Source organism: Haloarcula rubripromontorii, assembly GCF_001280425.1.
In the GTDB taxonomy this organism is placed as follows: domain Archaea; phylum Halobacteriota; class Halobacteria; order Halobacteriales; family Haloarculaceae; genus Haloarcula; species Haloarcula rubripromontorii.
Genome location: NZ_LIUF01000007.1, coordinates 1 through 54,544, shown reverse-complemented (window position 1 = coordinate 54,544; position 54,544 = coordinate 1). Strand labels below are relative to the sequence as shown.

General features: G+C 63.1%; 60 protein-coding genes, 3 tRNA genes and 1 pseudogene (1 of these 64 cut by a window edge). 35 read left to right on the top strand and 29 right to left on the bottom strand.

The genetic code is table 11. The features are described 5' to 3' along the window. The 4 genes in view from AMS69_RS17595 to AMS69_RS17580 are tightly spaced (at most 1 nt apart) and all read right to left on the bottom strand, a layout consistent with a single transcriptional unit that may run on beyond the window. Positions 1-1,348, bottom strand: the start of a protein-coding gene (locus tag AMS69_RS17595) for a DNA-directed RNA polymerase subunit A' (RefSeq protein WP_053969353.1). It extends 1,562 nt beyond the left edge of the window; only the first 1,348 of its 2,910 coding nucleotides appear in the window; the start codon lies at positions 1,346-1,348; its stop codon lies beyond the left edge, outside the window. Next, positions 1,345-3,171: a DNA-directed RNA polymerase subunit B gene (gene rpoB, locus AMS69_RS17590; protein ID WP_053969352.1), complete on the bottom strand. Its 1,827-nt coding sequence runs from the start codon at positions 3,169-3,171 to the stop codon at positions 1,345-1,347. The genes AMS69_RS17595 and rpoB overlap by 4 nt, the downstream gene beginning before the upstream one ends. 1 nt (position 3,172) lies before the next feature. Then, on the bottom strand, positions 3,173-4,738 hold the full coding sequence (locus AMS69_RS17585; RefSeq protein ID WP_004959113.1) for a DNA-directed RNA polymerase subunit B'': 1,566 nt from the start codon (positions 4,736-4,738) through the stop codon (positions 3,173-3,175). Then, positions 4,738-4,965, bottom strand: a complete 228-nt coding sequence (locus AMS69_RS17580; RefSeq protein WP_004590674.1) for a DNA-directed RNA polymerase subunit H — start codon at positions 4,963-4,965, stop codon at positions 4,738-4,740. The genes AMS69_RS17585 and AMS69_RS17580 overlap by 1 nt, the downstream gene beginning before the upstream one ends. Before the next feature lie 276 nt (positions 4,966-5,241). Here AMS69_RS17580 and AMS69_RS17575 point away from each other — a divergent pair. The 7 genes from AMS69_RS17575 (at position 5,242) to AMS69_RS17545 (ending at position 9,559) form a co-directional block, all read left to right on the top strand. Beyond that, positions 5,242-5,314: transfer RNA gene (locus AMS69_RS17575), tRNA-Asp, on the top strand. A gap of 50 nt (positions 5,315-5,364) precedes the next feature. Beyond that, positions 5,365-5,437, top strand: a tRNA-Asp gene (locus AMS69_RS17570). A gap of 651 nt (positions 5,438-6,088) precedes the next feature. Beyond that, positions 6,089-6,742, top strand: coding sequence for a hypothetical protein (locus AMS69_RS17565; protein WP_004516061.1), 654 nt, complete (start codon positions 6,089-6,091; stop codon positions 6,740-6,742). Between the two features lie 113 nt (positions 6,743-6,855). Then, complete coding sequence (locus AMS69_RS17560) at positions 6,856-7,152, top strand: winged helix-turn-helix transcriptional regulator (protein WP_195156642.1); 297 nt, start codon at positions 6,856-6,858, stop codon at positions 7,150-7,152. Positions 7,153-7,225: 73 nt separating this feature from the next. After that, positions 7,226-7,714, top strand: a complete 489-nt coding sequence (locus tag AMS69_RS17555; RefSeq protein ID WP_053969350.1) for a metallophosphoesterase family protein — start codon at positions 7,226-7,228, stop codon at positions 7,712-7,714. A 107-nt stretch (positions 7,715-7,821) separates the two neighbouring features. Further along, complete coding sequence (locus AMS69_RS17550; protein ID WP_053969349.1) at positions 7,822-8,595, top strand: coenzyme F420-0:L-glutamate ligase; 774 nt, start codon at positions 7,822-7,824, stop codon at positions 8,593-8,595. Beyond that, positions 8,582-9,559 carry a 5,10-methylenetetrahydromethanopterin reductase gene (locus tag AMS69_RS17545; protein WP_053969348.1) on the top strand — a complete coding sequence of 326 codons (978 nt, stop codon included), beginning with the start codon at positions 8,582-8,584 and terminating at the stop codon, positions 9,557-9,559. Before AMS69_RS17550 ends, AMS69_RS17545 begins: the two co-directional genes overlap by 14 nt. On the opposite strand, the gene AMS69_RS17540 is transcribed toward AMS69_RS17545, so the two are convergent. Together AMS69_RS17540 and AMS69_RS17535 are read right to left on the bottom strand one after the other, a co-directional pair. After that, the gene (locus AMS69_RS17540) at positions 9,516-9,734 is read right to left on the bottom strand and encodes a hypothetical protein (protein ID WP_053969347.1); all 219 of its coding nucleotides are present in this window, start codon (positions 9,732-9,734) and stop codon (positions 9,516-9,518) included. The genes AMS69_RS17545 and AMS69_RS17540 overlap by 44 nt on opposite strands. A gap of 98 nt (positions 9,735-9,832) precedes the next feature. After that, entirely contained in the window at positions 9,833-11,176 is a 1,344-nt protein-coding gene (locus tag AMS69_RS17535) for a tryptophanase (RefSeq protein ID WP_053969372.1), read from the bottom strand. Between the two features lie 162 nt (positions 11,177-11,338). On the opposite strand from AMS69_RS17535, the gene AMS69_RS17530 reads away from it, so the two are divergent. From AMS69_RS17530 to AMS69_RS17495, 8 genes are all read left to right on the top strand, one after another. Next, positions 11,339-12,022, top strand: coding sequence for a class I SAM-dependent methyltransferase (locus tag AMS69_RS17530; protein ID WP_053969346.1), 684 nt, complete (start codon positions 11,339-11,341; stop codon positions 12,020-12,022). An 83-nt stretch (positions 12,023-12,105) separates the two neighbouring features. Then, on the top strand, positions 12,106-12,375 hold the full coding sequence (locus AMS69_RS17525) for a DUF7573 domain-containing protein (protein WP_053969345.1): 270 nt from the start codon (positions 12,106-12,108) through the stop codon (positions 12,373-12,375). A gap of 193 nt (positions 12,376-12,568) precedes the next feature. Beyond that, positions 12,569-13,528, top strand: a complete 960-nt coding sequence (locus tag AMS69_RS17520; RefSeq protein WP_053969344.1) for an AAA family ATPase — start codon at positions 12,569-12,571, stop codon at positions 13,526-13,528. Next, positions 13,525-14,499, top strand: coding sequence for a DUF58 domain-containing protein (locus tag AMS69_RS17515; protein ID WP_053969343.1), 975 nt, complete (start codon positions 13,525-13,527; stop codon positions 14,497-14,499). Before AMS69_RS17520 ends, AMS69_RS17515 begins: the two co-directional genes overlap by 4 nt. Continuing rightward, positions 14,496-16,730 carry a transglutaminase family protein gene (locus AMS69_RS17510; RefSeq protein ID WP_053969342.1) on the top strand — a complete coding sequence of 745 codons (2,235 nt, stop codon included), beginning with the start codon at positions 14,496-14,498 and terminating at the stop codon, positions 16,728-16,730. The genes AMS69_RS17515 and AMS69_RS17510 overlap by 4 nt, the downstream gene beginning before the upstream one ends. 44 nt (positions 16,731-16,774) lie before the next feature. Next, positions 16,775-17,068 (top strand): stress response translation initiation inhibitor YciH, encoded by a 294-nt coding sequence (gene yciH, locus AMS69_RS17505; protein WP_004516073.1) that lies wholly within the window; start codon positions 16,775-16,777, stop codon positions 17,066-17,068. A 226-nt stretch (positions 17,069-17,294) separates the two neighbouring features. Further along, a complete protein-coding gene (locus AMS69_RS17500) occupies positions 17,295-19,601 on the top strand; it encodes a hypothetical protein (RefSeq protein WP_053969341.1) in 2,307 nt (768 codons plus the stop codon). 40 nt (positions 19,602-19,641) lie between these two features. Further along, entirely contained in the window at positions 19,642-20,523 is an 882-nt protein-coding gene (locus AMS69_RS17495; RefSeq protein WP_077067828.1) for an EamA family transporter, read from the top strand. 6 nt (positions 20,524-20,529) lie between these two features. Here AMS69_RS17495 and AMS69_RS20770 read toward each other — a convergent pair whose 3' ends face one another. Continuing rightward, positions 20,530-20,694, bottom strand: a complete 165-nt coding sequence (locus AMS69_RS20770; protein ID WP_170082748.1) for a DUF7331 family protein — start codon at positions 20,692-20,694, stop codon at positions 20,530-20,532. A 121-nt stretch (positions 20,695-20,815) separates the two neighbouring features. On the opposite strand from AMS69_RS20770, the gene thiD reads away from it, so the two are divergent. Beyond that, positions 20,816-22,201, top strand: coding sequence for a bifunctional hydroxymethylpyrimidine kinase/phosphomethylpyrimidine kinase (thiD, locus tag AMS69_RS17490; protein WP_080508860.1), 1,386 nt, complete (start codon positions 20,816-20,818; stop codon positions 22,199-22,201). Between the two features lie 75 nt (positions 22,202-22,276). Beyond that, a complete protein-coding gene (locus AMS69_RS17485) occupies positions 22,277-22,912 on the top strand; it encodes a DsbA family oxidoreductase (protein ID WP_053969338.1) in 636 nt (211 codons plus the stop codon). A 19-nt stretch (positions 22,913-22,931) separates the two neighbouring features. Here AMS69_RS17485 and ddh read toward each other — a convergent pair whose 3' ends face one another. Continuing rightward, positions 22,932-23,855 (bottom strand): D-2-hydroxyacid dehydrogenase, encoded by a 924-nt coding sequence (ddh, locus tag AMS69_RS17480; protein WP_053969337.1) that lies wholly within the window; start codon positions 23,853-23,855, stop codon positions 22,932-22,934. Between the two features lie 54 nt (positions 23,856-23,909). After that, positions 23,910-24,080, bottom strand: a complete 171-nt coding sequence (locus AMS69_RS20340; protein WP_155119990.1) for a hypothetical protein — start codon at positions 24,078-24,080, stop codon at positions 23,910-23,912. A 165-nt stretch (positions 24,081-24,245) separates the two neighbouring features. Between AMS69_RS20340 and AMS69_RS17475 the strand changes: the two genes are divergently transcribed. Both AMS69_RS17475 and AMS69_RS17470 read left to right on the top strand, forming a co-directional pair. Continuing rightward, positions 24,246-25,340 (top strand): sulfite exporter TauE/SafE family protein, encoded by a 1,095-nt coding sequence (locus tag AMS69_RS17475; RefSeq protein WP_053969336.1) that lies wholly within the window; start codon positions 24,246-24,248, stop codon positions 25,338-25,340. Between the two features lie 4 nt (positions 25,341-25,344). Next, positions 25,345-25,782: a universal stress protein gene (locus tag AMS69_RS17470; protein ID WP_053969335.1), complete on the top strand. Its 438-nt coding sequence runs from the start codon at positions 25,345-25,347 to the stop codon at positions 25,780-25,782. Between the two features lie 14 nt (positions 25,783-25,796). Here AMS69_RS17470 and AMS69_RS17465 read toward each other — a convergent pair whose 3' ends face one another. From AMS69_RS17465 to AMS69_RS17450, 4 genes are all read right to left on the bottom strand, one after another. Further along, positions 25,797-26,315, bottom strand: coding sequence for an HPP family protein (locus AMS69_RS17465; protein ID WP_053969334.1), 519 nt, complete (start codon positions 26,313-26,315; stop codon positions 25,797-25,799). Positions 26,316-26,410: 95 nt separating this feature from the next. Beyond that, positions 26,411-27,178, bottom strand: coding sequence for a glycerophosphoryl diester phosphodiesterase membrane domain-containing protein (locus AMS69_RS17460; protein ID WP_053969333.1), 768 nt, complete (start codon positions 27,176-27,178; stop codon positions 26,411-26,413). Positions 27,179-27,240: 62 nt separating this feature from the next. Then, positions 27,241-27,588: a thioredoxin family protein gene (locus tag AMS69_RS17455; protein WP_053969332.1), complete on the bottom strand. Its 348-nt coding sequence runs from the start codon at positions 27,586-27,588 to the stop codon at positions 27,241-27,243. A gap of 75 nt (positions 27,589-27,663) precedes the next feature. Then, the gene (locus AMS69_RS17450) at positions 27,664-28,224 is read right to left on the bottom strand and encodes a sugar O-acetyltransferase (protein WP_053969331.1); all 561 of its coding nucleotides are present in this window, start codon (positions 28,222-28,224) and stop codon (positions 27,664-27,666) included. Positions 28,225-28,413: 189 nt separating this feature from the next. Here AMS69_RS17450 and AMS69_RS17445 point away from each other — a divergent pair, with 189 nt between their 5' ends. Continuing rightward, the gene (locus tag AMS69_RS17445; RefSeq protein ID WP_053969330.1) at positions 28,414-30,390 is read left to right on the top strand and encodes a DUF460 domain-containing protein; all 1,977 of its coding nucleotides are present in this window, start codon (positions 28,414-28,416) and stop codon (positions 30,388-30,390) included. 115 nt (positions 30,391-30,505) lie between these two features. Next, the gene (locus AMS69_RS17440) at positions 30,506-31,552 is read left to right on the top strand and encodes a sensor histidine kinase (RefSeq protein WP_053969329.1); all 1,047 of its coding nucleotides are present in this window, start codon (positions 30,506-30,508) and stop codon (positions 31,550-31,552) included. Positions 31,553-31,563: 11 nt separating this feature from the next. On the opposite strand, the gene AMS69_RS17435 is transcribed toward AMS69_RS17440, so the two are convergent. The 7 genes from AMS69_RS17435 to AMS69_RS17405 all read right to left on the bottom strand — a co-directional run bounded on the left by AMS69_RS17435 (position 31,564) and on the right by AMS69_RS17405 (position 37,255). Next, entirely contained in the window at positions 31,564-31,809 is a 246-nt protein-coding gene (locus AMS69_RS17435) for a DUF7470 family protein (RefSeq protein ID WP_004590621.1), read from the bottom strand. 38 nt (positions 31,810-31,847) lie between these two features. Further along, positions 31,848-32,258 (bottom strand): SCP2 sterol-binding domain-containing protein, encoded by a 411-nt coding sequence (locus tag AMS69_RS17430; RefSeq protein WP_053969328.1) that lies wholly within the window; start codon positions 32,256-32,258, stop codon positions 31,848-31,850. 117 nt (positions 32,259-32,375) lie between these two features. After that, positions 32,376-33,098: an ABC transporter ATP-binding protein gene (locus tag AMS69_RS17425; protein WP_053969327.1), complete on the bottom strand. Its 723-nt coding sequence runs from the start codon at positions 33,096-33,098 to the stop codon at positions 32,376-32,378. Then, the gene (locus AMS69_RS17420) at positions 33,095-33,907 is read right to left on the bottom strand and encodes an ABC transporter ATP-binding protein (protein WP_053969326.1); all 813 of its coding nucleotides are present in this window, start codon (positions 33,905-33,907) and stop codon (positions 33,095-33,097) included. The genes AMS69_RS17425 and AMS69_RS17420 overlap by 4 nt, the downstream gene beginning before the upstream one ends. After that, entirely contained in the window at positions 33,900-35,009 is a 1,110-nt protein-coding gene (locus AMS69_RS17415; RefSeq protein WP_053969325.1) for a branched-chain amino acid ABC transporter permease, read from the bottom strand. Before AMS69_RS17415 ends, AMS69_RS17420 begins: the two co-directional genes overlap by 8 nt. Beyond that, complete coding sequence (locus tag AMS69_RS17410; protein WP_053969324.1) at positions 35,006-35,923, bottom strand: branched-chain amino acid ABC transporter permease; 918 nt, start codon at positions 35,921-35,923, stop codon at positions 35,006-35,008. The genes AMS69_RS17415 and AMS69_RS17410 overlap by 4 nt, the downstream gene beginning before the upstream one ends. Before the next feature lie 30 nt (positions 35,924-35,953). Continuing rightward, the gene (locus tag AMS69_RS17405; protein ID WP_053969323.1) at positions 35,954-37,255 is read right to left on the bottom strand and encodes an ABC transporter substrate-binding protein; all 1,302 of its coding nucleotides are present in this window, start codon (positions 37,253-37,255) and stop codon (positions 35,954-35,956) included. A 140-nt stretch (positions 37,256-37,395) separates the two neighbouring features. Between AMS69_RS17405 and AMS69_RS17400 the strand changes: the two genes are divergently transcribed. Next, positions 37,396-38,361 (top strand): proline racemase family protein, encoded by a 966-nt coding sequence (locus AMS69_RS17400; RefSeq protein WP_053969322.1) that lies wholly within the window; start codon positions 37,396-37,398, stop codon positions 38,359-38,361. A gap of 71 nt (positions 38,362-38,432) precedes the next feature. After that, positions 38,433-39,269 carry a proline dehydrogenase family protein gene (locus AMS69_RS17395; RefSeq protein WP_053969321.1) on the top strand — a complete coding sequence of 279 codons (837 nt, stop codon included), beginning with the start codon at positions 38,433-38,435 and terminating at the stop codon, positions 39,267-39,269. A gap of 32 nt (positions 39,270-39,301) precedes the next feature. On the opposite strand, the gene AMS69_RS17390 is transcribed toward AMS69_RS17395, so the two are convergent. Continuing rightward, positions 39,302-40,018, bottom strand: coding sequence for a helix-turn-helix domain-containing protein (locus AMS69_RS17390; RefSeq protein ID WP_053969320.1), 717 nt, complete (start codon positions 40,016-40,018; stop codon positions 39,302-39,304). A gap of 190 nt (positions 40,019-40,208) precedes the next feature. Here AMS69_RS17390 and AMS69_RS17385 point away from each other — a divergent pair, with 190 nt between their 5' ends. The 6 genes from AMS69_RS17385 to AMS69_RS17365 all read left to right on the top strand — a co-directional run bounded on the left by AMS69_RS17385 (position 40,209) and on the right by AMS69_RS17365 (position 44,442). Further along, complete coding sequence (locus AMS69_RS17385) at positions 40,209-41,732, top strand: aldehyde dehydrogenase family protein (RefSeq protein ID WP_053969319.1); 1,524 nt, start codon at positions 40,209-40,211, stop codon at positions 41,730-41,732. Further along, positions 41,725-41,853 (top strand): hypothetical protein, encoded by a 129-nt coding sequence (locus tag AMS69_RS21150; RefSeq protein ID WP_274378017.1) that lies wholly within the window; start codon positions 41,725-41,727, stop codon positions 41,851-41,853. Before AMS69_RS17385 ends, AMS69_RS21150 begins: the two co-directional genes overlap by 8 nt. Before the next feature lie 137 nt (positions 41,854-41,990). Next, on the top strand, positions 41,991-42,278 hold the full coding sequence (eif1A, locus tag AMS69_RS17380; protein ID WP_004516096.1) for a translation initiation factor eIF-1A: 288 nt from the start codon (positions 41,991-41,993) through the stop codon (positions 42,276-42,278). A 41-nt stretch (positions 42,279-42,319) separates the two neighbouring features. Further along, a complete protein-coding gene (gene rio1, locus AMS69_RS17375; RefSeq protein WP_053969318.1) occupies positions 42,320-43,255 on the top strand; it encodes a serine/threonine-protein kinase Rio1 in 936 nt (311 codons plus the stop codon). A 67-nt stretch (positions 43,256-43,322) separates the two neighbouring features. Further along, on the top strand, positions 43,323-43,871 hold the full coding sequence (locus tag AMS69_RS17370; RefSeq protein WP_053969317.1) for a KH domain-containing protein: 549 nt from the start codon (positions 43,323-43,325) through the stop codon (positions 43,869-43,871). Between the two features lie 127 nt (positions 43,872-43,998). Further along, a complete protein-coding gene (locus AMS69_RS17365) occupies positions 43,999-44,442 on the top strand; it encodes an acyl-CoA thioesterase (protein ID WP_053969316.1) in 444 nt (147 codons plus the stop codon). A gap of 32 nt (positions 44,443-44,474) precedes the next feature. Here the strand turns inward: AMS69_RS17365 and AMS69_RS17360 are convergent, their stop codons facing one another. The 4 genes from AMS69_RS17360 to AMS69_RS17335 form a co-directional block, all read right to left on the bottom strand. After that, positions 44,475-45,482 carry a restriction endonuclease gene (locus tag AMS69_RS17360; RefSeq protein ID WP_053969315.1) on the bottom strand — a complete coding sequence of 336 codons (1,008 nt, stop codon included), beginning with the start codon at positions 45,480-45,482 and terminating at the stop codon, positions 44,475-44,477. Between the two features lie 801 nt (positions 45,483-46,283). After that, positions 46,284-46,568: a type II toxin-antitoxin system RelE family toxin gene (locus tag AMS69_RS17345; RefSeq protein ID WP_053969313.1), complete on the bottom strand. Its 285-nt coding sequence runs from the start codon at positions 46,566-46,568 to the stop codon at positions 46,284-46,286. Next, positions 46,561-46,839, bottom strand: coding sequence for a ribbon-helix-helix domain-containing protein (locus AMS69_RS17340; RefSeq protein ID WP_053969312.1), 279 nt, complete (start codon positions 46,837-46,839; stop codon positions 46,561-46,563). The genes AMS69_RS17345 and AMS69_RS17340 overlap by 8 nt, the downstream gene beginning before the upstream one ends. Positions 46,840-47,195: 356 nt before the next feature. Further along, positions 47,196-47,267, bottom strand: a tRNA-Thr gene (locus AMS69_RS17335). Positions 47,268-47,506: 239 nt separating this feature from the next. Between AMS69_RS17335 and AMS69_RS20335 the strand changes: the two genes are divergently transcribed. The 4 genes from AMS69_RS20335 to AMS69_RS20330 are packed head-to-tail and all read left to right on the top strand — an operon-like array spanning position 47,507 to position 48,497. Then, complete coding sequence (locus AMS69_RS20335) at positions 47,507-47,653, top strand: hypothetical protein (protein ID WP_155119989.1); 147 nt, start codon at positions 47,507-47,509, stop codon at positions 47,651-47,653. Positions 47,654-47,673: 20 nt separating this feature from the next. Then, entirely contained in the window at positions 47,674-47,826 is a 153-nt protein-coding gene (locus tag AMS69_RS20765) for a DUF7837 family putative zinc-binding protein (RefSeq protein WP_202904576.1), read from the top strand. 60 nt (positions 47,827-47,886) lie between these two features. Next, positions 47,887-48,270, top strand: coding sequence for a hypothetical protein (locus AMS69_RS17330; RefSeq protein WP_053969311.1), 384 nt, complete (start codon positions 47,887-47,889; stop codon positions 48,268-48,270). A gap of 56 nt (positions 48,271-48,326) precedes the next feature. Beyond that, complete coding sequence (locus AMS69_RS20330; protein ID WP_155119988.1) at positions 48,327-48,497, top strand: hypothetical protein; 171 nt, start codon at positions 48,327-48,329, stop codon at positions 48,495-48,497. A gap of 222 nt (positions 48,498-48,719) precedes the next feature. Here the strand turns inward: AMS69_RS20330 and AMS69_RS20325 are convergent, their stop codons facing one another. The 3 genes from AMS69_RS20325 to AMS69_RS20760 all read right to left on the bottom strand — a co-directional run bounded on the left by AMS69_RS20325 (position 48,720) and on the right by AMS69_RS20760 (position 51,477). Next, a complete protein-coding gene (locus AMS69_RS20325; protein WP_155119987.1) occupies positions 48,720-48,902 on the bottom strand; it encodes a hypothetical protein in 183 nt (60 codons plus the stop codon). A gap of 665 nt (positions 48,903-49,567) precedes the next feature. After that, the gene (locus tag AMS69_RS17320; protein WP_053969309.1) at positions 49,568-51,247 is read right to left on the bottom strand and encodes a DNA primase family protein; all 1,680 of its coding nucleotides are present in this window, start codon (positions 51,245-51,247) and stop codon (positions 49,568-49,570) included. 86 nt (positions 51,248-51,333) lie between these two features. Further along, complete coding sequence (locus AMS69_RS20760) at positions 51,334-51,477, bottom strand: hypothetical protein (protein ID WP_202904575.1); 144 nt, start codon at positions 51,475-51,477, stop codon at positions 51,334-51,336. 249 nt (positions 51,478-51,726) lie between these two features. On the opposite strand from AMS69_RS20760, the gene AMS69_RS17315 reads away from it, so the two are divergent. Together AMS69_RS17315 and AMS69_RS17310 are read left to right on the top strand one after the other, a co-directional pair. Next, positions 51,727-52,329 carry a hypothetical protein gene (locus AMS69_RS17315; RefSeq protein ID WP_202904574.1) on the top strand — a complete coding sequence of 201 codons (603 nt, stop codon included), beginning with the start codon at positions 51,727-51,729 and terminating at the stop codon, positions 52,327-52,329. Positions 52,330-52,444: 115 nt separating this feature from the next. Then, a complete protein-coding gene (locus tag AMS69_RS17310) occupies positions 52,445-53,899 on the top strand; it encodes a type I restriction-modification system subunit M (protein WP_053969308.1) in 1,455 nt (484 codons plus the stop codon). Here the strand turns inward: AMS69_RS17310 and AMS69_RS17305 are convergent. Then, positions 53,896-54,544: pseudogene (locus tag AMS69_RS17305) on the bottom strand (IS4-like element ISHma1 family transposase); the annotation flags it as partial. The gene AMS69_RS17310 and the pseudogene AMS69_RS17305 overlap by 4 nt on opposite strands.

Here is a 54,544-nt window from a genome sequence, read left to right as displayed (position 1 = left end):
CGGGCCGCTTGACGTAGTTTGCGCCGGGGTGGGCTTCCGGCCCGTTGGAGACGTACCGTCGCGCCTCTTCGAGGTTGCGCTCGGTGACGTTCATCGTCTGGGTCATCTCTTTTGCGACCCGATCCGGTACACCGACCTCGTTCAGCGAGAGCGTCGGGTCCGGCGAGATGACGGTACGAGCCGAGAAGTTCACACGCTTTCCGGACAGTGAGCCACGGAAGCGTCCCTCTTTGCCTTTCAGGCGCTGGGAGAGCGTCTTGAGTGGGCGGCCCGAGCGGTGGCGCGCCGGCGGCGTGCCCGAAATCTCGTTGTCCATGAACGTGGTGACGTGGTACTGCAGCAGTTCCCAGAGGTCCTCGATAATCAGCTGTGGCGCACCCGCCTCGCGGTTCTCCATGAACCGCTGATTGATGCGGATGATGTCCACGAGCTTGTGAGTGAGGTCGTCCTCGGAGCGCTGGCCGTTGTCCAGCGTAATCGAGGGACGGGCGGTGACCGGCGGTACCGGCAGCACCGTCAGAATCATCCACTCTGGTCGGGAGCGGGCCGGCTTCATCCCCAGCACTTCGATGTCCTCGTCCGGGATGTCCTCGAACCAGTCCCGGATGTCGCTGGGCATGAGCTTGTTCATGTCCTCCTCGGTCAGGTCGACCGACAGCGCCTTCTCCAGAGCGCGGCGGTCTTCCTGGCGCGGGCGGAACTCGCCGCTGAGAATCTCCTGAACGCGGCTGCTGTCGATGCCGGTCTCCTCGGACAGCTCGATGGGCGAAATCGGCTCCTCGGCCTCCTCCATCGCGGCTGCGATCCGCTCGGGGTAGTCCGAGGCCAGCACGTCCTGCACCTCGTAGTAAGTGGTCGGCTTCTCGTGTTTGATGTCGTACTGCTTCTCGCCACAGAACGGACAGCGGTCCTTCTTGCGAGCCTGCCGGATGGCGGCCTTGGTCACGTCGTTGAGGTCGCGACCGAGGTCCTGGGTCCGTGTCAGCCGGTCAGCGAACTCGTCGCGCTCGTGCTCGTCGAGACAGAGCCGGGAGCACTCCCGGCAGGTGCCACGCAGGAGCCGGCGGATGAGCTTCGCGAAGCCGACGTGGATAACCGGCGCGGCCAGTTCGATGTGGCCGAAGTGGCCGTTACACGACCCGCTGTGTTTCCCGCAGGTCTTGCACTCCAGTCCGGGGTCGATGACCCCGAGTCGCGGGTCCATCAGCCCCATGTCGATGGGGAAACCGTCGTCGTCGTACGTGTCGGCCGTGATGACCTTCGTGGCCGACATCTCGCGGTACTCCTCGGGGTCCATCAGCCCGAAGCTGAGCTGACCGATTTCCTGTGGTGTCTGTTGTGAACTCATACTGCGTCCTCCAGTTCGATCCGCGGGGCGATTCCGAGCGCCTTCATCTCGTCGAGCAGGAGCTTGAACGCGTAGGACATCTCGACCTCGTGGATGTCGGTCTCCTCCTCGCAGTTCGGACAGTAGATGCGCCGTTGTTCGACGTTCTCGACGGCTGTCATCCCACACTGCCCGCAGACGTTGATCCACTCGCGGTCGGACTCGTCGAGCAGGCGCTCCTTGAGCGCCATCGCCGCGCCGTGCCCGATGAGCACGTCCCGCTCCATCTCACCCACGCGCAGGCCACCCTCGCGGGCGCGCCCCTCGGTGGGCTGGCGGGTCAGCACCTGCACCGGCCCGCGCGAACGGGCGTGCAGTTTGTTCGACACCATGTGGTAGAGCTTCTGGTAGAAAATGTCGCCGACGAAGATTTCGGCGTCGATCTTCTCGCCGGTGACGCCGGAGTACATCGTCTCCTTGCCGCTGGAGTCGAAGCCGTGCTCTTCGAGCGAGCCGCGGAGTTCCTCCTCGTCCTCGCCGGTGAAGGCGGTGCCGTCGACGCGCCGGCCTTCGAGCGCGCCGACCTTGCCGCCGATCATTTCGAGGATGTGGCCGACGGTCATCCGCGACGGCAGCGCGTGCGGGTTGATGATGAGGTCCGGGACGACGCCCTCCTCGGTGAAGGGCATGTCCTCTTGCGGGGCGATGTGGCCGACGACGCCCTTCTGGCCGTGCCGGCTGGCGAACTTGTCCCCGAGTTCGGGGATGCGTTCGTCACGCACCGAGACCTTCGAGAGCTTCGAGCCGTCCTCGCCTTCCATCAGCGTGACCGTGTCCACGACGCCGGATTCGCCCGAGCGCATCGTGACGCTCGTCTCCCGGCGCTTCTGCGGTGAGAGACCGCCCATGTCGTCGGGTTCTTCGAGGAACCGCGGCGGGCTGGTCTTGCCAAGCAGGACGGCGTTCTCGCCGACCTTCGTCTCGGGGTTGACCAGGCCGTCGTCGTCGAGGTGCGTGTACGCTTCCTCGCCGCGAGCGCCGCGGACCTCGTCGTCCGGAATCTCGAAGCGGTCCTCCTGGCCGCCGGGGTAGCGCCGCTCCTCGCCCTCGTAGGTACGGAAGAAGTGCGAACGTGCGAGCGCGCGGTCGACCGACCCCTGGTTCATTACGAGTGCGTCCTCGATGTTGAACCCCTCGTAGCTCATGACGGCGACGACGAAGTTCTGTGCCGCCGGGCGGTCGTCGTAGCCGATCTGTTCGGTTGTCTGTGTCTTGACCATCGACAGCTGCGGGTAGTGCAGCAGGTGCTGGCGCGTGTCCGGGCGGATGCGGTAGTTCGCCGACGGCAGGCCAAGCGACTGCTTGATCATCCCCGATCCCATCGTAATCCGGGGCGAGGCGTTGTGTTCGGGGTAGGGAATCATCCCGGCACCGATACCGAACATCAGCTGCGGGTCGACTTCCAGGTGCGTGTGGTTCTCCGTGAGTTCGTCCTCGTCGACGCCGACGAGGATGTCCTCCTCTTCCTCGGCGTCGATGAACTCGACGAGGCCGCGTTCGACGAGCTCTTCGAACTCCAGCTCACCGTTTTTGACCTGTTCGACTTCCTCGTCGGTCATCAGCGGCTCGCCGTCCTCGACGACGAGCAGCGGGCGTCGGGCACGGCCGGCGTCGGCGTTGATGATGACTTCCCCGGTCCGGTTCTTGACCGAGACGTTGACCATCTGGGAGACATCCCCTCGTCGTCGCGCCTGTCGTACCTGTTCTGCGAGCTGTTCCGGGTCGGGATGTGTCCCAACCAGACTACCGTTTACGTATACCTTGGCTTCGCGTCCCTGACTCATATTAATCGTCCGCGGGCTGCTGTTCGATCGACTCGATACCGGGGATGCCCTGGACCCCCATCTCGGCAAGCTCCTGTTTGAGACCCTGTGGGTCCGATACGTCCTGTGACAGCTCCATCGCCTGGGCGAAGTTCTTCACCAGCCCACAGTTCGGACCCTCCGGCGTTTCGGAGGGACAGATGCGACCCCACTGGGTCGCGTGCAGGTCCCGTGCCTCGAAGTGGGGCTGGGAGCGACTGAGCGGCGAGCGCAGTCGTCGGAGGTGTGACAGCACTCCCATGAAGTCGGTCCGGTCGACCAGCTGGCTCACGCCGGAGCGGCCGCCGACCCAGTTCCCCGTCGCGATCGGGTGTTCGAGCCGCTCGGTCAGCACGTCCGAGCGGACGACCGTCGAGACGGACAGCTGGCGGTTGCGCATGTTGGCCCGTTCCAGCTGGTATTTCACGTCCCGGGCGAGCTTGTTCAGCGCCGTCCGGAACAGGTCGGTCATCAGGTCGCCGCTGACCTTCAGCCGCTTGTTGGCGTAGTGGTCCTTATCGTCGGACTCCCGGCGGCCAAGCGCCAGTTCGAAACACGCCTCGGCCATCCGGCAGAGGTAAAACGCCTTGTTGATACGGACCTCTTCTTCCTCGACGCCTTCCTCGTGTAGATGCGGGAGGAGATAGCGGTCGATGACGTAGTTGGCCCGCTTGAGCTGGTAGTTCTTGCCCTGCCCGGAGGCGACACGCTTGCCCAGCGTCTCGATGGCTTCCTCGGTCGTCTGGACCTCGGCCTCCTCCAGGTTCTCCAGCATGAACTTCACAATCTCCGGGTCCTCGCTGACGCGGTGAACGATTTCCTCGTCCGACTCCAGCCCCAGCGCGCGGACCAGCGTGACGAAGTCGATACTGCCCGAGACGGACGGGAACGAGACTTCCAGCAGCCCGTCCCGCGTCCGTTCACACAGCACCAGCGCGCGGTAGCCACGGCGCTGGGAGAACGTCTTGGCGACCTGCACCTCGTCGCCGTACTTGGTGTCGTACTCGGCCAGAATCTTGTTCGGGGCGAGGTCCTCGCTGGTCATCAGCACCCGCTCGGAGCCGTTGACACAGAAGTAGCCACCGGGGTCTGCGGGGTCCTCGCCAATGTCGATGAGTTCCTCGTCGGTGAAGCCCGCGATGTTGCACTTGTTCGACCCGACCATGATGGGCATCCGCCCGATCTTGGTCTCGGTTCGGTCGACGACTTCCTCCGGTTCCTCCTCGCCACCGCGGACGATGGCCATCTCCATGAACACCGGCGCGGAGTAGGTGATGTTCCGGAGTCGGGCCTCCTGCGGGTACAGCAGTTCCTCGCTGCCGTCGGCCTCGCGGACCCGTGGGGTGACGACGCGGACGTCGCCCAGTTCGACCCACACCGGTTCCTGTCCTTCCTTGTCACCGATGTCGGTCTCGATGGTCTCTTTCTCGTCGACGACCTGCTGCATCCCTCTGTCGAGGAAGGCGTTGAACGAGCGGAAGTGATGTTCGGCGAGCCGTTCCTTGGCGAAATATTCACGCGATATAGCGCGGCGATCTTGTGTGTCCATTATTCTACCACCAGTCGGTAGACAACTGCGGTGTCGGTTGTCCGAGAGTCGCGTTCGATCCGAACCACGTCACCGACTTCGGCGTCATCCGGCAGCGCCTTGTCGGTGCGCTTGATCTTCGGGAGGTCCGTCTTCTTGATTTCATACTCCGTGAGTACTGCTTCGAGGTCGTCCTCGTCGACGACACTGTGGTCTGGGACGAGGTCGTGTTGACTTACATCTACCATGTGTGTGCGTGTGCGTTTGGCCTGCTGCTGGAGAAGGTGGCTGTCACGAGATACTACAGGGCCGTACTGTCGGGGCGCATATAACACTTACCAAGTCGCTCTGCCGTGGCTATCGGACCCGCCCACCCTCACGGACTGCGGGCGTGATTGCTCTTACCAACCACATAACGCAGACCGGACATAGAACTTTGGGTCCCGTCATGTGCATTCATCCCGGGGCGGGTCTCTTTGGAAAGTCTTAATACTGACACCAGGGTACGAAAGAATGCAACGAAGGCCCGGATGGTGTAGTGGCCCATCATACGACCCTGTCACGGTCGTGACGCGGGTTCAAATCCCGCTCCGGGCGTTCTATTGCGACCAAACTGACGAGCACTATGCAGTGCGTGCTCGTAGGCTGCCCGGATGGTGTAGTGGCCCATCATACGACCCTGTCACGGTCGTGACGCGGGTTCAAATCCCGCTCCGGGCGTTTCTCTGAAATTAACTCGACAAGCGACGCGTTTCATCGCGTCGCGATTACTCTATGCAGTGAACGACGGTACGGGATTTGAACCCTGGAAGTCGCAGCGCCGAACAGAGTGAGGCGACCGTCTTCCGTCGGTTCAAATCCCGCTCCGGGCGTACTTTTGCGGCGAATAAACTCGTGAGCCGTAAATCCGTAATGAGCGGATTTGAACCTCAGATCTTGAACCGACGCGTTTCACCGCGTCGCGATTGCTCTATTTCGCTGTGTGACTGCGAGGGATTTGAATCACGCAAACGCGAGCGGCAGCGACGCGTTTGCCCGGGTTGAAATCCCGCTCCGTGCGCTACTTCGCAAATCCTCAAGCGACGCGAGAGACACGTCGCCCCCGTCGTACGGACCGATAGGGCGTATTAGTGGCCGTTAGCAGGCAGTAAACACCGCCGACGTGCCGAGAAAACAGCACATACTGATACCACAAGAGCAGTAGCAGGTGTCCGGGGAAGTTCCCCCGTGGCCTGTCATAGTGTCCGTCCACCGGGGCCGGACGTGCTATCACTTCACGTGGGATGGCATATGTTTTGTGTTGGGTGTAAGGCGTGCCGATTAGCGGCTGCCAGCGACAAACTGTTTACGAGCCCCCGCAAAAGAGAGGCCATGGAGGACGTGGATGGCGAGGAGATGCCCGGCGCAATCGTCGAGGCGTTCCTCGAACGCGAAGAGGGCGTCCGGGCGCTGCTTGAGGAACTGGAGAAGCTCACTATCGAGGGCCGACACGAGGAGGTCCGCGACCGTGTTCGTAATCTGGCCGACAGCGACGAGTCGGTGTTTTACACCGTGGCCTTTAGCCTCACCAACTCGCGGCAGTTCTTCGGCGACGTGGAAGCACAGCTGGACGTGACCGCCGCGGACCGGCTTCGGGACCTCGCCGACACGTTCCCGGCGCTGGCTGAGCCGTTCAACATCGTCCGGACGGAGCGGGCGGACGACCGCCTCAATCCGGTGACAGACACGAGCTACGCGGTGAGCTACCACCGCGGTGTCGAGTCACCGATGGTGACTTACAGCCCGCTATCAGGTGAACAGGAGTTGTACGAATCCCGCGGGACACCAAGTGAAGTGTTGCGGGTCGCGTCTGACCTCACGGGCGCGACGACAGACGCGCTGGACGTGGCGATGGATAACGACTATTCGGTCAACACGGAGGAGTTGAGCGCGCTCATCGACCGCCGCGAGGAACTAGAGACTGAGCTGAGTAAACTCCGGGACCAGCTCGACGAACTTCGGCGCACACCGGTCTCAGACGAATAGGAATCGTGGGGCCCCGAGCGCACAGTTTCAGCCGATAGACCCGAGCCACAGTGCCGCAACTGGGGCGTTTATGTGTCGCGGCCGTAAATGCACAGGTACGACTTGCTATGGGAATGGACCGACTCGAAGATCAGGTCGAGAAGGAGGGGCGGGACCTGTCGATCCTCGAAGCCGTCATCGAGAACGGGCCGATCGGCATCGTTCGGCTCGCCGAGGAGACAGGGGTTCCGAAACACAAAGTGCGCTACTCGCTACGGATGCTGGAAGACGACGAACTCATCGAACCGACGCCGCAGGGAGCGATTCCGGTCGACAACATCGACGAGCGGGTCGCAACGATCAACGACGGCATCGACCGTCTGGTCGAGCAGTTGGACGGACTTCGGGACGTGTTTTCGTCCACAGAGTAGCGTCGCGAGGACGACCAGTCGGCACCGTTTCCGTGGGAGTAACCCTTTTCGAACGCCGATGCGATGGGTCGATATGGATGTCGCTCTCATCAGCGATTCACATATTCCGTCCCGGGAACACGAGATTCCGCCGTCGTTCCGGGAGCGCATCGAAGTCGCCGACCACGTCATCCACGCCGGTGACTTCGACAGCAAAGGAGCGCTCGCTGATATCCGGCATATGGCGGCGGGACTGACTGCCGTCTCGGGCAACATCGATCCGCAGATCGGGTTGCCGGAGCGGGCCACAGTCGAACTCGGTGGCGTCACGTTCGTCGTGACACACGGCACTGGCTCACAGCAAGGCTGGGCAGACCGTGTCGCCGCTGCGGTCCGCGAGGAGGCCGACAGTACCGCTGTCGGCGTCGCCGGCCACACTCATGAACTTGCGGACATCGTCTACGAGGGGGTGCGGCTGCTGAACCCCGGCAGCGTCACGGGCGCCTCACCGGCAGACCGCCCGACGATGTTGACCGCGACAGTCGAGGATGGGACGTTCGACGTGGCCGAACACGAGCTGTAACGCGTAGCGCTGTCGCGGTTCGCTCCCGCGTACCGGCAGCTGTTGCCACTGTTGGCCGGCTTTGCAGCGAACGCGGGTCTTTTTCCCGCAGGGACCGCAGGAACGGTATGGAAGTCTTCGCGGTCGAAGGGCTGCCCGAAGTTCGGCCTGGCGACGACGTAGCCGAGTTGCTCGTCGAGCAGGCCGACCTGCGGGATGACGACGTGGTCTGTGTCGCCAGCACCATCGTTTCCAAAGCCAGCGGACGCGGCCGGTCGCTGTCATCGTACGAGCCGGGCGAACGCGCCGAGCGCATCGCGGCGACCATCGAGGATATCGCCGACGAAGAGAAGGATCCGCGGATGGCACAGGCGATTATAGAGGAGTGTGCGGAAGTGCTGGTCGAAGCCCCGTTCATCCTCGGGGTGACGGAGTTCGGGCACATCACGGTCAACGCGGGCATTGACCGCTCGAACGTGCCCGGATCGGACCTCCTCTTACTTCCCGAAGACCCGACAGCGGAGGCTGAAGCGATCCGCGACGGCATCCGCGAACGGGCGGGCGTCGAACCAAGCGTCATCGTCACCGACACGTCAGGCCGGCCGTTCCGTCTCGGCCAGCGCGGGGTCGCGCTGGGCTGGGCCGGTCTTTCTGCGTCCCGGGACTGGCGTGGCGAACACGACCGCGACGGCCGCGAACTCGAAGCCACCGTCCAAGCCGTCGTCGATGAACTGGCCGCCGCAGCCAACCTCGTTACCGGCGAGGGCGACGGCGGAACACCCGCCGCAGTCGTCCGTGATTTCGACTTCGGCGACCACGCGGGCAGCGAACAACTGTTCCGCGACCCCGAGAAGGACGTAGTCAGACAAGCACTCAGACAGTGGTCACATGTACGCGATTGAACTCACCCCGGAACACCCGGTCGCACAGCTCGCCTCGCTTGCACAACAGGCTGAATCGAACGCGCTCGACGCCGTCTACGTCAGCCACCACTACAACAACCGCGACCAGTTCATGTCGCTGACCGCGATGGCCGAGCGGACCGACGAGGTACTGCTCGGCCCCGGCATCGCGAACCCCTATGAGACGCACCCAGTGACGCTAGCTTCGCGGGTCGCAACGCTGGACGAACTGAGCGACGGGCGGGCCGTCTTCGGTATCGGGCCGGGCGATAAGTCGACGCTCAGCAACCTCGGCTTCGACCACGACGACGCGCTGCGACGCGTGCTTGAGACGTTCACGACTGCCCGAAAGCTCTGGGACGGCGAGCGGGTCACCCACGACGGGACGTTCGAAGCGGTCGACGCCGGGCTGAACTACGAGGTCGATGAGATTCCGGTGTACGTCGGCGCGCAGGGGCCGCACATGACCCGGATGTCGGCGAAACACGCCGACGGCGCGCTGTACAACGGGGCGCATCCAAAAGACCTCGCGTGGGCACGCGAGCAGGTAGAGGATATGGCCGACGAGCGGCCTGAGGAGTACGGCGAGTTCGACCTCGCGGCCTACGCCAGTGTCTCGGTCGCCGAAGACGAGGCCGAAGCGCGGGAGGCCGCCCGGCCGCCGGTCGCGTTCGTCGCTGCGGGGTCGCCGCCGCCGGTGCTCGACCGCCACGGCATCGACCACGAGGCCGCCGAAGATATCGGACAGGCGATTGCCGCCGGCGATTTCACGGCCGCGTTCGACGGCGTTACAGAGGCGATGCTGGACGCGTTCTGTATCGCCGGGACGCCGGAGACGGTGGCCGAGCGCACGGCGGCGTTAGAAGAACACGCGGACAGCGTGGTGTTTGCGTCGCCGCTCGGGCCGGATGTCGAGACGGCTATCGATTTGCTTGGGGCGGTCCTCGACCGCCGGAGCCGCTGAACAGCGAGAGCACGGCCCCCAGCGACAGGTACCCGAAGAAGGCGACCGAGACGGTCGTGATGACGGCACCGACGGCGAGCATAAGTGCCGCCAGCGGGTCGTTCAGTGCCACGTCGATGAACCAGCCGGGCATGTCGATGACGCTCTGGAGCAGTTCCGACAGCAGTCCTTGCATTACCTGAACGTTAGCGTGGCCCTACTTTGCGTTTGCGTTCCCGGCCACCACGTGGGCGCTCGCGAGCCGCTCTCGTCCGGAGTCACAATCGAGTGATCTTACGCGACGGGTTCGAGTTCAGCTGAGAAGTGTCTGAGTTCTTCCATCGGTGGCTCCCAGACGATCTTCAGGCCGGTGTACTCGTCGCGGCGGTCGCGGACGCGCGCAGCGGTCTCGGCGATGTGTTCGAGGTGTTCGCGCCAGTATGTCCGGCGAGGCAGGGCGAGACGGACGAGTTCCGGACGGTCGGTCCCGGGGAAGGCGAACGAGCCGAGTTCGACTGTCCGGACGCCGCCTTCGCGGTAAAGTTCACAGACGAGGCGCTGCCCGGGGAACTGGTCGGCGGGAATGTTCGGGAACAGGGCGGCCGCATCAATGTAGACGGCGTGACCGCCGGTCGGCGTGACAATCGGGATATCGCGCTCACGCAGGAGGTCGCCGAGGGTCGCGACCTGTTCGAGTCGCTCGGCGACGTACGGGGGTTCGACCGCTTCCCGGAGACCGGTGGCCATCGCTTCGAGGTCGCGGCCCGCGAGGCCACCGTAGGTCGGGAACCCTTCATAGAGGATCGCGCGCTGTTTGCACTGTTCGAACAGGGCAGCGTCGCGAACGGCGGTGAACCCGCCGATGTTTGTGAGTGCGTCTTTTTTCCCGCTCATCGTGATTGCGTCCGCGGGACGCAACTGCTCGCGAGCGATCTCACGGAGGGGCGTGTCGGTGTATTCGGGGTCGCGTTGTTTGATGAACTGTGCGTTTTCGGCGAACCGACAGGCGTCGATGACGAACGTCGCGTCGATTTCCGTGGCGAAAGCGGCCGTCTCGCGGATGTTTTCCATCGACACCGGCTGGCCGGCGGCGGAGTTGTTCGTGATCGTCAGGACGACAGCCGAAACAGCGTCTTCCCCGTACTCTTCGACGGCATCCCACCCACGGTCTGTGGAGAAGTTTCCGGCAAACGTCCCGACGCTGTCAGCGGTCAGGTCCGTCTCCGCCGGGCAGTCAACCGCGGTTGCACCCTGATTCGTTACGTGTGCGCGGGTGGTGTCAAAGTGCGTGTTGTTGAGAACGACAGCACCCTCGTCCAGTAGCGCCCCGAACAGGACGTTCTCCGCACCGCGGCCCTGATGTGTTGGGACCACGCGGTCGAATCCCATCACGTCGGCGACCGTCTCACGGAAGCGTTCGAACGAGCGTGAGCCGGCGTAGGCCTCGTCTCCTCGGACTACGTCCGCCCACTGCTCGTCACTCATCGCTCCTGTCCCCGAATCAGTCAACAGGTCGATAAAGACATCATCCGCAGCGAGGTTGAAGACGTTGTGTCCGGCCTCGGTGAGCGCGGTCTCACGTCGCTCACGGGGCGGGAGCTGTATCGAGGTTACCGATTTGGCCTTGTACGAGCGCATGCTGTGTCGCAGTACGCCGACCGACTTATTCACCATCTGATATTCTGTGTACAGCGGTGGGCTGAGATGTCCATCACCAGCCGAGTGCGGCTATCGGTGGACAGGTGTTTCTGGCAGGCCAAAATAGCGGGCATTTTGAGGCCACAACTGCTGGAGGGACGTATGAGCGTTCGCGAGGAATTCGACGCGTGGGCGGCCGAAGGCAAAGACAGAGGCATGGAGGACCGGCACTGGCACACCGCCAAGCACGTCCTCGCCCGGATGCCGGTCGAGCGGGGCGACACGGTCCTCGACCTCGGAACGGGGTCGGGCTATGCGCTCCGTGCGCTCCGCGACACCAACGATGCCGGACCCTGCTATGGTCTCGACGGGTCGCCGGAGATGCTCCGGAACGCCCGCGAGTACACGGACGACGACGGCATCGGGTTCCTGCGCGGGGACTTCGACGCCCTCCCGTTTGCGACTGACAGCATCGACCATGTGTTCTCGATGGAGGCGTTTTACTACGCCAGCGACCCGCCGCACACGCTCGAAGAAATCGCACGAGTGCTGCGACCGGGCGGGACCGCCCACATCGCGGTGAATTACTACGAGGAGAACGTCCACTCCCACGAGTGGCAGGAGTTCATCGATATCGAGATGACCCGCTGGAGCGCCCCGGAGTACCGCGAGGCCTTCCACGAGGCGGGGCTGGCAGTGGCAGCACAGGACACCATCCCCGACCGTGAAGTGGAGATCCCGCCGGCGGATGCGTTCCCCACCGACGAGTTCGAGACCCGTGAGGCGATGGTCGAGCGCTACCGCGAACTGGGGACGTTGCTGACCGTCGGCGTCGCCACGGAATAACGGCCCGGACAGCCGGTCAAAACACGGACTCCGGCCGGAACGACCGACAGGGTATTTTGTGGCCGCAGGCAAAACCAAGGCGTATGGCTGAAGAAACCTCGCTGGAGGACTTTCTCGACGCCGGCGACGAGAGCGAGGACGAGGGAGTGAACGGCGTGTCTGCGGGAGACGAGACGACAGAGACGGAAAGCGAAGTCTCCGACGCCGAAGTCTCGACCGACGGGGTCGAACCTGCCGTGACGACGTACGCGTGGTCGCCCGAGGGAGCGCCCTGTGCCGAGTGTGGCGAGGTCGTCGAGCGGCGGTGGAGACAGGACAGTATCCTCGTCTGTGGGGCGTGTAAGTCCTGGTGAGCGGCGCTACCGGCCGTGAATCGGATGTGTGTCTTTCTCACCCATCCACAGAGTTACATACGCGCACACCATAGACGTGGCTACAACTGAACGGCCCGGAGGATGTGGTACCCACACAAGACACTTACTGGTCGACAGGACAGACTATCCCACCAGTCCCCGTGCCACGGCGTCGTCCCACGAGATCGCGACTATGACAGATACTGACACATCACACAGTCAACAGTCGGACAGTCCCCTCCGCGACGCCACACGCGTCGCCAATCAGGTGATCGAAAACGTCGAGCAGGTCATTGTCGGGCAACACGACGCCATCGAACACATCGTCATCGCGCTGCTCGGCCGCGGCCACGTCCTGCTTGAAGATGTTCCCGGCGTCGGCAAGACGATGCTGGCCCGCTCCGTCGCAGCTTCCTTCGACGGCGAGTTCAAGCGCGTCCAGTTTACGCCGGACCTCCTCCCGACCGACGTGACCGGTGTCAACATCTACAACCAGAAGACACAGGAGTTCGAGTTCCGGCCGGGGCCGATCTTCGCCAACGTCGTCCTCGGCGACGAGATCAACCGCGCGCCGCCGAAAACGCAGTCGGCGCTGCTGGAAGCGATGGAGGAACAGCAGGTCTCAGTCGACGGGACCACACATCCCGTGCCACAGCCGTTCACGGTCATCGCTACGCAGAACACGGTCGAGCAGAACCGGGCTTACGACCTGCCGATGGCCGAACTCGACCGGTTCATGATGAAGCTTCATCTCGGCTATCCGAACGAGGCGGCGGAGACGGAGATGCTGGGTGACGTGGTCGGCCATCATCCCATCGAGGAACTCACGTCGGTGGCTACCCTCGATTCGCTGTCCGCCGCCCGGGAGACAGTAGCCGACGTGACCGTCGAAGAGCCGATTCGGTCGTACGCGACCCGACTCGCGCGGTACACGCGGGAAAACGCGCAACTCGGCGTCAGTCCGCGAGGCAGCATCTCGCTGCTCCGGGCGGCACAGGCCCGCGCCGTACTCGACGGCCGCAGTTACGTCATCCCCGACGACATCCAGACTGAAGCGCCGGTCGTCCTGCCACACCGCATCCGCACCGAGCGCAGCGAGCAGGACGCCCGGGAACTCGTCGCGGAGGCGCTCGATACCGTCTACGTCGAATGAGACCGACACGCCGCGGTTTCGCCGTCCTCGCCGTCGCCGTTGCCGCCCTTGTTGTCAGCGCCAGATTCGGTCAGCCCGGGCTTACTGCCGTTGCCGGCCCGCTGTTGGTGGGTGTGTTCGCTGCTGCCGTGCAGGTTCGCTGGGGCGGCGCGCCGACCGTCGAGCGGGGCCGCCTCCGCCGCGGGTTTCCCGGCGAGACGAAGCCCGTGGAGTTCCGCGTCGACGGCAGCGGAATTGCGACGGTCACCGACCGGCTTTCTGAGGGCCTCTATGGAGAGACGACAGTCAGGAAGTCCCTGCCGGCGACGGTGACCTACCGCGTCACCTACACGGCCCGGGGCGAGCAACAGGCTGGTCCAGTCGACGTGACAGTGACGGACGCGCTTGGACTCGTCAGGGAGAGCTACACTGTCGGAAACAGGACCGACGTGCTCGTGTATCCGCCCGTCTACCGGCTGGGCGGGACGGACGCGTTCGCGCAGACATTCACGCCGGAGAACGAGGACCGCCAGTCGTTCGACCGATTGCGCGAGTACGTCAGCGGCGACTCGCTACGGGACGTACACTGGAAATCCAGCGCCAAGCGCGAGGACCTGTTAGTCAAGGAGTTCACCGACAGCCGAAGCGACCGGACCCTGCTCGTTGCCGCGGAAGCCCAGCAAGGGCACGCCGACGCGATGGCCGCTGCGGCGGCGACCATCGCGATGGCCGCGCTGGAGAGTGGTCTGGCAGTCGAACTCGCCGTTCCGAACGGCGCGGTTGAGCAGGGCTACGGCGACACCCACCGGACACGACTGCTCGAACTGCTGGCCCGGGCCGACGCGGGCCGGACCGACCGCGTGGACGACGCTGACGTGGTCGTCACGGCCAACGGCGACGGCGTCACGGTGTCGGTCGACGGCCGCCGCCAGTCTTTCGCTGACGTGACCGCCAGTCGGGACAACCCCATCGCGGGCGAGGTGAACGGATGAGCGCCGCCGGCACAGAGCAGGTCCGCGACCGGATCCCGTGGAGCGGGTCCCGGATACTGGCGTTGCTTGGGGCGGCGCTGGCCATCGGCGCGCCACTGCGGACGATGTACTACCTCAGCGACGTGGTCGGCGACCCGACCCTGTTTCTGGCGCTTGCCGCGCTCTCGTTCGTGGGTGCTACGCTGCTTGCCCGCGTGCTCAGACCGCCCCTCGCGGTCGGTGTCGGCGCGGTGCTGTTCGCCGGCGGGCTCGTCGCGTACATCCTGAACCTCTCGACGAATCCGGCGGTGACGGAACTACTGGGGGATACCGCCGCCCTGCTGACCGGGCGGTCGCTGCTCCAGATTGCCAAGGTCAGGCTATGGGTGCTGTCGTTTGCGCCGGCACCGGTGTTTCTGACCTGGTACTTCGCGCTGCGGCGCTGGTACGTGACAGCGACGGTGGCGGCCGGCACAGCGCTCGCGTTCTTCGCCCTGACGACCGACGCCGGTGTGGTGACGACCCTGCTGGGCGTCGTCGGCATCGCGGCGACAATCGGCTTCGGGACGCTCGATGCGCTGTCGACGGACGAGCCAGCAGACCTGACGAAGCGACCCGACGCAATGACTGGCAGTGACGCGACGGAGCCCGCGGACGACGACAGCGAGGGTATCGACGCCGGGCGGCGCGCTGTCCTCGAACAACTGGCGGCGATAATCGTCGTCCCGGCGGCGCTGTCACAGGTGCCAATCACCCGCGACAGCTTGCTGTCGTACGACGACGGGTCGGACGGCCAGACCGTCGAGGGGAGCCTCTTCGACGCCGGGGAGTCCCTCTCGGTACAGGGGAGTATCTCGTTGACACCGGAGATACGGTACACGGTCGAAAGCGAAGAACCGCGATACTGGCGGGTCGCCTCCTACGACCGCTACACCGGCAATGGGTGGGTCCGGACTGGAACCCCCCGTCCGTACGGCGACCAGCGCCTCGACAGCCCACCGGGTGAAACTCGGACGCTTCGACAGGAGTTCCGGGCAGAGTCGACCATCGGAACTGTCCCGGCCGCCTGGAAGCCCGTTCGCTACTCGGGGGAGCCGTCGGTCTCGGTCGCCAGTGAAGGCGGATTCCAGCCCGACGGCACGCTGTCGACGGGCGACAGCTATGAGGTCAGGAGCGAACTGCTCGTGGCGACCCCGGACGGGCTGCGTGAGGCCGGGACCGACTACGACGACGCAACCACCGAGCTGTACACCCAGCTCCCCGACAGCACGCCGGATCGGGTTGAGGAGCGGACAGCTATTCTCACCGCGAACGCTGAGAACCCCTACGAGACAGCGCTGGTAATCGAGCGCTGGCTGCAGGACAGCAAGGGCTACTCACTTGACGTCGACCGACCCGGTTTCAACGTCGCCGACGCCTTCCTCTTCGAGATGGATGAGGGGTACTGCGTCTACTTCGCGACGACGATGGTGACGATGCTTCGGACCCAGGGCATCCCGGCGCGCATGACCGTCGGGTACACCTCCGGCCAGCGAATCGACGAGAACCAGTGGGTCGTGCGCGGGCTGAACTCCCACGCGTGGGTCGAGGTGTACTTCCCCGGCCAGGGCTGGGTACAGTTCGACCCGACGCCGTCCGGGCCGCGCGAAGAAGTCAGACAGCAACGTATCGAGGACGCGAATGCGGACGGGTCGTCGCCCACCGTCGGCGACGGGAACCCGGTAGAGCAGTACACGCCATCCGACACGTCGACGCCCGCCCCGCTGACAGAGACCACCAGTACCGAAACTGAGCCGACTGAGACGCCGACGGCCACCGAAACTGACACACCCACTAGCACAACAGAGGCATCGGACACGGACGAAGGGACGGAGTTGCGTTTGCCGGCGCTCCCGTCGCGCGAGGAGATGACGCTGGGCGTCGTCGCGTTGCTCGGCATCGCGGCGGGCGCGCGCCGGTCCGGCCTCAGCGAGCGAGCGTACCGGGCGGTATGGCTGCGCTACCAGCGCCGCGTGGACCCCGAGACCGACGTTGAGCGGGCGTTCCAGCGGGTCATGTACGTCCTCGCAACGGATCACCGGAGCCGCAGGAGCGGCGAGACAGTACGGGCGTATCTCGACGCGATAGAGGCCGACGATCGGATTCAGCGGCTGGCGGCGCTACGGGAGCGGCTCCGGTACAGCGGCGAGGTCGACGAAGCGATTGCCGACGAGGCCGTCGAAATCGCCGATGGAATCGTTTCCGACCGGTAGTCCCCGACAGTGTTTAATAGGTCGTGTTCGTAGGCGCGATTGTAATGTCGGAAGTCTGCTCGACGTGCGGGCTGCCTGAGGAGCTCTGCGTCTGTGAAGACGTCGCTAAGGAGTCCCAGGAGATTAACATCCGCATCGACGAGCGCCGTTACGGGAAGGAGGTAACGATCATCGAGGGATTCGACCCGAAAGACGTCGACATGGACTCGCTGTCCTCAGACCTCAAATCGAAGTTCGCCTGCGGTGGCACTGTCGAGGACGGACAGATAGAGCTCCAGGGCAATCACACGGGCCGCGTCGAGGATTTCCTCCGCGACAAAGGTTTCAACGTCGCCTGAACTCCTGACTGCCAACGGTTCTCGTGAGAGCGCCGTGGCAAGCTACTGCTGTGACCTGTTCGCCGGCTTTTCAGCTGTGATTGCCCGCGAGTGAACTCCATCCAGCCGTTTTGGTGCCGTCGTGAGAACTTCTGAGTACAACCAGTGGTGGCGGCGATAGATGCGTGATACCAACACCCACGGTCGGCGGTCAACTATTTCAACCATGGGACGGTAACTGTTTGCAATGTTCGTTGTACTCCGGCGGGTGGTGGCCGTCGGACTCGTGGTCCTTCTCCTCGGTGGGGGAATCGCGTCGCTCCCGGTGGCGGCGACTCTTGACCACGGAGCGGTGACCGACGACGGCGACGGACTGGCGGCTGGGGTCGGCGAGAACTGCACGTACAGCGGTGATACAGCGCCAAACCGGAGCGAGGCGACGGTCGATCCAGTACACTCGTCGACAGGCACTGCCAAGGCGAATGGCTCAGTACTCCGAACGAGAAGCGCCGATACACATCGACGACAGCCACGAGAACAAGGCGGAGACATAGCTACGACAGCGGCCGGCATGGAGACGGGGACAGCCACTTCGGGTACAACACAGACCAGTGATGGTGACGTGATTCAGCAGACACAGACATACGCGCGCGTGCCAGAACAGCCGGGCGAAGTCGCGGTGACCCTGACCTACGAGGTGCCAGACCGAGTTGTCGACCTCGAAACGCACGTCCCGGCGGCGGCGACAGTGACCGAAACGGACGGATTCGAGCGTGTCAACGAGTCCGTCTACGAGTGGGAAGAAACGACGGACACAGCGACGATCAGCTACCGCGTCAACCCGAATCGGACCATCGAAAAGAGCGGGCCAGAGGGGGCCGAGGGACGGTATCTCAGCGTCGATACAGGCGAGTGGGCGCTGCTCACGCGGTCGTTGACACCGACGCGCTGGCGCTACACCGGCCGTGATCCCGTCAGGTACAACCGCACACTCCGGACGGCGGGACCCGGAGCGGCAGGCGAGGAGATCGTGTACCTCGGCGACGTCGCGACCTTCGAGGAGACGGCGCACAACCAGACGTTCACGCTGGCTGTGCCAGAGCGTGCGACGATGACAGCCTCACCGATTTCGGTGCTGGACTCGATGGCGAACGCGTCGAACGCGCTCCGGGTCGGCGACCGTGACGAGCAGGTGTTCGTCGTCGCTGCGCCATCCGGGGCCGTCAGCTGGGGTGTCGAGGGGTATCAGATCGGTGACGCAGATATGTGGGTCCAGTCCCGGCAGTCGCTGGATGTCGCTAACAACGTCTGGCTCCACGAGTACGTCCACAGCCGGCAGGCCTACGAGACGACAGAGAAGACGCGGTGGACGGTCGAAGGCTGGGCGACGTACTACGCCGCTGTCCTGACGCTGGAACAGAACCGGATCGGGTTCGACGAGTTTCAGGCACAGCTCGCGGCGGGCGGGCGGCCGGTCTACAGTGATGTGATATTGACCGAGAGGACAAGCTGGACGAACGACGCGAACTACTGGAAAGGGGCGCTCGTCGCCGGACAGACTGATGTCCACATCCGTTCGGCGACTGGCCGTAACCAGACACTCCAGCGCGTGTTTCAGTCGCTGAACGGCTACCGTGACCCCGTCACACAGTCACAGTTCCTCGCCGAGATCGAGGCTGCTGGTGGGCCAAGCGTCCGGGACGCGACCGCGACGGAGACCGAGACGGCAGCGGCCGTGACGATGTGGAACGAGACGACACACCGGCAGTTGTTCGGTTCGATTCCCGCCCGTATTGGCTACAGCCTCCCGCCGGTCGACCGGGCGGACGCCTACCGCGCAGATAGTCTCTACCGGTCGGACGCACCGGTCGGCGGTAGCGAACCGATCCGGCTGGCGACCAACGAGACGCTCGCGGTCGATGCGGTCGTCGAGAACGCCGGCGGCGAGGCAGGGACCTACAACGTGTCGCTCGCGGTCAACGAGACTGTCGTCGACGCGAAACAGGGCCGGATCGAACCGGGAGTACGGACCGAGGTTGCAGTGACACACACGTTTGCTGCCCCCGGCCGATACGTGGTCAGCGTCGACGGTGACACCGTCACAGTCATTGTGTCGGAACCGGCAGCCGCCAGTGTCACTAACGTCACCGCGAGTCCGCAAGAAGTCAGGCAGGGGGACAGTGCGGACGTGACTGCGACTGTCGCCAACGACAACGATATTCCGGGGACAGCAACGGTCGAGTTCCGCCGCAACGATGTCGTGTTCGCCGAACAGCGGCTGTATCTCTCGCCACACGTAACGACAACAGTCACCCGGGCAGTCACCCTCGACGAACCCGGAACGGTGTCGCTGTCGGCGGGTGACGGACGGACTACGACGACGGTTGACGTGGTCGTCTCGACGGAGACGGCGGCACCACCGTCGACTCCGAACTCGACGGAGGTGCCCACAGACAGACAGACGACAGCCGGAGAGGGCGACGGCTTTACCGCGATTATCGCCGGTCTCGCAGTGTTGCTTGCGGCTCTGATTGCCCGCCAGCGTCGTTCCTGACACGAGCCCGAAGGGAACAGTTATTGCGGTCGGCCAGTCGTTGTCAACCGTGAACGTCGGAATCGCGTATGCCGTCCTGTCGGCGCTGGTGTTTGGGGTGTACCTGTTCGTGATGAAGCGGTGGTTCACCGACTACCCGTCGCCGGTGTTTCTGTTGCTTACATACAGCTTGGTCCCCATCGTCTACCTCCCGATTGTCTTCGCCAGCAACGAGCCGTTCCTGCCGGCGGGAAACCGTATCAACGCTCTCTCGTCGATACTCGCTGTGACAGCGGTGACGGCAGTGGGGTTGCTCACCCTCTTTCGAGCGATCCGCGTCGGCGAAGTCTCCTACGTGTCGCCGATCAGCAAAATCGTTCCCGTGTTCGTGTTGCCGCTGGAAGTCGGCCTGCTTGGCCAGCACCTCTCGGCGCTGCAGGTCGGCGGCGTCGTCGTCGCGACTGCCGCCGTCTACGTCGCGAACTGGCAGGGGACAGCGTTACTGGCCCCACTCAAGCGGGCCCGGAAGTCCCGGCCCGCACAACTGGCGCTGCTGTCGGCTGCGGCGTTCGCGCTCGTCGATGTAAGCAAGCGGGTGCTGATGCAGGAACTGGCCATCGAACCGACGACGTACATCCCGGTGATGGCCGTCGGTATTGCGGCGTTGATGACGCCGCTCGCGTTCCGATACCAGGTCCCGCCAGGGTGGCAAGGAGACCTCCCGAAGTTCGTCGTCGCGGCGATGTTCGTCGCCTACGCGAATCACATCGTATTGCTGTCCTTCCAGTTGCTCCCGGCGAGTATCGTGTCGCCAATCGTCAACGGGCAGGCTATCGTCGCCGTCATTCTGGGAGCGATTGTACTCGACGAGGCGCAGTTCAGAGCACGGCTGGCCGCTGCGGGGCTGGCTATCGTCGGTATCGCGATGATCTCGGTCGGATAAGAAAAGTCAGGCCGACTTTCGTTCCGACGCGCAGCCAACCTGTACCGCATAGCTCGATTGAAGCCACGCGGTCGGGTTCTCGGTGTCGTAGACGACGACGTCGCCGCCGCCAGTGGTGAAGCTGCCGTACTGCTCGTCGGAGTCGGTAGTATCGCGCGACGCTGGTTCCATTGTGGTACAAGGGAACATCCGACACAGCGCTACATAAATGTTTCTCGAATGTGGTATGAAGTATTATTAGCATATTAGGATTTGCCCGCTAATACAGTCCAGCTGAGAGACCAGCACCGATATGTGGCCGCCGGCAAAGGCATCCGATATGACACGAGCGGACGGCCCAGTGACACCGCCAGTTGTGTTGACCGTCGCCGGCAGCGACTCCGGTGGTGGGGCCGGCATCCAGGCCGACCTCAAGACTATCGAGGCCTGTGGCGGCTTCGGGACCAGCGCGATCACGAGTGTGACGGCACAGAACACCACGGGCGTACAGGGCCAGCATCTGCTCCCGATTGCGGAGATCGAGGCTCAGATCGAGGCGGTCATCGAGGACTTCGACGTGGCCGCGGTCAAGACGGGGATGCTCGCAACGAGCGAGGTCATCGAGCTGGTCGCGGACCACGCCGCCGTCCTGCCGAACCTCGTCGTCGACCCAGTGATGGTGGCAGCCTCGGGCGATCGGCTGCTGGCCGCCGAGGCCGAAGACGCCTACGAATCTCTCATCGCCGAAGCGACGGTCGTCACACCGAACGCCGACGAGGCCGCCGTCCTGACCGGGCGCGATGTCGACGACCCCGCGGCCGCGGAACAGGCGGGCCGCGACCTCGTCGAGATGGGGGCCGACAGCGCGCTCGTGAAGGGCGGCCACGTCCCGGGTGACACCGTCGTCGACACCCTCGTGACCGAAGACGAGGTGACGACGTTCCGCCACGACCGCATCGACACCGAGGCCACTCACGGCTCTGGCTGTACGCTCTCCTCGGCCATCGCGACACAGTTGGCCCACGGCGACGACCTGTCGGCGGCGGTCGGGAGCGGCATCGACCTGCTCGCGAGTGCGGTCCGGTACAACGTCGACGTGGGCGAGGGGCCGGGGGCGGTCCATCACCTCGTCCGGACGCGCGACGACGCCGCACGCCATCCGACGAGCGAGGCCGTCGAGCGGGTTGTGTCGGCGCTCGTCGATGCGGACGTGTCGGCGCTGGTTCCCGAGCGAGGGATGACCGTCGCCGGCACGACCCCCTACGCAGAGACACCCGACGCGGTCGCCGCCGTCGAGGGCCGCATCACCCGCACGATGGACGGTGTCCGGCCGAACCGCGGCGTCCGCTTTGGCGCGTCCACAACGGTGGCTCGCGCCCTGCTGGCCGCCCGTGAACACGACCCGTCGCTCCGGTTCGCCATCGACTGTCGGCTGACCGACGCCGTCGAGGACGCGCTGGCGTCGCTAGGCGGCGCGATTGCCTCGTACGATCCCGAGGAGCGACCGGACGGGGCTTCCGCCGACGCTATCGCGTGGGGCACTGGCCGGGCTGTCGAGACCAGCGACGGGACACCGGCCGCAGTCATCGGCCGCGAGGGCGTCGGTGTCGGCGGACGCGTGACGCTGCTCGCAGCGGATGCCGACGACCTCGTCTCCCGCGTGGAGACTGTCCACGAAGCCGTCAAAGACGGCGCGTAGCCCGTCAGTCGGTCGTGCGCTGGCCCGACACAGACGGTGGCCGCGTTTAACCGCGAGCAACGCATACCCGGACGTATGAGTGAGACACAGTCGAACGAGCGGATCACGGTCTTCTCGGACTACGTCTGCCCGTTCTGTTATCTCGGACGCGAATCGCTCAGGCAGTACCAGTCGACACGCGAGGAGGAATTGGAGATCGACTGGCACCCCTTCGACCTCCGGAGCGGGAAGCGCAACCCCGACGGCTCTATCGACCACTCCGTCGACGACGGCAAAGACGAGGACTACTACGAGCAGGCCAAAGAGAGCGTCCGCCGGCTGCAGGCGAAATACGACGTCGAGATGGATCTGGACATCGCCACCGACATCGACTCACTGCCCGCCCAGATCGCCTCCTACTACGTCAAAGAGCACTACGACTACGAGACGTGGCTGACCTTCGACGTGGCCATCTTCGAGGCGCTGTGGCAAGACGGACAGGATATCGGCGACGAAGACCTGCTGGTCGACCTGGCCGAAGACGCGGGCGTCGACGGCGACGAAATCCGGTCGGCGCTCGCGGACGACGCGCTCCGGTCGTCGGTCCGGGAGAAATTCACCGCGGCGCAGCGCCAGGGCATCACCGGCGTCCCGACGTTCGCCTACGATGGCCACGCCGCCCGCGGTGCAGTCCCGCCCGAGCAACTCGAACGGCTCGTCGACGGGACCTGAGCGCCCCGTCGTCTGCCCCTCACGCGACGCGGTTCCGGAGCGACTCGCCGCGGGCGGTCCGGTCGAGGTTCTCCCGGACGAGGGCCGCGATGTCCTCGTGATACCGGTTCGTGAACGCGGCGACGTGTGGCGTCACGATAGCCGATTCGTGGTCCCAGAGCGGATGCTCCTCCGGGAGTGGTTCGGCCCAGTGAGCGTCGAGGGCCGCCCCCGCAATCGTCTCAGTATCGAGGGCATTCAGTAGCGCGTCCTCGACGACAACCGGTCCCCGAGCGACGTTGACGAGGTACCCGTCGTCACGCATCGTTCCGAGGAGGGCGGCGTCGACCATCCCCTCGGTCTCCTCGGTGAGCGGACAACACAGCACGACGAAGCGAGCGTCGGCGACGGCAGTGTTCAGTTCGTCGGGCGTGAACACGCGCCTGACGCACTCTGTGGGATCACCGGAGCGGCGAACGCCGACCACATCCATTCCCAGTGCATCGGCCCGGTCGGCGACACCCTGGCCGATAGTGCCCAGGCCGACCACGCACACCCGCTCGCCGGTCAGCGTGAACGCCGTGTCGTACGGTTCCTGTGTCCAGTCGCTGTCGCCCTGCCGGTCCCGATAGACGTGGAGCCGGCGGGCAAACGCCGTCAGATAGCCGACGACGGTCTCCGGGACGGTGTCGCCGTGGATGCCGGTGCTGTTCGTCAGCGCCGTCCCGGCGGCCTCGTAGGCGGCCACGTCGAACTCGTCGTAGCCCGCGCGGATGCCGTGGACCCAGGCGGCGTCCAGAAACGCGTCTCGGGGGGAGAACGTGACGACACAATCACCGGCGTCGAATGACGCGTCGTCGCCGACAGCCTCGACGGGAACGTCGCCCCGGAGCGCGGCGACCATCGCCTCCAGCGGGCAGGCCTTTGCGACCGACTCGTGGATGGCGATTCTGTCGATATCCATATCCGTCCCTGCGGCGGAGACGGTATAGTCCTTTTCCGGAACGCGCCGGACCGCTCAGTCCCGGCGACTGCCGAGCGCGTCGACGCGCATCTCGACGTAGCGGCGGGACCACCGCTTCGAGAAGCGGTGCAGGGCTCCGAAGAGTCCGCCGTCTACGGCGTCGCTGGCGTCTTCGTCGTAACTCGACCGGCCGCCCGACTCCATCGGTCCCTGTGGAAAACTCATGACGCTAGATGTTACCACGGCCTGTGAAATAAATATTAGGGATATTAGGGAGCCGACGGGGTCGTGCGTTTTTGCCGTCTTCGACGGTTTTTACAACGATTTTTGAAACAAGTACAGACAACAAGGGATTTAAGCGATAGTTCACAATGCTGGCTTCACGCGTCAATGACAACGTCGTCACCGTCTAGTCGACTCCAGAAGGGGTTTCTCAAGTACCAGCACGTCTTCGTCTTCCTGGCACCGCTGTTGTTCGTCGTCGGCGTGTACACCGCCGCGCCGACGCCCGCGGACGCGGGAAGCGGCTACTGGTTCGAGTACTGGTGGCTCTGTATCGCCTTCGTCACCGGTGCCACCATCGTTAACACGGTCGGCATCAGCGGGTCGGCGCTGTTCGTCCCGTTCCTCATCTTCATTTTCCCACTGCTCGCCGGGGAGACGCTCACGCCGGAGACGCTGGTGAAGGTCGGCCTCATCAGCGAGTCGTTCGGCCTCTCCAGCTCGGCGCTGGCGTTCATCCAGTACGGGCTCGTCGACCGACGACTCGCGCTGAGCCTCGTCCTCGGGAGCGTGCCCTTCGTCGTCGCCGGGGCGCTGCTCTCGTTTGTCATCCCCGAACCGCTGTTTCACGCGTTGCTCGGTATCGCCCTGCTGGCGGCCTCGTACCTGCTTTTCAAGGCCGACCTCGGCCACGAAGAGCCGGGCGAGGCGGGCGACAGCGAGCCCGACGTGTCGGCCGACGGCGGCGACAAGACCCTGCCCGACGACGCCAACAAGCTTGGGCCGGCCGGCGTCGAGACGGCTGACGACGGGGCGGTTACGCGCGTCGACCGCGACGGCAACGACTATGGCTACACGCGCGGCGGCTACCTCGAACGCTTCGCGAACTACAGCATCGGTGGCGTCTTCCAGGGGCTGGCCGGCTTCGGGGTCGGCGAACTGGGCATCATCTCGATGCTCCGAACGGATGTCCCAGTCCGGGTCGCCATCGGCACGAACCACATCGTTGTGGCACTGACAGCGGTTCTGGCCTCGCTGGTCCACGTCTTCGGCGGGGGGCTGGTCCCGGGCGCTCACTCCATCGACCTCGCGTCGACGCCGTGGAACATGGTCGTCTGGACCGTGCCCGCGACGGTCACCGGCGGCCAGATCGCACCGTACGTCTCGACCGCGCTGGACACCGGGACCATCAAGAAGTTCGTCGGCGGCCTGTTCGCGGTCATCGCCGCCGCGCTGTTCCTGATGGCGACAGGGGGCGTCTGAGACGATGTACGACACAGTGCTGCTCCCGACCGACGGCAGCGACGGCATCGGTGCGGCGGCGCGCCACGCCGGAACGATTGCGGACCGGTTCGACGCGACGGTCCACGTGCTCTCGGTCGTCGACACCCGCAACCGGTTCGAGAGCCCGTCGAGCGGCCTCTCGGCCGACGCGTGGCTCGACGCGGAGCGCGAGCGCGCCGCGGAGGCCATCGAGGCGACCGTCACCGAGCTACCTGACGGCGTGTCGGTCGAAACCACACAGCGCGAGGGCGTCCCGAAAAGCGAAATCGTCGACGCGGTCACGGAGATTCCGGCGGACCTCGTCGTGATGGGGACCCACGGTCGGACCGGGCTGGACCACTACCTCATCGGGAGCGTCGCGGAGACGGTCGTCCGGGAGTCGCCGGTGCCGGTGCTGACCGTCCAGTTGTCTGAGGAGTGACCACGGCGACCGCATCAGCCGTCGACCGGGCCTGTCCGGGACGCATCGGTCGCTCGGTGATACGCTGACAGCACGAGCGCGTGGAACGCGACGAGGACGGCGACACCGGCGACGATGACTGCGACCTGCAGCGGCGTCGAGAGCAGTCCCAAGGAGACGATGAGTGTGGTCGCACAGGCCGGCGCGTGGACGGTGTCGGTCGCAATCATCCCCCAGCTCGTCACGACAATCGAGAGCGTCGCACTCGCGACGAGGCGGAGCCCGGCCGCGGAGAACGCGGTCGGGTCCGCGACGAGTGAGACACCGCCGGCGAGCAGGCTGTACGCGGCCAGCCCCGCAACGCTACCGATGAGATGGCTCGCGACGACGCTGACCAGCCCTGTCCGGTCGCCGTCCCGCTGAAACGCGAGGATGAACGCAGAAGGGCCGAGACTCGGGAAAATAAACGGTTGCCCGCTCGCCCACGCGAGCATTCCGAGGACGACAAACAGCACGCCGGCGTACAGACTCGTGCCGACCCGATGCCGTCGCATTGCTCCCGATAGGAAACTGAACGGACAAGACAGTCACGGTCCGACAAATCGACGCTGGAATCCTGAGTGGAGACGACAGCGGCCAGCCGTTCCAGTCAGAGCGCCGTCGTCGTCGTGTCGTCCTCGCTCGGGGCTGACGGCGGCATCCCGTCGCTCTCGCGTAGTTGCTCGAATGCGACTGCGATAACTGCGGTACCGTACAGCGACGCCAGTGGTTGGATGACGACGGTCGGAAGCTGCGAAGTCGGCCCCGGAAGCGCCAGCGCGCCGACGAATCCGATGACACCGCCAACGATCGCCGCGGCGGTACCGACAATCAACAGCAGTCCGAACAGCGCTAGCCGGTTGCCCGTGGTGAGCCGATAGCTCTCTTTGAGCGCCGCGACGAAGTTCCGGTCGTCGACGATGACGTACGGCATCATGAAGATGAACGCGACGTAGGCGAAGATGCCAGGGATGAGGAACAGGACCGACCCGACGAACACCAGCAGGCTGTAGACGATTCCGCCGACGAACACGTTCACCATCGCTAGCGGTACGTTCCGAGTGAACGCTCCCGTGGGGAAACTGTCGCGCGCTCCGGCAGCGAACGTCCGGAAGGACACGATGGTGAGATACAGTGAGACCACGGAGCCGATAGCGATACCGGCACCCGCAACAGAAAGCGGGATGTCGAGGGTGAGTGGCAGGGCTGCAGCAATCTCGCCGTATCCCATTCTGGCGTAAGTCGTCGCCAGGATTGTGTTGAACAGTGCCTGAAAGCTACTCATCAGGGCGAGAAACGCCACAAACAGTATCGCGCCGGTACGACTGAACAGCCGATACCCCGCCTCTTCGAGGGCGGAGCCAATTTGGAGGGCCATCAACGGAGCGCTTCGACAAGCGGAGGTATAAGTGTTGTCTCAGTGTGACAGTTCCACTCAGTTCAGTTGCTCGATTCTGACCCGCTCTCGACGAACTCAATAAGCTCCTCGGCCGGGACGAACCCCTCGGCACGGCGGTCGATAAGCTCGCCGTCGGCAAACAGCAGGAGCGTCGGGACGCTCCGGACGTCGAACGCGTCGACGGCATCGAGGTCGCGTTTGGGATTGAACACGACTACCGTGGCGTCGGTGGCCTTCGCGGCAATGTCGAGTATCGGCTCCATCGACTTGCAGATTGTACAGCCGCTTGTCCGGACCATCGCCAGTACGCGGTCGGCCGTCGCCACCACGTCGTCGAGTTCGCTCCGTGTTTCGACCGTTCGAACGCTGTTTTCGGTTGTGGTGTTCATACAGTCAGTACGTGCCCCGGAGCGAAGAACCCCGCGACGGGCGCGATTGTTTGCCGTGACTGGGACGCCGGACCGTCAGTCCTCGATCTCCCGCACGACCGACGCAGGGTTTCCCTGAACGACGACGCCTGCGGGAACGTCGTCGGTGACGACCGCGCCGGACCCGATAACGGCGTCATCGCCGATGGTGACGCCCGGATTGATGACCGCCTGCCCGCCAATCCAGACGTTATCGCCGATAGTCACCGGCTTCCCGTACTCGACGCCGCTGCGCCGTTCCTCCGGGTCCAGCGGGTGGGTCGCAGTGTAGATGTGGACACCCGGTCCGAGCAGACAGTCGTCGCCGATATTCACCCGGCAGACGTCCAGCACGACGCAGTCGAAGTTCGCGTAGAAGCCGTCGCCGACGTGGATGTGCTCGCCGTAGTCACACCGGAACGGGGGTTCGACGTGGCAGTCCGCACCGACCGAGCCAAACAGGTCCGCGAGGAGGGCCCGTCTCGCGTCGTCGTCGGCCGGGTCGGTCCCGTTGTACTCCCGGGTGAGTTCGTTGGCACGCTCGCGGGCGGCGACGAGTTCGGGGTCGCTGGGGTCGTAGCGCTCGCCCGCGAGCATCTTCTCGCGTTCAGCGGGCATCCTGACCGCCCTCCGGAGTGGCGCTCGTGGCGCAATGAGGTGTACTCATAGCGGGCTGTGGGAGCGCCCCGGTAAGAGATGTTGGGTCGGGGGCTTTCTGGCTGTTCGAAGTCGCCATAGCGTAACCAAACCACTCCCATCTTGCTAGCCCGGAACGGATTTATAATCGACCGTCGCCTACCATGGCCCGTGAACCGCACGGCAGCGCTCGACGCGGTCGTCTTCGGTGTCGACATCCAGAGCGGCGACGTGCGCGGCGACGCGCCGTCGTACGCACTGGTGGTCTTCGACGGGGAATCAGTCGAGCGAGACGTGGTCTCGCGGCGGAAGCTCCGCCGGCGTATCGAGAGCGAGGAGCCGGCCATCGTCGCGACGGACAACATGTACGAACTCGCCGAGGACAAGGACGCCCTGATTCACGTTCTGGGCTCGCTCCCCGACGAGACGAAACTGGTGCAGGTGACAGGCGACGAGCGGCCGGAACCGCTCTCGCGGGTCGCCAAACGCCACGGCGTCCCCTACGGCAAGGACCCGATGGAGGAGGCCGAGGCCGCCGCCCGACTGGCCGCCGCCAACGTCGGCCAGGAGGTGTCCGCCTTCACCGACACGACCGAGGTGAAGGTCTCGCGGGGCCGCTCGACGGGCAAGGGCGGCTGGTCCGAGGACCGCTACACCCGGCGCATCCACGGGGCGGTCAAGAAGCGCGCCCGGGAAATCGAGTCCGAACTCGACGCCGCCGGACTGGAGTACGAGCGGGACGTGACCGAGAAGTACGGCGGCTTCTCCAACGCCGTGTTCCGGGTGTCGGCGCGACCGCAGGACATCCCCGTGTCGAGAGCGCGGTCGGGCGACACCCGGGTCGAAATCGAGCGCCAGCGGCGCGACGGCATCGAGTTCAAACCCCTGGCGAAGCGCCGCGACCACGTCATCGTCGGCGTCGACCCCGGGACGACGACGGCCGTTGCCATCGTCTCCCTCGACGGCACTGTGCTGGACGTGTACTCCTCGCGGACCGACGACACCGCCGCGACGACGGAGTGGATAATCGAGCGCGGCCGGCCGGTCGTCGTCGCCGCCGACGTGACGCCGATGCCCGAGACCGTCGAGAAGCTCCGGCGCTCGTTCAGCGCCGCCGGCTGGGAACCCGACACCGACCTCCCGGTCGACGAGAAGAAACACCGGACCCGCGAGGAGGCCTACGACAACGACCACGAGCGGGACGCGATGGCCGCCGCGCTCTATGCCTTCGACCACCACGCCGACCAGTTCGAGCGCGTCGCCGGCAAGGTGCCGCCACAGCACGACGTGGGGCCGGTCATCGACCGCGTCGTCGCCGGCGAGGAGAGCGTCGAGACGGTGCTGCGCGATCTCGAAGACGACGACGGCGACGACGAGGAGGCCACGGCGCACGAACCGCGGGAACTCACCGACGACGAAAAGGAGATCAAGCGGCTGAACGCCCGCATCGAGCGCCTTGAGTCACACGTCGACGACCTCAAAGAGACCATCCAGCGCAAGGACGACCAGCTCTCGGAGAAGGACAAACAGCTGGAGAAAGCCCGCAGCGAGGGCCGGCGGGAAGTCAGGAAGGACCGCGAGGTGACGCGGCTCCAGCGGCGCAACGAAGCCCTCGAACGGAAAGTCGAGGAGGAACAGGAAAAGCGGGAGACGCTGGCCGACAAGCTCGACCGACTGAAGGCGCTGTGGAAGCTCGACCACTCGAACTTCGCCGACGTGTCGGAGAAGCAGGAAGGACTGACCCCGGTCAAGGTGGTCGAGCAGTTCACCAAGGACGCCATCGCTGACGCCGACGAGCGCTTTGGCCTCGTTGAGGATGACATCGTCATGTTTCGGGATGCCTCGGGCGCGGGCCGGTCGACGGCCCAGCAACTGGCAGATATCGACCCGAAAATCGTGCTCCGGAACGGGAACCTCTCTGACATCGCCGATCAGGTGCTGTTCGACAACGAGATTCCCGTCGCGCCGGCGGAGATGGTCACCGTGCAGGAAGTAGACGAACTGGCCGTCGCCCGCGAAAGCGAGATTGAGGCGGCAATCGAAGACTGGGAGGAACGCGCCGCCGACCGCCGAAAGGAACAGAACGCGGAGATGGTCGACCAGATAATCAGCGAACACCGGGCCGACCGGCCGACGAGCGAGAACTAACCGTTGTGCTGGGACCCGGCGGGCAGTAACGGGCCGACTCCGCTACCGGGTGGCACTGCTCCGATAGTGTAAATCTGTACTGAGTAGTTATGTGCTTCGGGTGCGTTTGTCTCGCATGGAAGACCAGTGTCGTGTTCTGGCGGCCGCAGTCGAGACGCTCGACGACGTCTTCTACGTCTACGACGCAGACGGCAAACTTGCGTACTGGAACGCTCGGCTGAACGAACTGTTCGACCTGACGGATAGCGAACTGTCAGGCACAGCGCCGACCGAGTTCTTCGTCGCGGACGACCGGGCAGCCGTTGAAGCAGCCATCGATGAAGTGTTTGAATCAGGTCAGACGAGCGTCGAAGCGCGGGCAGAGACGACAGAAGGTGTAGTGACATTCGAGCTCAGCGGCCGGCTTCTTACAGGGGACGACGGCACAGTGCAGGGGTTCAGCGGTGTCGGACGTGACATCACGGACCGGCGCGAACGGGAGTGGCACCTTCAGCGACAGAACGAGCGGCTCACGGAGTTCGCTGATCTGCTGGCACACGACCTCCGGACGCCGCTTGCCGTCACCAGCGGCCACCTCGAACTCGCCGCCAAGGAGCTGTCGCCCGAGCGCATCGACGCCGCCAGAGACGGGTTGGAACGGTTAGAAGCGATTATCGACGATATGCGGACGGCGACCAGAGAGGGTGCGCTGGCAACCGAGGAGCAGGCGGTCAATATCGCCGACGTGGCGACGACGGCGTGGAACCACGTCGAAACCGGCAGTGCAGTGCTGGAACCGCCGCCGCCGATACTGGTCGAGGCTGACCCGAAGCGGCTGCTCCGACTGTTCGAGAATATCTTCGTCAACGCCGTCACACACGGCCCTGAACGCGGCGAGCGCGCATCTGGCGAGGACCGCGAGGCTGGCACTACCGACATCACAGTTCGTCTCGTCCCAACGGCCGACGGCTTCGCTGTCGAGGATGACGGTCGGGGAATCGACCCGGACGACCGGGAGTGGGTGTTTGAACCGGGCGCGTCACAGGCGGCTGACGGGACCGGTTTCGGCCTCTACATCGTCAGGACAATCGCCGAAGCCCACGGCTGGACGGTGCGTGCCACAGCAGCAGAACACGGCGGTGCACGGTTCGAGTTCGATATCGATGCAGACACCGCCTGTTAGTCGTCCCCGCCTCAGGGCATGCCGTCGCCGCCCATACCGCCACCGCCCATGCCGCCGCCACCCATACCGCCCATGCCGCCACCGAGGCCGAACGCGCCGAGCAGGCTCGTGACGAGTCCGTAGACGACCAGCCCGAGGCCGCCGACGACCAGAGCGATACCGACGGCGACGATAGGTGCCTTCCACGCGACCAGACCGATGCCGGCGAGCAACACGACGATGCCGCCGATACCAACCGCACCGAGTTTGTCGAGCATACCCGTGTAGGCCAAGCGGGCGGACAAAAGCCCGTCGGTCAGTACTCGAACTCGGTGTCGACGTTCTGTGCCGCCGCGACCATCTCGGCGATTGTGTCCTGCCGGCGAAGCAGCCGCATCGTGTCGCCCTCGACAGCAAAGGTCCCGTCCATCGCGGCGGCGGAGATGTCGAGGTCGCCCTGCAACATTGTGACCCACTGGCTGTAGGGGCCACGGAACGCGAAGTCGTACTCGGGGTCCGCGGCCGTCCCGGCGGCGGTGCAGACGCCGTCCTCGATGACGACGGAGAACTGTATCGGTTCGCCGGAGTAAGCGTCGTCGGCGCGGATTTCGAAGCAGAACGCGGCGGTGAAGCCGTCAGCGCTGTCAGCGAACGCGGCCCGCTCGTTGATCCGGTCGCGCCACGCAGCAGCCCAGTCATCGGCTTCAGTCGGCAGCGTCACAGTCATTGGCAGGCGGTATGCAAGGGGGGCTTTTCTGTGTTGCCTTGTCTGTCCGAGTGTAACACCCGGGGAGTCGTTGCTGTGGCTCCGCGGCGAGCGTGACGAAAACAGCGAAAAGAGCGGTCAGCGACGGGATTCGCCGCCGAGATACAGCCGTGACACCTCGGGGTCATCGAGCAGCGAGTCGGCCTCGCCCTCGAACTTGACCGTCCCCTGGTCGAGGACGAACCCGCGGTCTGAGATGCCCAGTCCCTCGCGGGCGTTCTGCTCGACCATGAGAATCGACGTGCCGAGTTCGTTGACCGTCTCCACGTCGTCGAACACCTCTTTTGCGGTGTTCGGTGCCAGCCCGGCACTTGGCTCATCGATGAGCAACACGTCAGGTTCCATCACAAGCGCACGGGCGAAGGCCAGCACCTGCCGCTGGCCGCCCGAGAGCGTCTTTGCGTTCGCGTCGCGCTTGTCGTCGAGGATAGGGAACCGGTCGTACAGTTCGGTCACGACCTCGTCGAGGCCGCCGTCACGGGCGACCCCACCCATCCGGAGGTTCTCGTCGATGGTCAGCGAGCCGAACACGTTCTCCGTCTGTGGGACGTAGCCGACACCGATGCGGACGATGTCTTCGGGGGCCATCCCGCCGATCTCGCGGTCGCCCAGACGGACGGAACCGGTCCACGGCGTCAGCATGCCGAACACCGTCTTGAGGACGGTGGACTTGCCGGCCCCGTTCGGGCCGACGAGGCAGGCGATTTCCCCCTCACCAAGCGTCAGCGAGAGGTCGTCGAGCACCTGCACCTCGCCGTAGCCGCTGTCGACGCCATCGACGGTGAGGATAGGGCCAGTCATTCCGACGGCCCTCCCAGATAGGCGTCGATGACGCGCTCGTCGCTCCGGACCGCCTCGGGCGGCCCTTCCACGAGGACACTCCCCTGATTGAGGACGATAATCGGGTCAGCAAGCCGCATGATGAAGTTCATGTCGTGTTCGATGATGAGGAAGGTGATGCCTTCCTCGTTAAGTTCCTCGATGAACCCAGCCAGTTTGTCGGCCAGCACGGGATTGACGCCGGCGACCGGCTCATCGAGCAGCAACAGGTCGGGTTCGGCCATCATCCCGCGGGCCAGTTCGACCAGTTTCATCTGCCCACCCGAGAGGTCCGTTGCGGGCTGAGTCGCCAGGTCGCCGATTTCGAACCGTTCGAGCATCTGCTGGGCCTGTTCGAGCGAGCGTCGTTCCTCCTGTTCGACGGTGCTTGGCGAGGTGAACAGCGGGATAATCGATTCCCCGGTCTGGTCGTGTGGGCCCACCAGCAGCGCCTCCCGAACGGTCATCCCCTCCGGTTTGCGCGGCGTCTGGAACGTCCGAATCATTCCCTGATCGGCGATTTCGTGTGGCTTCCGGCCGGTTACGTCGACGCCGTTGACCGAGACGGAGCCCGCATCGGGTTCGTAGAAGCCCGAGACGAGATTGAACAGCGTCGATTTGCCGGCCCCGTTGGGACCGATGAGGCCCGTAATCGTGCCGCGTTCGACCTCGATGGACGCGTCGTCAGTCGCCACGAGGCCGCCGAAGCGTTTCTCCAGTCCTTCGGCCCGGAGCACCGGGTCGTCCTTTCCGAGAATTGGTCCGTCGGAGACGAGCGACTGCTCACTCATCGCGACCACCGCCCAGCGAGTCGGGCCAGATAAGTTCGCGCTCCGGCGGGAGAATCCCCTCCGGGCGGAGTCTGACGATGAAGATGATAAGCAACCCGACCAGCATGAGTCGGAGCGGTGCCGCGCCGATGGGCAGCGCGCCCGTGTCGGTCATGAACCGCGTCCCCTGCTGGATGGCGACGATGGTGAACCCGCCCAGCATCGCGCCGCGGTCGCTGCCGGTGCCGCCGAGGATGACGGCGACCCAGACGTAGAACGTCGTGATGGGCTGGAGGTCCTGCGGGCTGACAAACAGCACGAGGTGGGAGTAGAACACGCCGGCGAGCGCCATGATGAGGCTCCCGATGACAAAGGCCTGCATCTTGAACGCGAACGTGTTCTTGCCCAGCGTCTCCGCGAGGTCCTCGTCGGTCCGGATTGTCCGCAGGACGCGGCCCCACGGCGACCGGTGGATGCGGCGGAGGAACAGGTAGACCGCCGCGACGATGACCGTGACGAGGACGACGTTCAGCAGGCTGGTGACAACCGACTGGGTCGTGTAAAACAGCGGAGCCCCGCCCACGTAGAAGACGTACGGGTAGGTCAGGTCGCCGAGGATCGGCCAGTCGGAGAAGAACAGCGGGATGCCGGTCAGGCCGGCGCTGCCCGCCGTCCACTGGGACTCGTTGAGGATGAAGATTCGGACGACCTCTGCAAGGCCCAGCGACGCGATTGCGAGGTAGTCGTCGCGGAGCTTCAGCGTCGGATACCCGATGATGACCGCGAGCACTGCGGCGAGTCCGAGACCGCCAAACAGCGCGATAACTGGGCTGACGCCGCCGGAGATTGGCGACCCGGACGCCGTCAGCAATGCGGTCCCGTACGCGCCGAGGCCGAAGAACGCCGCGACGCTGAAGTTGATCATGCCGCCGTACCCCCACTGGACGTTCAGCCCCATCGAGAGGAGCATGTACATCGCCGACAGCCCAACGAGATACAGCAGGTATGCCGGGGCGAGGAAGCCGGTGACAACCGCCAGGAGCAAGAATGCGCCGAGCGCGCCGAGCAGTCCCACGACGCCCTTCTCGCGGGCCGAGTAGGCACCGACATCGAGCGTGCTCATGTCATATCACCCGCGATGCCGCGAGGCCTGACAAGCAGGACCGCGACCATGATGACGAACGCGACAGCCGGCGCGTAGGCGTTGCTGATGGGAAGACCGACATCGCTAAGCAGCGGCGTCAGTTCGTGGAGCATCCCGATGAGAAGGCCACCGAGCATCGCGCCGTACACCGAGCCGATACCACCGAGGATGACCGCGGCGAACACGACCAGCAGGATATTGAAGCCGATACGCGGGTCGAGCTGGCTGTACAGTGCGAGGAAGACGCCGCCGGCGGCGGCCAAGGCGCTGCCGACGACCCACATGACGAGAATGACGCGGTCAGTTCGGATACCGCTCACGCGTGCGAGGTCGGGGTTGTCAGCCGTCGCGCGCATCTTCCGGCCAAGCGTTGTCCGCTGGAGCAGGAGGTGCAGGCCGACGACGAGCACCGCCGCGCTGACGATGATCGCCACGTCTCGCTGCGTCACGGCGACATCGAGTGTGTCAAGCAGCAGCGGAATCGGTCCGCTACGGCGGATGTCATACTGTAGAAAGTCCGTCCCGAACGTCCCCTGTAGCACCGCGCGGTAGACGAACGCCACGCCGATGCTCGTGATAAGCAACCCGATCGAGTCCGTATCGAGGGGCTTGTACACGAGAACGTGGGTGAGGACGGCGACAACGGCAGCAAGCGCCATCCCGACTGCAAGGGCCAGGAAGAAGCCGATTGGGAGGCCAAGAACGGTGCCGCCGAGACCACCGAACACGCCGAAGGCGACGAACGCCCCGTACGCGCCCAGAGTCATCGTATCGCCGTGTGCGAAGTTCGCGAAATCGGCGATGCTGTAGACCAGCGAGAGCCCGATACTCCCGAGGATGATGATACTACTGAAAACGAGCCCGTTTGCCAGGTATTGTAATATCTGCGCCATTGGTGAAAATGGGAAAGAGTCGTGGCCGCCTTAGCCCTCGATGAAGCCGGCGGATTCGTACGCGTGGTCAACGACCTCGAACACCTGTAGCAACCCGACCGGGTCGCCGTTCTCGTCGAGGTCGATGGGGCCGCTCACGCCGGTGTAGTCCACGTCAGACGGCGAGCCACCGTTGGCCAGAATTTCGTGTGCCTCCTCGTACGTGGTCGCTTCCTCGCCCTCGGGACGGGTCACGTCCCGGACGACCTCCATGAGTGCTGAACCCGTGAACTCGTCTGCGGCTTCGATAGCGAGTGCGCTGACAATCACCGCGTCGTACGCGTACGCCGACCACGACGTGGGTTCCTCGCCGAAACGCTCCTCGAATTCCGAGACGAACGCCTGGTAGTTCTCGGCGTCCTGTGGGACGCTCGGAACCACGGCTTTCATTCCGTCGAGGCTCCCCTCAGGAGCTGATTCGAGGACTTTCGGACCCTTGACACTGTCACCGCCGTACCAGGCGGCCTGATCGGTGACGCCCAGGTCGAACGCTTCCTGAGACATTGTCGCGAACTCCGGCTGGTAGGTGATGAACACCCACGCGTCAGCGTCGGTGTCGGACATCGAGGAGATGGTGCTGCTGTAGGAGGACTGGCCCTGGTCGTGGGGTTCGTTGTAGACGATTTCTCCGTCGTAGGCCTCGATAAATGCCTCGCCCACGGACTGGCCGTAATCGTTGTTAATCCAGGCCAGGGCGGCGGACTCGTTGCCGTCCTCGCTGAGGAGCGACGAAATTGCCTCCGCCTGGGCCTTGCCTGCCGGCGGCATCCGAAGCAGGTCTGGGAAGTTCGTCAGGTTTGGGCTGGTGCTGTTCTGGCTGATCTGGACAACGTCAGTGTTCTGGACGACGCTTTCGTGGATAGCCGTGCTGACACCGCTCCCGACGGTACCGATGAGCAACGGGACACCCTCCTGATTGACCAGCGTCTGTGCCGCGCTGACGCCACCCTGACTCGTACTCTGGTCGTCCTGCTGTGAGATCTCCAGTGTGCCGCCACCGACGCCGACGGCGTTAACATCATCAAGCGCGATCTCCTTGCCGCGCTGGTTCCGCTGCCCGAACGCCGACAGTGACCCGGAGAGGCTGTCAACCATCCCGATAGTGTAGGTTTCGGACCCGGAGTCCGTCGCGGAATCCGTTGATTCGCCGTCGCCGCCACCACCATCGCCGCCGTCGCCACCACCGTCTTCGGGAGCACCACCGGAACAGCCGGCGAGGCCGACGAGTCCAGCACTGGCAGCGGCTTTGATTACGGTTCGCCTGTCAATCGAGCGCTTGTCATGGTCGTTCATGGTATACTGATATTCTTTTTCGTAACTCCCTGTATAACCGTGTCCCCGTCCATGGTAGGCACCATGTTCTCCACGGCATACGAGAAGCCGTGAATTAATACTTCTGGAACGCGTTTGCCGTATAGAGTATCGCTACGGCTATGGAACGAACGGAGTTTATTACAGTAGACACACACACGGGCGGGGAGCCGACGCGCATCGTACTCGATGGGGTCGAGGCCGACACGCTCAGCGGAGAGACCGTCCGGGAGAAGCGCGACCGGTTTGCAGCCACGGCTGACAATATCCGGAAACTCCTCATGCAGGAGCCCCGTGGGCACGCAGATATGTTCGGAGCGGTCCCGGTGCCAACAGACCGGGCCGACCTCGGGGTTTTCTTCATGGATACTGACGGCTATCTGGATATGTGTGGCCACGGCCTCATCGGGGTCGTGACCGCACTCATCGAACAGGGCGAACTCCCCGAGACACCAGAACTGACCGTCGAAACCCCCGCCGGACTGGTCGACGTGACGGTCGAAATAGCGGATGGCGTTGTCCGCCGCGTTGCGTTCGAAAACGTCGACAGTTACGTCTGTGAGACGGTTCCCGTCGAACAGGACGGCAACCCAGTCGAGGCTCGTATCGTCTACTCCGGGAACTACTTCGCCGTCGTCGACGCTGACAGCCTCGGTGTCACGCTTGACGGCGAGTATGCCACGCAGTGTATCGAACCCGCACTGGAACTCCGTCGGGCAGTCAACGACGCCACACCGGAGGATCCAGTCACCGGAGCGCGGGTGGCCGTCTCGGCAGTCGAACTCACCGCCAGCGGCGACCGGAGCTGTGTCGTGTTCGCCGACGGCTCTGTCGACCGCTCTCCCTGTGGAACAGGCACGTGTGCGCGATTGACCCTTCACCACGCCGACGGCGGTCTCGCTATCGGCGAGCGTGTCGAAGTGACCGGCCCAGTCGGATCAACATTCGAGGGGTACATCAGCGACACCCGCGTCGCCAACGGCGTCACCGTGACCAGCCCGGTCGTTTCTGGCACAGCACATATCACGGGCGAACACACGTTTTATCGGACCGACGACGATACGCTCGGCAGTTTTACGCTCGCTTGATTTCATGACCTAACTGCTGATTTTTTTGGTAGGGGGTGCGTTTAGGCTGATATAGTGGCGTAGTTTCGATAATGATTCCGCCGATAGCGAACAACTTCGTCGCCGGGGAGACAGCGCCGGGGGCGCTCGACCACGTCGCTTCGCTCAACGACGACGACGTCAAGGGCATCCTGAATCTGTTAGGCGAACACTACGACGAGCGCCAGCCGGCCGACGAGGACGCAGACCAGTACATCGAGTTGGTCAAGGAAATCGACAGGAGCGGCCTCGACTGCTGTATCTCAGTCAAGCCCTCACAGATCGGCCTCGACGTTGGCGACGAGGTGTTCGTCGAAAACCTCGAACGCATCGTCGCGGCCGGCGATGACCGCGGCGTCTTTGTCTGGGTCGATATGGAGGACTACACCACGACAGATGTGACCCTCGACGCGTACGAGCGACTCGTCACGGAACACGAGGGCGGCGTTGGCGTCTGCACACAGGCCAACCTCAAGCGAACGCCCGAGGACCTCGAACGGCTCGCGCCCCTTCCCGGGAAAGTCCGGCTTGTCAAGGGGGCCTACTCCGAGCCGAAAACGGTCTCCTACAAAAAGAAAGAGCGTGTCAACGAAGCCTATCGGGACTGTCTCGAACTGATGTTCGAGGAATTCGAGGGCGGCATCGGCGTCGGCAGCCACGATCCGGCGATGATAGACTACGCGAAGGACCTCCACGACGAGTACGGCACTGACTACGAAGTCCAGATGCTGATGGGCGTCCGCGATGACGCCCAGCGCGACCTCGCCGCCGAGGGCGTCCCGATGTGGCAGTACATCCCCTACGGCGACAAGTGGTTCTCCTACTTCTACCGGCGCGTCCGCGAGCGCAAGGAGAACGCGCTGTTTGCTGTCCGGGCCGTTCTGAGCTAGGTGTCGCTGTTTGCCGTCCGTGCAGTCCTGAGCTAGGTGTCCGGGTCGAGCAGTTTCGCTTCTGCCTTCCGAAGGTGTTCTAACAGCGTCGTCTTCGAGACGCCGAGCTTCGAGGCGAGTTCGCGCGTCGAGATACCCCGCGGCCACGCGTAGTAATCCTCCTGTCGAGCGAGTTCGAACGCCTCGCGCTGGCTGTCTGAGAGGCGGTCCATCCGCCGGAGTTGCTGCGGATTGCCGCCGCCGGCGGACGTGATTCGCGTGACTTCGATATCGGCCGACTGCTCCTCGCGGATCTCGTCGAGGAGTGACTCAGCTTCGTCGCGTGAATCCGGGAAAAACACCGGCCAATGTTCGCGACCGTGCCGGACCCGGACCGGGTCGTTGTGAATGAACCCGCGCGAGAGCAGGCTGTCGCTGATGGTGTTGTCCGGATTGTACTCGACGAACAGCTCTCTGGTCGTGTTTCCCGGCGACGAGCCGGTGCCAGTCGCCCCGTGGCGCTCGCGCAGCTCCAGCACAGAGTCGGTCAGCGACGAGTCACGAGTCGCGTCGATGAGGTCCTCGACCTCACTAATACTGTCAGCGTACGCCGTGAACAGGCCCTTTACGCTACCGTTCTGTGTGTTGTACACGCCGTGAGCCAGCAAGCCAGCCGCCGTCTTGTCGGTCACTTCGAGCGTCCAGCAGTCAGGATGCCAGATGCTCAGGGTAAGCTGGAGTCCCCCGTGTTCTGCTTGTGCTTCACTCATACTGTGCGCCCTCCGTATGAAGGGGTGCTAAAGGTAGTCACGATATGGACGCAAATAAAGGTGCGGTTGATAAGGGGAACACCGACCATGGTAGATAATGCCCATTTGTCGGGGATACGTCAGGCTACAGCGGTCCCCCCTGACCATGGACGGTGGAACATATTGGTGGGGGACGCATACAGTACCAACCATGAGTACAGACGACTCACGACGACACTACATCGACGGTGAATGGACGACAGGCACCGGCGACGAAACGTTCTCCAGCGTAAACCCCGCGAACGGGGAGGAACTCGCGTCGTTCCACCGTGGGACCGAGGCCGACGTCGACCGCGCACTCGCGGCGGCCGAGGACGCCTACGACGAGTGGCGCTCGCTCTCGCACATCGACCGCGCGGAATACCTCTGGGATATCTACCACGAGCTGCGTGACCGCCACGAGGAACTCGGCGAAATCGTCACCATGGAGTGTGGCAAGGAGATCAGCGAAGGGCTGGCCGATGTCACCGAGTCCTGGCACATGGTCGAGTGGGCCGCCGGTAACGCCCGCCATCCCCACGGCGACGTGGTCCCCTCCGAAATCGCCAGCAAGGACGCCTACATGCGCCGCAAACCGAAGGGCGTCGTCGGCTGTATCACCCCGTGGAACTTCCCGGTCGCCATCCCGTTCTGGCACCTCGCCGTCACGCTGGTCGAGGGCAACACCGTCGTCTGGAAGCCCGCCGAGCAGACGCCGTGGTGTGCCCACATCATCGCCGAAATGTTCGAGGACTCGGGTATCCCGGACGGCGTGTTCAACCTCGTACAGGGCTACGGCGACGCCGGCAACGCAATCGTCGAGGACGACCGCGTCGAGACCGTCCTGTTTACCGGCAGCGCCGAGGTCGGCCACAAGATAGCCTCGAAGGTCGGCGGCGAGCCCGGCAAGATCGCAGCCTGCGAGATGGGCGGGAAGAACGCCGTCGTCATCACAGAGGAAGCGGACCTCGACATCGCCGTTCACTCGGCCGTGATGTCAAGCTTCAAGACGACCGGTCAGCGCTGTGTCTCCTCGGAGCGTCTCATTGTCCACGAGGATCTCTACGACGAGTTCAAGGAGCGGTTCGTCGACATCGCATCGGACATCGCCGTCGGCGACCCGCTGGAGGAAGACACCTTCATGGGGCCGCTCATCGAGGCGGACCAGGTCGAGAAGTTCAAGAAGTACAACGACCTCGCCCGCGAGGAGGGCGCGAACGTACTCGTCGACCGCGCTGACCTCGGTTCCGAGGAGATCCCCGACGGCCACGAGGACGGCCACTGGGTTGGCCCGTTCGTCTACGAGATTGACTACGACGAGGACCTACGCTGTATCAACGAGGAAGTGTTCGGCCCCCACGTCGCGCTGCTCGAGTACTCGGGCGACTTCGATGAGGCGCTGGAGATGCACAACAGCGTCGACTACGGTCTCGCCGGCGCAATCATTTCCGAGGACTACCGCCAGATCAACCAGTTCCGCGACGAGGCAGAAATCGGCCTCGCCTACGGCAACCTCCCGTGTATCGGTGCGGAGGTCCACCTGCCCTTCGGCGGCGTCAAGAAGTCCGGCAACGGTCTCCCGAGTGGCCGCGAGGTCATCGAGGCTGTCACCGAACGCACCGCCTGGACACTGAACAACTCCAAGGATATCGAGATGGCTCAGGGCCTGTCAGCCGATATCATCACCGATGAGTAAGTCCGTGCAGTCGCCGGAGATCGGCTCCGTCTGTCCGCGCTGCCGCGGCGAGACGACGACGGCGAAAGGCATCGAGACCTGCACCGACTGCTCGTGGGTCGGTTGTCTCGGCGCTGACTGAAGGCGACCGACGCTTCGACGCCCGCTTTTCCGTACGGCCCCGGCACGCGTCTGTCCCACACACCGCCGGCGGCCCGGACCCCCGTTCGCGGTCCGATTTTTCCAAACCTTAAACCTCTCCCCGTCGAAGTACCGTCTATGAGCGACAACGACAGCAGAAAGAACCTGCGGATGCCGGAAGAAGACGAGGTGTTCGCCGTCGTCATGGACATGCTTGGCGCGAACCGCGTCAAGGTACGCTGTATGGACGGCGTCGAGCGCACAGCCCGGATTCCGGGCAAGATGCAAAAGCGCATCTGGATACGCGAGGACGACGTGGTCCTCGTCGAACCATGGGACTGGCAAGACGAGAAAGCCGATATCACGTGGCGCTACGAGAAACAGGACGCAGACCAACTACGCGAGGAGGGACACATCCAGGAGTAGCCTGACATGTATCTGGCCGCGGTGGAGACGGAGGCGCAAGCGTGACCGAGGGGCAGTTCGGCCTGCTCGATACGGACGATGTCGACTCACCGGGTGATGAGTGGGAAGAGGTCGACGTCTCCGACACGGAAGCCGACCGTATCGCCCGCAAGCGGGACCGCGAGTTTAGCGAGTTTCGAAAGCGAATCAAGGACGCCGACCAGTTCAAAGTCGAGGCCAGCGTCTTCGACGACGCGACCTACGGGGCACTGTACAAGCTCGTCCAGGACGGCCATATCGACGCCTTCGGCGGGCCGATCTCGACTGGGAAAGAAGCCAACGTCTACACCGCCCTGTCGGGCGACACGGAGGTCGCCGTCAAGGTGTACCGCATCAACGCCTCCGATTTCAAGGATATGCGGAGCTATCTCGACGGCGACCCCCGCTTCGAGGGTATCGGTTCGGACAAAAAGAAGGTCGTCACCGCGTGGGTTCGCAAGGAATCGTCGAACCTCAAACGCGCCCGGCGGGCCGGGGTCCGGACGCCGGAACCCATCGCCGTCGAGCGGAACGTCCTCGTCATGGAGTATCTCGGGACCGAAGAGGGCCGCAGCAAGCGCCTCAGCGAGGTCCACATCGAGAATCCCGAAACCGCCTACGAAGTCGTCAAGGAGTACACCCGCCGGCTGTACGACGCCGGCCTCGTCCACGGGGACCTTTCGGAGTACAACATCGTCTTTCACGAGGGCCAGCTGTACATCATCGACCTCGGGCAGGCGGTGACGATCCACCACCCCAACGCCGACGACTTTCTGGAACGGGACTGCCGTAACGTCGCGAACTTCTTCGCCAGACAGGGCGTCGACGCCACGCCCGAGGAGCTGCTCGCGTACGTCCGAGAGTACGCGACCCCGAAGGACAAGGACGACACCGCGCCGGGCAGCGACGACGACGCTGTCCCACAGGGAACACCGGCAGAGCGACGCGACGAGGAGTAGGCGGCGCGGTGGCGTGACCGACGCCGAAGTTTTAAACAGGCAGACCCTCCTACACAGAGGTATACTTATGCAACACGTGAAGATTCCGCAGGACCGTATCGGTGTGTTGATCGGCGAGGGCGGTGAGACTATGCGCGAGATAGAGGAGCGCGCAGAGGTCCGACTGGATATCGATTCCGAGGACGGCACGGTGAAAGTCGAGTCCGTCGGTGACCCCGTGACGGCGCTGAAAGGCCCCGACATCGTGAAGGCCATCGGCCGCGGGTTCGCACCCGACGACGCGCTGGCGCTGCTCGACGACGACATGATGATGTTCGAACTCATCGACATCGAGGCTGCCTCCCGCAACAAGAACGACTTCCGCCGCCAGAAAGGTCGTCTCATCGGCGAGGGCGGCCGGACGCGGGAACTCATGCAAGAACTCTCCGGCGCGGCTGTGGTCATCTACGGCTCGACGCTGGGCATCATCGGCGGCCCCGAACAGGTCGACGCCGTGCGAGAAGCCGCCGAGATGATTCTCGACGGCGCGCCCCACGGCTCCGTCTACGCGTTCCTCGAACGCAAACACAACGAGATGAAGCACAAGGGCCTCGAATACCACCAGTTCACCGGGTAACGCCGGCGGTTCGGCTGCGTAGCTGTTGACTGCGAACCACGGCGACAGTATCGGTGCGGACGGTCGCAGTCAGGCATTATCAGGGGCGCACCACACCGTTTTGTCGGAACAGGCGCTACGAGGAGGTATGCCGACCATCGCCGAGACGCACATCGTCAACCGCGAGCGCGTCCAGCCGACTCACGCGAACAACTACCAGAGCGCCCACGGCGGCATCGTCATGAAGTGGATGGACGAAATCGGCGCGATGTCTGCCATGCGGGCCGCCAGGGAGACCTGCGTGACCGCACAGATGTCTCGTGTCGACTTCGAACGACCGATTCCCATCGGCGACACCGCACTCGTTGACTCCTACGCCTACGCTACCGGCCGAACTAGCGTCCGGGTCCGCATCGAGGTCGCCCGCGAGGAGCCACACACGGGCGAAACGGAAGAGACGACCAGCGCGTACGCCACTTTCGTCGCCGTCGACGACGGGACACCGACGCCGGTCCCCGAACTGACCGCCGAAAGCGAGGAGTGCCGTGAACTGCGGGACAGAGCGCTGGCTGAGGAACCCGAGCGAGACTGAGCCGAGTCAGTCGGCTAGGAGGCGGTCAACAATTAGACGCTGACGAACTTCTTGCTACGGCCTTCGGGTCGCTCGGCTATCTCCGGGAGTACGGTGAGCCACTGACCGAGCGTACTCGCTCGGCGAGCCACGCTCGACTCGGACAGGTCCGTCTCGGCAGCCAGCACCGCCTTCAGCTCATCGTACGAGAGGGACCCGCGCTCCGCTATCACTGTCGCAAGGCGGTCGACAACCTCGACCTGTCGAAGGCCAGCAATGAGGCGCTTACGGGCCGCTTCAGTGTCGCCAGACTCGTGCAGGCGGCGGTACTCGAGGCCGTTCTTGGTCAACCCCCAGCGACGGACCTCGCGACCGTCGACCTCTGTCGGCGTGTCCTCGTGTACGAAGCCCAACAGCCAGCCAGCAGTGCCGTAGAGGTCAGCGTGCCGCGAGTCAAACTCCGAGACCGCGTTGTTGATTTCCGCTCTAGTGCCGTCCGTCTCGTCGATGGCCGCCAAGAACTCTCGAAGCGACTCGAAACTGTTGGCAAGCGGGACCTCCTTAGAGGGAATCGTATCGGTCCGCTCCGGTTCGGTCAGTGCGTCCCAAAACTCCGGCTGTAGCTCGTAGCCACTGACCCTCTCGGCAACACCGATGCTGTTGCTGACCATCGTTGCCGCAAGTTGCTCCCCGTCGACGAGGTGTATCTGAAGGTTCTCGGCCGCTCGTCTCGCCGGCCCCGTGAACGAACTGGAGGTGAGAAAGGTTCCCGTCTGGTAGTTCCCTTGAGTCAGTGCCCCGCTGAAGCGTTGTACGTGCCCGCTGCTAACCGTGTTGCCCTCGTGGTATCGCTTGACCTGCGCACCGAACAACACCCGGACGACATCCTCCTCGATGACGCCCTCGACGTCGATGCCGTCGTCCTGCCGGAACGCCGTCACCTGCACCGACTCCGTCTCGAGGCGGCGGCTGAGGACCATCTTGCACAGGATCTCGAACTGCTCCGGCGACACCTCGTACAGCCTGTCTCGGAGATGGTCTTGCATAGCCGCGGCTTGCATATCTCTCACCAGCGGCCACGTTCACATAAGCGCCGGGCATGGTTTCAGCGGCCGCGACAATGCGCTTCGGAATCGAGCCGGCCGGGAGTTGAACTGGCGGCAGAATCGCGTCGCTCGCCGTCCAGCGCGTCAGATCCCGGTTCTGACTCTCCGACCACAGTAGTCACTCGGCGACGGAGGCCTCACAGAAGTGTACTCGGAAAAGCCTCGGCCGGAATTTGAATCCGAGGTCTCGTCCTTACCAAGGACTTGCTTTACCGAGGAGGCCTTCGGCCCTGAAAGCGGCGACCTTTGCCGAAAATTTCCACTTTGCGCGCTTCTCACCTCTCTGTTAGCAATCTACTTATAAAAGAATTGGATATTCGGACCCGTATGCCGTCTGTGGACGCAAGAAATCGACAAACGTGTTCGAGTGAGTGATGCCCTCTCTGTCACATCAGAATTTTGGGATATGCGTGGTTCAACTGAATGGCTCCCTTCATCGAGTCGGGCGAAACACGATGAAAGAACTCAGTCCTGCCGTTGGACGAGGGACAAATGAATGAGCAATCCGAGGATACCCAAGAATCCCAAGATGACACCTCGGAGTTGCGGATTGGAGAACTCCCGCTTCTCCGAATCGGAATACACGTAGTAGCCGACAGTTGGCCAAAATACGAGTAGATACAGCCCGACTCGAATCAACACGCCGTTGTAAGCGGTTAGAAGGCTCACCTCGCTCTTACCTCATCGACGCGGGGAACCATATCAGGAATATCAGTTAGGCATTGAGAAATGTCTATCGGCGTATTTTTCGACTATTTAGTCGTCGTCAGCGGTGTATGCACCACCCCGACGCTTGATACGCGCGACGACCAGACGCTCATTGTTCCGACGAAAGCTCACGGAGAGCCGAAACTCCCCGACGCGTATCTTCTTGTACGGGCTGTTCTGGAGCGGTTCCCCGTAGTCCGGCGGGTCGCGCCACGGCGAGGAGACTATCTCATCGAGTTTGTCGAGTATCCTGTCTTGGTCGGCGGGGGAGAGTCCATCGAGGTCATTCTCGGCGGTCGAGGAGAGTTCCCACGTCCACTCCTCATCACTCATCCGTACCGAACCGCTCGCGGGCCTCCTCGGCGCTCGTCGTTCGTCCCTCGCGGATGTCCTCCTCAGCTTCGAGCAGGGCGACGAGTTCGTCGCGGTCGAACGTCGGGAACTCGACGGCGTCTCGAAGCGTGTACCGGATGAACTCGCTCCGACTGTTGAACCCGCGTCCCTGCCACGTATCGTCTATCTGTTCGAGGAACGACTCGGTGAGTTTGAAATTCACCGTGGCGATGTCGTCCCCTCCGTCGTCGTTTGTGGCCGCTTCAGACATATAGACGTAATACGCTGGTCTTACCAATAGGCGTTTCGGCGGGGCCTCACTCGCCGCGTAACCGACGTGGATGGCCGCATCGAGAGGCAGTTCTATCACATTCTTGACCAAGGTTCAACCCTCCCTCTGTGAGCGTTGATTAGCGAAATCCTGTGTGTCCCTGAAGCGACGCGCCCCCGGTCGATTTCGGGTCTATCCCGCCGCTGTCTGTGATTTAATTTGTGTGTCCTGACACCTCTCCGAATCGCATTACGGCGAGGGATGCCCTGTTTAGCGAGAGAAGCGAATCTTGAACGGGTTTCGTTCAGACGAATGTAGTCAGAAAAGTGTGCGTACAAGGAGTGTACGGAGGAAAGAGCCTAGGCCGGAATTTGAATCCGGGGTCTCGTCCTTACCAAGGACGCGCTTTACCGCTAAGCTACCCAGGCGCGTTCTCGGCAAGGGTTGCCGGTAGGCCGTCCAATTCGGCCCCTCTTATCATATTATAACCATTGCACTTTTATAAAACGTGGGGTGGGAGCGGTGTATGCCGAATCAAGACCAATCCGTTTCGCTAATTTTCGGGGTTGAATTGCATTGAACATGGGCCGATGTTCGTTTGCCCGGTAGCCTACGGCACCGGCCAGTCGGGGAAACTGATACACCGATTGGGGCTGATAGTATGGGTATGAGCGACGAAAAGAACGAGAACCCCAAGATACGCATACCTGACGACGAAGAGGACGTTCACGAAATCGCAGGCGCGGAGACGGACGAAGAGAAGGCGCTGGCGGTCGCGCAGGCTCGTCTGATTGGCGACCTACCTGACGAGTAACCCACGACGCCCACCGGCCCATGAACACTGACGAATCGTCTCTCGGTCGCTGTCCGGACTGCGGCGAGCCTATTCCCTCTGCGTGGCTCCTTGTCGAGTACGAACGGGCCGATGGCACCGAGGGCGAGTGGGCCGAATGTCCGGCGTGTGAGGACGTTGTAGCGCCGGAGTGACGACCTGTCCATGAGGTACGCCACCGAACAGGTTACTGACCCGAACCACAACTACCAGCCATGACCTTCCGCCTTCCACCCGAGCGCGTGCCAGAAGACCAGCCGTGGCGCGACCGCGACTTCCTTCGGTGGGCCTATCACGAGCGGGGCCTGTCGCCTCGAACTATTGCCTACGAGTTGGGTACCGAAGTGAGCCGCGTGACCGTCCACATGGAACGCCTCGGCGTCCTTCGCCCGTGGCGACACGAACCGACACTGCGCCGCCTGTACGTCGAACAGGGCCTTTCAGCGGACGAGATAGCGGCCCGTGATGGATTCGACTGTAGCCCGACGACCGTCCGGAAGTATCTCGCGGAGTACGGGCTGACCGACGAGAACGCCGACGAAATCACCTACGGTCGTTTGGACGAACTCGGCAGTGAGTCGCCCGTGCCGACAGCATAACTTGGGAACCCACGACGACCCGGAGTATTATTCCACTTCCCGCTCACGTTCCGACTATGGTTTCCCGCGAGAATCAGGTCATTGTCGCCTTCGGGCTGTTGGCTATCGTCCTTCTCTACGCCAGTGCCACCTTCACGAACCTTCCGACGTGGGTGAATATCGCAGTCGTGATTCTCGTCGGCGTCGTCGTCCCACAGGTAATCAATAATTCGAGAAGCGCGCAATGACCCTCTTAACCGCATACAACGGCCTGCTGGTTCGTGTTGGCCTGTATCTTCTCGTGTTTTGGCCGACCGTTGGGTACTACGTCTACTCGGATTCGGAGAAACGAGGCTTGGCGAACTCGAAACTCCGAGGTGTCGCGTTGGGCTTCCTTGGAATCCTCGGCTTACTTATTCACCTTGCTCTCGTTCAGCGTCAAGAGTGAGGACCATTCAGCGGAATCAGAATCAGGGTATGTGGACTGTTGCATGATACCCTGAAATACTACTAAAGAGCCGATACCCGACGACCCCGCTACGAACGCCGTCTTCGACCACCGCCACCGGCCTGTTCCCGGCTCGCAGTCCACCGCTCTCGTCCTCGAAGCCCGACGCCGACGAGTGGGCCACGCAGTCGAAGGCGACCGTCACGACCGGCTACGGAACCTGTACGAACCGCTAATAGCCTTCACGCTCTCATGAAAATCGGTCGGTTCGACCACCGCTGAAACGGACTCTCAATCAGAGAGCGCCACCGTTCAGAATTTTCACCATCGCTCTCACAGCCCCCGTCCCTACACCCGACTGTCCCGGCCCGACCGGTGACCCCCCGTCCCCCACCGGGGGGCAGTCCCCGGCCTCTTGCACCCCTACCAGCCCACCCCATCTGTCAGAGGGTACCCACTGGCCCCTGTCCCTGTAGAGCGCTCGCAGGGTACCTGCGCCAGTGTTGCGAGGGTGTAGGCACAGGTTGGGCTACGGGTCGAGGCTGGCCCAACCAGAGACGGGGGCTGTGGCCCGTAGAGGGGCGCTACGACTATCTCCCCCTACCTAAAACGCCTTTAGACGGCTTTAGAGCCAGTTTTCTCCTGTTTCGGAGGTCATTCCGAAATGGGGAATAACCGCAGAGAGTGCCAAACCCCCCGAAGGGGTCCGGACTTCAGGTCATTCCAACCCTCGAAATGAACTACGGAGCGACGTACAGACTCGTCTGGGCTGTCCAAGGTCAAGGGCAAAACTTCTCTTTCTATACCGTCTCTTTGTCTCTCATTATCTTAACTTTCGAGAAGCACCTTGGACACCCCGGACGAAGCCACCTATTCAGACGTGGTGAGTTCGTCAGGCCAGTCCGCCGAGTCCTGCTGTGGAATTTCGTCCTCGTCGGCGTCCGATAGGTTTAGACCCCGGAAGCAATGTACTCGCTCACCACCCAACGTCGGACGGGCCGTTTCTACGTTGTATTCCCGCGTCAGGTAGTCACTGAACGAATTTTTCGGCTTCGCTTGTCGTCCTGTTTTGGCACAGAAGGCCGTGTAGGCAGAGTAGATTTTGTCCTTCGGCAGTTCAGTGTCCGGGACCAATTCAGCGCGGTCGTCCACGAAGCGGTCGATTGAGTTGCCGTACTCTTTCCACAGGTTCCGCTTTTCGTCAAGCGCGAGTTCGTCAGTGAAACCCCCGTTTTCCATGAGGCGAGCGAAACCTTCGAGCGCCCAATTCAGGATTCCCGGCAACTCGGTTTTGAGTTCGTCCTCGATTCCTTCCTCTCGCTCGTCACGCGGAATCGTCTCGGGGAATTGAACGTGAAGCCACCGCCGATAGAAGGCGTCGTCTTCGTGCTTAACTTCGGGAACTCGGTTGGTTGCGTAAATCTGTTTCTGCGTCATTCGGACGGTACGGTACTCCTTGTACTTCTGATTCGCTTCGACCGGTTCGCCAGCGGCGATATGCTTGAACTGCCCAACGTTTTCGACTACGCTCGCGTCCAAGTCGTTGCTGATGTTAGCGAAGGTTCCGTGTGCTTGAGCGAGGGCGTACTCGTCGTTCGTTAACTGCTGAATCGAGAGGTGAGACACGTTCTCTTGCCCGAGAAGCGCGGTCAGTACATTGAGGAAGGTACTCTTCCCGGTCGCGGTCGGCCCGACGACCATCAGCGCCTTGTGATAGGGCATTTCCCACGGATGAAACACCGTGTAACCGACAAATTCCTGAAGTTTGTCCACGTCGCTCTCGGCCACTCGGTTAGAGATGAACCGCCTGAATCGTGGACAGCCAGCCTCGGGGTCATATTCGACGGAGAGGCGTTCACGGAATCGGTATTCGGGGCTATGGGGGTCCAATTCGGGATTGGATGGGTCGGAAACGTCCAACACGCCGTTCCTTACGCAGACCTTGCCTTCAGGGCTGAACTCGTCTTCTTTTATCGAGGGCTGACTGTCGAGTTTGTGCAGGATGTGCTTGGCCTCGCTCGGTGTGTTGTGTTCACGTAACTTCGCTTCCAATCGTTCCCTCACGATTCGTTCGGCGTCGTCCTCGTAGATTCCCGTCTCGTCGTTGTAGCGGACCATCTCGCCAGCACGTTCGAGCGATTCGATGTGAAGGTCGTCTTTGAGTTGGTCTACGGCCTTCTGTCGAGCCGTTTTCGCGCTTCTATCGGGGTCCGCATAAGCGCCATAGATGGTGGCCCAAGGGTCAATGTTCTGTCTGTCGCGTACCTGCCAATCGTTCGGATTTGCGAGGTAGTCACTGAACGCGTCTTTCACGGTCTGGTTGCTGACCAGCCCTGTAGCGTTAGAAAGCGGCGTACCGTCAGGGAAATTGTCGTTCTCGAAAGCCCGGCGAATTTCCTCTGCGGTCGCGTCCCCTACCGGGTTGGTAGCAATCACTTGGTTGTTCTCTCGAATCCACTCGTCGGGTTCTGCTTCAATAGCCTGCGCTACTTCAACGGCAGAGACACTCTGCGCCGAAGACGTTACGTCGGTCGGGTTCGTATCAGTCATTGTCGGTTTTCGTAGTGTAATGGGGCTGTCGGGCCGGTCAGGTGTGGGAACTCTCCGGCCCTATTCGTCCTCACGAGAACCACCGTTCAGTGGGCAGTCTCGTCAGGGTCGTACTGGTCGCACATCTGTCGAATGAGCGAGTCGTAGTCCTGTCCCCCTCGTTTCAGGGCGCGAACCATGTCGCGCGTTTCAGGGCGAACTGGAATACTGGCATATTGTGATTCTGCCATACTACAGCAATCGTTGGGAACACTAATAAAGGCCAGTCTGGTTCATCCTCAAAACCGGCCACAGGAACGCTCTTGATAGGGATATTAGCGCTTCAGCAAATCTGATAGGGGTATCAAGAGCGACCCACCAGTTCCCATCAGAATCCATTCGGATATGCTTCGATACCCTCACACTCGTCGGCGTAGTTGGGACAGTCCGAACCCTTTTGATACTTCTTACCGATAATATGACATAGAGGTGGCCCGCCAGTGAGCAACGCTGTAGATACGACGAATGGGGTCGTGCTGTGCTTCGACCGCGACCACACTGTATCGGTCAACGGCCACCCCGAGAAGCGAGCGGTGCCGATTGGATGGATTCAGTATTGGGCGCACGTTCTCGAAATTCCTGTGTGGGCCTCCGGCAATCAACATCTGCGGGTGGAAGCCGAAATCCCCGGTATCAGCGAGGGTGAACACCTGTGGGAATCGTACATCGACGGTGACGAGTACAACTACGAGAACTCGCAGTTCAAGGACTTCCACAAGCCGCGCCGTCGGGACGGTCTTCGGCTCATTCAAGACCTGTATCAAGAGACGTTCCCCGACGAGGACTTCCGGTTCATCGTCGTTGACGACGCCGACGTAAGCGACTTGGAAGACGAAGGCCCGTGGTGTCACTACTTCCCGTGGGACTTCGTGGAAGCCGTCGAATCCGGCGACTTCGCGCTCGAAGAACCTCCGTCCGACGCCTACCGGAACGACGGTGTGCCGTTCAACTCGACCAACGACCCGGATTTCGAGTACGACCAGAAGCGGGAACTCCGGCAGATACAGAAGAGGGTGCGTACCCCCGTCGGTTCCGAGAAATAACAGAGCGCCCTACAAGTCGAGTCAGAGCGAGAGCGGACATATTCTGGCAACCACGCGCTCGTCGTCCACGAACTTCACCGGAGCAAATAACACGCTCGCATGAAATGAGAGGCATATGACCCTCTCGTTGGAAGAACTGGACTCACATCTTTTCAAATGCGCCGACATTATTCGTGACGCCGTAGACCCGACCGACTACAAGGAGTACATCCTGCCGCTCGTCTACTACAAGTCGATTTCCGACGAGTTCGAGAAACAGTATCAGCAGAACCTCGAAGAGTACGGCGAGGACTTCGCCCGCCGGGAGAACCTATACGACATTCCGGTCGTTCCCGAGGGCTACCTGTGGGACGACCTTCGTTCCGTCTCGGACAACGTGGACAAGGAACTGAACGAGGCCTTCGACGCGCTCACCGACGAGAACCCCGAACTTCAGGGCCTCTTCCGGGCTGATTACATCGACGCCGACGCGTTGGACGACGACCGGCTCGGAAAACTCGTTGAACACCTCTCGAAGCACGACCTTGACCGTGACAGTATCCCGCCGGACATGCTCGGAGAGGCGTACATGGACCTTGTACGCCACTTCGCAGAAGAAGAGGGGAAGTCGGGCGGGCAGTTTTTTACACCTCCTCATATCGTGAATCTCTGCGTTCGCCTCGTGGACGAGTTCGAGGACGGCCACACCTTCCACGACCCAACGGTCGGCTCGGGCGGTATGCTCATTGAGGCCGCCCGGTACTACCGCGAGGAACAGGGTGGCGACCCCTCGAAGATGACCTTCACCGGGCAGGAAATCAATCCCGACATAGCGGCGATTGCGAAGATGAACCTCTCGATTCACGGCCTCAATGGCACCATCGAGCGCGAAGACTCGTTGTCGAGTCCGGCGTTCACCAACGAGGACGACAACGAACTCAAGCGCTTCGACCGAGTGCTGGCTAACTTCCCGTTCTCCGTTGATTGGGACAAGGACGGGCTTCAGGACGACCCGTATGGTCGCTTCCATTGGGCCGAGAAACTCCCCCGCGCCGACCGGGGCGACTACAGTTTCATCATGCACATGGCCGAGCAACTGAAGGACCCCGACCGGGGAGACGACTCGGGCGGGAAGGCGGCTATCGTCATTCCTCACGGCGTGCTGTTCCGCAAGCACGAGAGCAAATACCGTGAGCCAATGCTCGAAGACGACCTTGTAGAAGCAATCGTCGGGCTTCCCGAGAACCTCTTTCAGAACAACTCGATTCCGAGCGCGATTCTCGTCCTGAACACCGACAAGGCAGACGAACGGGCGCACGAGGTACAATTCATCCACGCCGCCGACGAAGCCTTCTACCGCGAACTCTCGAACCAGAACGAACTGACTGACGAGGGCCTCGACCACATCGTCGAGAATTTCCGCAACTGGACGACCGAGGAACGGGTCAGCCGAACGGTGTCAATGGACGAAATTCGAGAGAACGACCACAACCTGAACATCGCTCTGTACGTCGATACCACCGAGCCGGAAGAGGACATTGATGTTCAGGAAGAACTCGGCAAACTACGCGAGTTATTCGTCTTTAGCTAAGACTCACACCTCGGTTGTGTAGCGGTAGCGAGCGTCTCTTGTAAGATCGGTCGTTGTTGGTGGATTTTCTGGGCATCTTCGATTAGCCGCTCCAACAACGGCGGTGGCGAGTAACCGAGGTACTCACCGAGTTCGTGAAGGATGAGCTGGGCGTGCGACCGGAAGGTCGCCGCCCAGCGTTCCGGCGGAAACACGATCTCATCGTCGGCCTGCTCAGTGACCAGATCCAACAACTCACGACTCACCAGCAGTGACAGCAACGCTGCGTACAGTAGAATCTTCACGACATCAGGGTTGTTCGTGTCGAATTCGTCCAGTTCGTACTGCGTCTTCAACTCACGGAACAACGTTTCTACTTCCCATCGACACCGATACAGCGTCGCTAGATCCGCCGGGAGAAACTCCTCTCTCGGTAGATTCGTGATGTATAGGTGGTAGTCGTCGGCGTCCTCGTTGCGGACGCCGACGACGCGAAATCGCTTCGTGTCCAGCGACCGGGTTCCCTCGTACTGGCCACGCTTGAACTCCGCTTCCACCTCTACGTCGATGTACTTCCGCGAGAGATCATCGACCACATCGTGGATCTGTTTGCCCTCCAAGGGAATGGCGCGGCCGCGCCATTCCCGTAATTCCGCCGTTATCACC

What these genes read in the sequence shown, in the direction of transcription:
- AMS69_RS17435 (WP_004590621.1), bottom strand. Translation starts at nt 31,809, where the DNA reads ATGCTCGACAAACTCGGTGCGGTTGGTATCGGCGGCATCGTCGTGTTG.
- AMS69_RS17395 (WP_053969321.1), top strand. Translation starts at nt 38,433, where the DNA reads ATGATTCCGCCGATAGCGAACAACTTCGTCGCCGGGGAGACAGCGCCG.
- AMS69_RS17510 (WP_053969342.1), top strand. Translation starts at nt 14,496, where the DNA reads ATGAGCGCCGCCGGCACAGAGCAGGTCCGCGACCGGATCCCGTGGAGC.
- AMS69_RS17535 (WP_053969372.1), bottom strand. Translation starts at nt 11,176, where the DNA reads ATGCGCTCGTACAAGGCCAAATCGGTAACCTCGATACAGCTCCCGCCC.
- AMS69_RS17370 (WP_053969317.1), top strand. Translation starts at nt 43,323, where the DNA reads ATGCAACACGTGAAGATTCCGCAGGACCGTATCGGTGTGTTGATCGGC.
- AMS69_RS17450 (WP_053969331.1), bottom strand. Translation starts at nt 28,224, where the DNA reads ATGCCCGCTGAACGCGAGAAGATGCTCGCGGGCGAGCGCTACGACCCC.
- AMS69_RS17430 (WP_053969328.1), bottom strand. Translation starts at nt 32,258, where the DNA reads ATGACTGTGACGCTGCCGACTGAAGCCGATGACTGGGCTGCTGCGTGG.
- AMS69_RS17545 (WP_053969348.1), top strand. Translation starts at nt 8,582, where the DNA reads ATGTACGCGATTGAACTCACCCCGGAACACCCGGTCGCACAGCTCGCC.
- AMS69_RS17340 (WP_053969312.1), bottom strand. Translation starts at nt 46,839, where the DNA reads ATGTCTGAAGCGGCCACAAACGACGACGGAGGGGACGACATCGCCACG.
- AMS69_RS20340 (WP_155119990.1), bottom strand. Translation starts at nt 24,080, where the DNA reads ATGAGTTTTCCACAGGGACCGATGGAGTCGGGCGGCCGGTCGAGTTAC.
- AMS69_RS20760 (WP_202904575.1), bottom strand. Translation starts at nt 51,477, where the DNA reads ATGGCAGAATCACAATATGCCAGTATTCCAGTTCGCCCTGAAACGCGC.
- AMS69_RS17485 (WP_053969338.1), top strand. Translation starts at nt 22,277, where the DNA reads ATGAGTGAGACACAGTCGAACGAGCGGATCACGGTCTTCTCGGACTAC.
- AMS69_RS17405 (WP_053969323.1), bottom strand. Translation starts at nt 37,255, where the DNA reads ATGAACGACCATGACAAGCGCTCGATTGACAGGCGAACCGTAATCAAA.
- AMS69_RS17455 (WP_053969332.1), bottom strand. Translation starts at nt 27,588, where the DNA reads ATGAACACCACAACCGAAAACAGCGTTCGAACGGTCGAAACACGGAGC.
- AMS69_RS21150 (WP_274378017.1), top strand. Translation starts at nt 41,725, where the DNA reads ATGAGTAAGTCCGTGCAGTCGCCGGAGATCGGCTCCGTCTGTCCGCGC.
- AMS69_RS17410 (WP_053969324.1), bottom strand. Translation starts at nt 35,923, where the DNA reads ATGGCGCAGATATTACAATACCTGGCAAACGGGCTCGTTTTCAGTAGT.
- AMS69_RS17345 (WP_053969313.1), bottom strand. Translation starts at nt 46,568, where the DNA reads ATGAGTGATGAGGAGTGGACGTGGGAACTCTCCTCGACCGCCGAGAAT.
- rpoB (WP_053969352.1), bottom strand. Translation starts at nt 3,171, where the DNA reads ATGAGTCAGGGACGCGAAGCCAAGGTATACGTAAACGGTAGTCTGGTT.
- AMS69_RS17440 (WP_053969329.1), top strand. Translation starts at nt 30,506, where the DNA reads ATGGAAGACCAGTGTCGTGTTCTGGCGGCCGCAGTCGAGACGCTCGAC.
- AMS69_RS17475 (WP_053969336.1), top strand. Translation starts at nt 24,246, where the DNA reads ATGACAACGTCGTCACCGTCTAGTCGACTCCAGAAGGGGTTTCTCAAG.
- AMS69_RS17540 (WP_053969347.1), bottom strand. Translation starts at nt 9,734, where the DNA reads ATGCAAGGACTGCTGTCGGAACTGCTCCAGAGCGTCATCGACATGCCC.
- AMS69_RS17555 (WP_053969350.1), top strand. Translation starts at nt 7,226, where the DNA reads ATGGATGTCGCTCTCATCAGCGATTCACATATTCCGTCCCGGGAACAC.
- AMS69_RS17520 (WP_053969344.1), top strand. Translation starts at nt 12,569, where the DNA reads ATGACAGATACTGACACATCACACAGTCAACAGTCGGACAGTCCCCTC.
- thiD (WP_080508860.1), top strand. Translation starts at nt 20,816, where the DNA reads ATGTGGCCGCCGGCAAAGGCATCCGATATGACACGAGCGGACGGCCCA.
- AMS69_RS20770 (WP_170082748.1), bottom strand. Translation starts at nt 20,694, where the DNA reads ATGGAACCAGCGTCGCGCGATACTACCGACTCCGACGAGCAGTACGGC.
- AMS69_RS17500 (WP_053969341.1), top strand. Translation starts at nt 17,295, where the DNA reads ATGTTCGTTGTACTCCGGCGGGTGGTGGCCGTCGGACTCGTGGTCCTT.
- AMS69_RS17465 (WP_053969334.1), bottom strand. Translation starts at nt 26,315, where the DNA reads ATGCGACGGCATCGGGTCGGCACGAGTCTGTACGCCGGCGTGCTGTTT.
- AMS69_RS17585 (WP_004959113.1), bottom strand. Translation starts at nt 4,738, where the DNA reads ATGGACACACAAGATCGCCGCGCTATATCGCGTGAATATTTCGCCAAG.
- AMS69_RS17560 (WP_195156642.1), top strand. Translation starts at nt 6,856, where the DNA reads ATGGACCGACTCGAAGATCAGGTCGAGAAGGAGGGGCGGGACCTGTCG.
- AMS69_RS17565 (WP_004516061.1), top strand. Translation starts at nt 6,089, where the DNA reads ATGGAGGACGTGGATGGCGAGGAGATGCCCGGCGCAATCGTCGAGGCG.
- AMS69_RS17550 (WP_053969349.1), top strand. Translation starts at nt 7,822, where the DNA reads ATGGAAGTCTTCGCGGTCGAAGGGCTGCCCGAAGTTCGGCCTGGCGAC.
- AMS69_RS17515 (WP_053969343.1), top strand. Translation starts at nt 13,525, where the DNA reads ATGAGACCGACACGCCGCGGTTTCGCCGTCCTCGCCGTCGCCGTTGCC.
- yciH (WP_004516073.1), top strand. Translation starts at nt 16,775, where the DNA reads ATGTCGGAAGTCTGCTCGACGTGCGGGCTGCCTGAGGAGCTCTGCGTC.
- AMS69_RS17310 (WP_053969308.1), top strand. Translation starts at nt 52,445, where the DNA reads ATGACCCTCTCGTTGGAAGAACTGGACTCACATCTTTTCAAATGCGCC.
- AMS69_RS17415 (WP_053969325.1), bottom strand. Translation starts at nt 35,009, where the DNA reads ATGAGCACGCTCGATGTCGGTGCCTACTCGGCCCGCGAGAAGGGCGTC.
- AMS69_RS17460 (WP_053969333.1), bottom strand. Translation starts at nt 27,178, where the DNA reads ATGGCCCTCCAAATTGGCTCCGCCCTCGAAGAGGCGGGGTATCGGCTG.
- AMS69_RS20765 (WP_202904576.1), top strand. Translation starts at nt 47,674, where the DNA reads ATGAACACTGACGAATCGTCTCTCGGTCGCTGTCCGGACTGCGGCGAG.
- AMS69_RS17470 (WP_053969335.1), top strand. Translation starts at nt 25,345, where the DNA reads ATGTACGACACAGTGCTGCTCCCGACCGACGGCAGCGACGGCATCGGT.
- AMS69_RS17420 (WP_053969326.1), bottom strand. Translation starts at nt 33,907, where the DNA reads ATGAGTGAGCAGTCGCTCGTCTCCGACGGACCAATTCTCGGAAAGGAC.
- AMS69_RS20335 (WP_155119989.1), top strand. Translation starts at nt 47,507, where the DNA reads ATGAGCGACGAAAAGAACGAGAACCCCAAGATACGCATACCTGACGAC.
- AMS69_RS17330 (WP_053969311.1), top strand. Translation starts at nt 47,887, where the DNA reads ATGACCTTCCGCCTTCCACCCGAGCGCGTGCCAGAAGACCAGCCGTGG.
- AMS69_RS17320 (WP_053969309.1), bottom strand. Translation starts at nt 51,247, where the DNA reads ATGACTGATACGAACCCGACCGACGTAACGTCTTCGGCGCAGAGTGTC.
- AMS69_RS17425 (WP_053969327.1), bottom strand. Translation starts at nt 33,098, where the DNA reads ATGACTGGCCCTATCCTCACCGTCGATGGCGTCGACAGCGGCTACGGC.
- AMS69_RS17360 (WP_053969315.1), bottom strand. Translation starts at nt 45,482, where the DNA reads ATGCAAGCCGCGGCTATGCAAGACCATCTCCGAGACAGGCTGTACGAG.
- AMS69_RS17580 (WP_004590674.1), bottom strand. Translation starts at nt 4,965, where the DNA reads ATGGTAGATGTAAGTCAACACGACCTCGTCCCAGACCACAGTGTCGTC.
- AMS69_RS17390 (WP_053969320.1), bottom strand. Translation starts at nt 40,018, where the DNA reads ATGAGTGAAGCACAAGCAGAACACGGGGGACTCCAGCTTACCCTGAGC.
- AMS69_RS17365 (WP_053969316.1), top strand. Translation starts at nt 43,999, where the DNA reads ATGCCGACCATCGCCGAGACGCACATCGTCAACCGCGAGCGCGTCCAG.
- AMS69_RS20330 (WP_155119988.1), top strand. Translation starts at nt 48,327, where the DNA reads ATGGTTTCCCGCGAGAATCAGGTCATTGTCGCCTTCGGGCTGTTGGCT.
- AMS69_RS17530 (WP_053969346.1), top strand. Translation starts at nt 11,339, where the DNA reads ATGAGCGTTCGCGAGGAATTCGACGCGTGGGCGGCCGAAGGCAAAGAC.
- eif1A (WP_004516096.1), top strand. Translation starts at nt 41,991, where the DNA reads ATGAGCGACAACGACAGCAGAAAGAACCTGCGGATGCCGGAAGAAGAC.
- ddh (WP_053969337.1), bottom strand. Translation starts at nt 23,855, where the DNA reads ATGGATATCGACAGAATCGCCATCCACGAGTCGGTCGCAAAGGCCTGC.
- AMS69_RS17400 (WP_053969322.1), top strand. Translation starts at nt 37,396, where the DNA reads ATGGAACGAACGGAGTTTATTACAGTAGACACACACACGGGCGGGGAG.
- AMS69_RS17385 (WP_053969319.1), top strand. Translation starts at nt 40,209, where the DNA reads ATGAGTACAGACGACTCACGACGACACTACATCGACGGTGAATGGACG.
- AMS69_RS17525 (WP_053969345.1), top strand. Translation starts at nt 12,106, where the DNA reads ATGGCTGAAGAAACCTCGCTGGAGGACTTTCTCGACGCCGGCGACGAG.